This window comes from Haloferax sp. DFSO52 (genome assembly GCF_048158745.1).
GTDB lineage: Archaea > Halobacteriota > Halobacteria > Halobacteriales > Haloferacaceae > Haloferax.
In genome coordinates, this window is sequence record NZ_JBLOPB010000002.1 from 280,045 (window position 1) to 337,715 (window position 57,671).

A 57,671-nucleotide genomic window follows, 5' to 3' on the forward strand; every position below is an offset into this window, starting at 1 on the left:
GAGCAACGACTCGTCTTCGGGCTTGGGTATCCGTGCACTGGGGTCCCAGAACTGTCGGAAGTACGACCCCCGTCTGTCGGTCGGGTACCGTCGCCACAACAGTTCTGACGCCATCTCGTGGTTCATCCCGACGAGGAACGACTCGATGAACTCCGGATTCGTCTCTAGGGCACCGAACGTGTTCTTCGGGAGTTCGCTCACCCCGGGGAGCAGGTAGTCCTCCGAGACCGCCGCGAGGTCGTCGTACGTCGGCTTCGGGAACTCCGGATAGGCCATCACACGATCGAACGGGTCCGAGCGGTTGGGCCCCGTGAGGTCGAGCCCTCCGAGCATCCCGTCGAGACGGTCCACGAGACTCGAGACGGGGTCGAGATTCGCCGCCGCGGCAAGATCCGGGTCCGGACGGTCTGTCTTCGCCGGAACTGAGTCACAGAGAAGTCCGTCCAGGTAAGCCACGGGTGAGCCGACGGCGGGGGCGTCGAGGTAACGCATGATGTCGGCGAGGATTGAACGGACGACAAACAGACGGTCTCTCGCATCACTCACGGCTTCGAGTGTCTCTGTCTCCTCGGGGGTTATCCCGAGCAGTTGGCCGGCCACCGCCTCGCCGAGGCGGTCGTGAAGGGTCCGGGCCCGATTTTCGGTGAACTCGTCGTCCACTTCAGGGAGGTCGCGGGCCTCCTCCTCGCGGGAGACCTCCAGCATCGGTCGGTCAATCAGGTCGGCGAGCATTCTGACGGTGTCCCACGCGTCCTCGACGTCGTCGACGAGGCTCGGAATCGGACTCTTTTCCGTCCAGTAGTCCGCTGGGTTCCGTTCGGCGACTGCCGTCGACAGCTCCGCCAGCAGCGTCAACAGGGTGTCGAGTGTCTCCTCGAACTTCGCGATCGTCTCGAGCAACGACTCGACCGACTCGGGACGGTCACTCTTCGAGGAGTTATCACTGGTCGATTCGGGTGGTTCGGGGAGCTTTCGACACAGCTTCTCCAGGTCGGCTCCTTCGAGGACAGTGCCCATCCCGGCAGGGCCGGGCGAGGGCGTCACCACGTCGAGGTCACCGCTCGCTAATTCCGACACGATGTCACCGACGTCGACATTGCTCCCGAGTCGCTTCGACAGCCGTCCCGACCCGCTCAAGAGCCGGCGGAAGGGGACCGAAGTCACCCCGCTCGGCAATGTCGAGGCGTCTAGCTGTGCCCCGACTGTCTGTCCATTGGCCAGCAACCGGTCGTGCATTGGTCCGGTGAAGCTCGCCAGCCAGCCCGTCGGCGCGTCGGCGAGATCATCCAACGCCGTCTCCATCGCCTCACGGGACAGGCTCGCTGCGGCCAGCCGCCGGTTGGCTGCCCTGACGTCGCCGACCTGTTCCCAGGCCGATGTCATCAGTTGTTCCTGCTTGTCACGGACGATGTCGGCACCGACCGCCGCCGCGAGACGGTTTCCGGGGTTGAGGTTGAGGTCCCACAGCCACCGCTGGTCGTCGTCGATAGACGTGGGCAGCGTTTCGGCCTGTGCGTGGCGGCCGCCGTAGATTGGAGGCCCGACGGCTTCGTAGGATTCGTCGGCCCACTCTTCGATGGTCCCCGCTTCGTTCAGCAGGCTCCGCAACACCTCGTGTTTCTCGTACTCCGCCGCCGTGATGGGGGAGCTGTTGGCCTTCCGGAGTGCCCCGCCCATCCGGACGGTCCGTTCGGCCTCCCCGACGTCGTCTCCCCATACTTCCAGTGCAGCGGGTCCAGGGTCGGAGGTGTCGACGGTCCGGACGCCGATGTCGTAGCTGTCGACGTTGAGGTCACGCGGTTCGAGTTGCCGTGCCAGGTACTCGAAGTCGCCCTGTTGGCCGGTGGAGAACTCCCAGTGGTGCAGCATCGGAAGTTCCATCGGTTCGTCGTTCGGCCGGTCACCGAACGCCGTCTCTGCGAGGGGCCAAGCGAGCGACATCGTGGTCTGTCCCTCGGTCTCCTCGGGGGACCGGTCAGCCGATTCGCCGAGCCCGGCACGGACACCCGCATCGAAAGTCGGGACAACTGCAGCCACGTACGAGGTGTTCTGCTGCAGATTGCGCGGTGAGACGAGCCGCGAGCGTGTCAGTGTCGACTCGGTTCTGAACACCTCTGCCAGCGAGACGTTGCTCTTCTGTTTGGGGCTCCCGACCACCTGTGCGTGCGCCCAGGCCCACGCCTCGTCCAGTGGTGGAAGTTCGGACGGCGGGACCGTTATCGAGGGGAGCGGTCTGTCGCTCCCGGCCGGAGTGATGGTGGTCGTGTCGGTCTTCTCGACGACGACGAGACAGCACCACGGGAATCCCTTACCCGTCGGCGAGGTGACCGACGGGTCCAGCGTGTCGTCCGAAACCGGACTGAACAGCCACGGGAGGTCGGCGGCGTCGAACTCGACCGTCGCGAAGTAGTTCGGCGGGTAGTTGCTCGTCCCCGGTTCGGGTTCCATTCGGACCACCTGCCGCCCGTCGATGCCGGTGACGTGGCCCGGACCGTAGAGCTCGATGTCGACGCTACTCGACCTAGATGTCGTCGCTGACCCATCCAGCCCAATCACCTCGAAATCGACCTCGAGGCTGCCGGCGGTGTCGAGTTCCTCGGAATCACGGGCCTCCTTACCCTCGTAGTACGCCTCAGGTGGGTAGCCCCGCCGGACCACGGGGAAGAACCGGTATCTTGTGTCTCGGTCCGTCGACGCATCGTTGGGGTCGAACCCCGTGTTGGAGTTACTCACTGTGATTCACCTTCCGGGGCCCCGACGACTTCCTGCGTGCCGACCACTTGCAGGTCGGACTCGTCGGTGTTGGGAGTGGCAGCCACGTAGCTTCGGAGTCGGTCCTGGGCCTCGACCCGGGTCAGTCCCTCGGATGGATTCCCATCGACCTCGACCCGGGACAGCGTGTCTCGCCAGGCGACGACGAACCGCTGGTCCGCGACGCTCAGTGAGAGCGACTGTCCTGGGTTCGCGTACTGAGCAGGGCCGGTTGTCCGCGTCCCAGCGCTTGCTACGGCGCTCTCCTCGGCGAGTTCGTGTCCGGTCGAGAGGTCGAGACGACCGTCCCAGGACTCGTCGACGTCGTCTTCCGTGACTCTGGCACTCTCGTTTTCGGCATCGATGACCGACGACTCGTAGTCGAGCGTCGCCCAGGAGAGCAGCGACGGGTCTGCTTGCCCGGCGTAGTGGACGGCACCATTCTCGACTCGCTGTCCGGCCGGTAGCCGTTCGAACGCCTTCGATTCCAGTTTCTCTGAATCCGTCATCTTCCGGAATCGAGCCGGAGCGAACTCCTCGCGAAGGTGGGCCTGACCACCCAGTTTACGGCCGACACCGGTGACCGAGAGTTCCGAGAGTTCGAAGCGGGTGTGCGCAGGCTTGGCGTTTCCGTACTTTTCGATATCGACCGCCAGAGGGACCACCTGCTGACGGACACCCAGCGTACCGAGCGGGTGGGCGATGACCCTCTCGGAGGCTGGTTCGGCCGCGTTCGAGTCGGCGGTTTTCGCGTTCGGGTCTCGGAGGGTCACGAGCTGGTCGTCGTTCGTCGGTTTCTGCGCGCTCCAGTTGGCCGTCGTCTCGAGTGCACGGAGGAGCTCTGGCAGCACGTTCGCCGTCGGTAGTTCGGTCGACCCACCCGAGGAGCCGAACCGGGCGTCGACCGACACCGACACCGAAATGAAGAGGATGTCGATGTGTAGCTTCCCCCGCACCCGGTACGGCTGAGGACCGGAGAGCGTGCCGTCGAGCTTCAATCCCAGACCGGTCCCGCTGATTCGCACCGCAACCTTCGCGACGAAGTCGACGACGAACTCGAACGGATTGAACCGGAACAGCGCATCGAAGCTCAACTCTCCGTCGACTGTCGCCGGTCCGAACTTGCCGTGGAGTACCGCGCCAGCACCGACCTGAAACGTGTTCGGAGTAACCGCGAAGTACCCCGTGTACTCGAGCCGTGGGTTCCCACCCGGCGGCGACAGTGAGGAAGTGATACGGTCGAGTTCGGGGAAGCTCTCGGGTGGACTGTACCGGGGATGGAAACCTCCGATGGAGAGTATGAACCGCGAGTCCGCCCCCCACGAGAGTCGCATCGCCATGTCTCCGGAGATGGTCCACGTCGAGATGCGCGAGTCGTAGAGTGATGCGTCGATGGAGAGTTCTTCGCCTGGGATATCGAGGATGCCGACGACGGCGAGGTTGATATCGATGAGAGCGACCTCCTCGTCCGGGAGATCGAGCATGAGCTTGCCCAGGAGCGCTATCTTCCAGTCCGGAATCGACACGAGCACACCGAGTTCGGCCTGGATGATGACCGGCGTCCCCCACCCAAGCCTGACCATCGGTCCGAACACGTGGCGGTCTGCCTTCGGGGGGAAGATGGCTCGAAGATCCGTGATGATCTGGTCAGCGTTCTCGACGACGTTCTGCGGGAAGAGTACGGAGTCGAGGTTGCCGCTCCGGACGGCCTTACCGAGGGGCTTCTTCTCGAACCCCCTGTGGATACCCGCCAACCCTCCGATACCGGTCAGCACGAAGCCGAAGCCAAGCTGCGTCGGTGGCAAGTCTGCCGTGATGAGGACCAGCAATGAGTAGCCGTCGCTCCCCGGAACCTCCGTGTTCAGGAGTCCGACTGCCTTCAGTCCCCAACTCGAGAACTGTAGCTCCAGCCCGCCGGAGTACCGGTTGTGTTCCGGCTCGAACTGCAGGAATCCGCCGCCGGTGACGGCCCCGCTATCGACAGCAATCCCGATGCCGTCCGGTGGCCGGAACCCGAGTTCGAGGTTGAGTGGCCCCATGTTGCCGTCGCGGTCTGCGGGGAACGAGACGTCTGCCGAGAGACCGAGTCGGCGGATCGACCCCGTCAGGGGACCAAGCGTGATGGTTGGTGACGTGGCAGCGTTGATGGTGAAGTCAGCGTCCGGGTTCGACTGGTCGACTGCGAAGTAGAGTTCGTCGAGAGATCCGAACCCGAAATCGAGATGCGTCGGAATGGACGCCGACAGCGTCCCACCCCCCTCGAAGTAGAGCCCATCGACGTTCGACCAGCCGAGAGTGACGTCACCGTCGACGACGAGTCCATTCTCGGGGAGAACAGTTGTCAGGAAACTGCCTTCGGGGCGGATCTTGACCTTCCCGCTGACAGGAAGTTCGACAGCGAGAGAGAGATTCCCGTCGGAGAAGTCCAGCCGTGCACGGGCGGCCACGGAATCCAGAACAATTCCGGTTCCGTCGGACGCACCCAGTAGTGTCCGGTCCTCTTCACCGGGTGCATCGCGTTCGAGGCTTGCCTCGGCGTGGGCCTCGTCGAGGACCTCGTTACTGCCGTCGAGCGCCCGGAACTGGACGATAGGGTCGTCGCCCTCCGTCTTCTGTGGTTGGACGACGAGCCCGTAGCGGTCAAGTTCGCCGTGGAGCGCGGCATCGAACGTCCAGCCCCCGCCCACGTCCATTTCGATATCGGCGCCGAACTGGTCGAACGGGCCGTAGAGGACGAGCGCCAACCCAGGGTGAGTGGTGGTCGTGTCGGCTGTGGGAACGACACGGACGCCGAACGCCCCGAGCGACGGGACCTGGACGATTGGAACGGCGAGTTGAGCGCCGAAGTCGGTCGCGAACCGTTCGTCGTCCGGGTTCGTTGCCGCGGCAGCGTCTATGAGTGCTGCCTGTTCGTCCGTCAGTGGGGGTTCAAGCCTCGTCGCCACCCCGAGCACGTCGAAGACTGCCTTCAGGTATCCCACGACAAGGTCGTCTCGGAACGCCGGGTCCCCCCAGTTGAGGGCCGTAGCCACAGCCTCGACCGGATTCTCGAGGAGGGTAGAGAGATTTTCGGGCTCGAGCGTCCCGTCGTGCCAGTCGGGGACACTGTCGGGGAGGACAATGACGTTCCCGAGCCGGAGCAGGTGGTGAGCACCCTCGTGGTGAGTACGCAGGTATCGGACGAAGAGGTGATTGAGAATCGCTTCGCCCGCCTCGTCCAGTGCGTCGGTCTCGAATTCGAGCTCGGACAGCGTTTCGAAGCCGTCCACGATACTCTGAATCGGCTCGACGAGGGCCTCGACCGCTGTCAAGAGTTGTTCGGGGTCGGGATCTGTCGGATCGAACCCGGATAGACGGCTGAGGAGGTTGAGTACATCCGACCCGTCGAGGTCATCCTCTAGGAGGGTAGATAACGTCTCGACTGGGTCTGCGATATCGTCCTCGACGACGCTCAGCACTCGTTCGAGTTCCTCGTCGAGGAGATGCTGGCCAACACCACACTCGTCGAGGAACGCGATGATGGCGACGGGGCCGTCGTCGACAGCTTCGATGACTGGCTCGACGACCCGCAGTAGCTCGCGGGCCGCGAGCGCGAGCGTCCCAGGGTCGTCCGGGGGCTCCGCGGTCACTGTGACCCCTCTCCGTCCGTAGGCGGATGTGTTAAGGTCCCGTCGTCATTCCGCCACGGCGGAGGGTCAGTGGGGTAGTTGTCGGCATCCACGAATGCGCCCACGCGCGTCGCAAAGGGATTCAGCTCGCCCCGGCGTATCATCTTCGCCAAGCTATCGTCTGTCGCCGCGGCCCAATCCTCGGCTGATTTTCTGAGATCCTTGGGCAGGTTGTAGACGATGACGCCGAGAGTCTTCTTCAGTATCCGCCCGTCCGACACTGCGAACTGTGCCTGCAGTGCCCCCTCGTCAAGGCTGTCGTCGTGGTTCATTCGCTTACGCAGGTCTATACCCTCTCCAGAATTTGATTCGACGAAGAAGTTGAAGAGGTGGTTCAACGGTGAGTACCTGTACTCAAGGCCGTCTTCGACGTATGCTTCGCCCCATTTCTGTTTCCAGCGGTCGTTGAGGCTAATCTCGATATCGATCTTGGGCATCTTCCACTCTTCGTCCGGCTCTAACCGTTTGCGATATCGGGTCGCGAGGTACTGGTGGTACGGACTTTCCTTCTTGCCGAAGAAGGTCACGTCTTGGGGCGGTGCATCCCAGTAGAGCTTCTCTGTGGTGGGCATTTCGGGTGGCTGGTACTTGTGTTCAAAGGGGTCGAAAACGCGGATTTTGTTACGTGTCCACTCGTGTGTCCTGAGGTTCCCCGCGATGGAGACTTTGAGCGGTGACTGGTAGAGGACGGACGTGTGCGAGTGGTCTCCGACCGTCTCGGCGAAGACCACTGGACGGACGAGGAGAACAGAGTCCTCTTCGAATGCTTGGACGGTGTCGCCGAAAGGGTTCGGGTCCTCGACTGTGACCTTGAGCGTTGGGTAGCCCTCCTGATCGTTGTAGACTCGCGTCTCCGTCACGTCGAAGTCCCGGGACTGCCGGTAGAACCACGCGAGCTGCGAGGCGAAGTACGCCGACACGTCACTGTCTTCGCTGACCTTCGTGTACGTTCGAAGCTTTCGGCGAACGAATCCGTAGGGCTCCTCTTCGGTTACTGATTCGTCACCCTCTGCAGTAGTCCCCGACTGTTGGTTCTCCTCGATCTCGAGTGCCTTCCCGACAACCGAGCCAAGCCACCATCCCCACCGGGAGTACTCGTGGTCGAAATCCTTGAACGCGGGTTTGTACCAAAAACGGCCAAAGTACGTGTGCCGGAGCCAGATCACGATCTTATCGTCCGTGGTGTACGTGACTAGAGCGATGCCGCCGAGGACCATCGCGGCGCCGATCCAGAAGAGTGGGCCAGTCACGCTTGCGAACATCATAATGCCCGTCCCCGCGACCGAGATTGCACCTCCTGCCGCGGCCGAGTAGTCCCCGACCTCGACCGCCTCGTACGCTTCCATCGAAGTGATAATGATGTCGATGGCGTCGGTGACTACTCCGAGGAGCTCCAGCGCTATCCGCCCGGTGAATTTGTAGAGACTGGGGGTGTAAACCGCCGTCTTCGGGACCTTCGCGTCGAGGAGTGACGTGGTTCGTTCGGCCAGTTTCACCTCTTTCGAATCCGCACCCTGTCGAACGAACCAGTCCCTGATAGCCTCCGTCCGCTTGGCGAGCTGCTGGCGACGTTCTAGGTTAAGTTCTCCGCCAAGTGATTCTCGCCCAGGGAGGGCTATTGACAGGTGTCGGATCTTTCGGTCGAGCCTGTCCGTAGCGGCCACGAGTTGTGACGATTGGGGGTCTACCTGCGAGGGCGTATCGTACGCCCCGCTGATTTTTCCGAGCGTCTCGGAATCAGTGATCCCGGCGTCTTTAAGCAGTTGAACCTTTGCATCGTCGACCGAGAGACCGTACGAGGGATCCGTGTGTTCACCGAGAGACTGCATGGCCGCGCTCAGGCTCTCCACCGCATGGCTCGACAGGGTATGTACAACTGAGAGGTGTCGCTTGTCCGTGAGGATATCCGCGATTTCGGCACTCTTGTTCTGACCCAGTAAAGACCGGATGTTCTCAACCCTGGTTCGCGCTTGTTCGATCTTCGCTCGCGACGTAAAGAGGTAGTAATTTTTAATGAAGGACTCACTCGCCGTTCCCTCTGTGGGAGGGGAGAAGAGGTACTTACGCGTCTCGAAGGCGTTCGCCTCAACGAGGTGAGTCGTGGCCTCTAACCGATATAGTTCGTCGGCCGCTTTATCCAGGTCTGCCAGTAGATTCGACTTGACCTGCGAGTCAAGGGCGTCCAATCGATCCTTGATTTCGTCCGGTTGGAGGACGAACACCATCTCGTCGGCTGGCGCGACGTTCGGTGAACTCCCCGGCAAGAGATACTTCCAGTCGATTGGGTCACCGCCGAGAGAGCGGAGGAGGGCGGAGGTGTTCGTGAGCACGCCCGCAAACGTGTTTACGTCCTTGAATTTCTGCACTGTGCTGTCGTCACGGCTGTCGGCCGTGAAGAAGAGGGCACTACCGTAGACGGCCGACAACGCCCCGTACAGGTGGACGTACCGCTTCATCGCGACCGCAGCCTCGAGTCTGCGTCCGTCGGGGAGATCCTGACGCTGGAAGGATTTAATGATCATCTGGTCAGGGACGTCAGCCAGGGTGGTCGCCTCGGGCACGGCGGCCAAGAGAGTCTGCTCAATTCCGGCCTTCTGGGCGTAGTCCACGATCAGTTTCGCAGGGATTGCGGCCAGACTTGAAGTGAGGGTCTTATGGGTGGCCTTGATGAACGTCTCAACCTGCCTTGCTGAATGTTGGTTTTGTTTCGCCATCATAGGGAGTGAGAGGTCCGACAGCGCAGTACCTGGGTCGCTCGTGAACGCTCCGAGAACAGTGGCGGCATCACGCTCGATCCGTAACAAATCCGTATTGTCAGCCCTGACTCGGGCCGTTCGCGTCGCCAGGAGAAAGCCTGGGGCGAACTGAATCGCCAGACATTCGGCGAGTATAGTGAACTGGTTCAGACCCAGGTTCGCGGTGAATCCGTCGCCAGTATCCCAATTCACGACGCTGTTTTCCCGCCGTTCATACACGTCGACTATCCTGAACGTCTTTCGTCCTTCAACTGTTCCGTACCCGAGACCGCCCCACACGAGGTCACAAAGCAGCAGTCGACCGGACTGCGAACTGCTCAACCCCATCGTGAGGCTGAACAGGACGCCGACCTGTGTCCCGTAGTCCAACTCGGCGAAGCCCTCGAAAAACGGACTGTCCGCCGGAGTCACGGGTGGGAAGAGATGGTCGACGTGGTCCGTGAAGATATCGTCAATAAAAAACCCAAGGGCGTTGTCCTCGTCCGTCGCCCTCTCGGCGAGCGCTTGGAACTGGCGCCAGTTCACGGGGGGATATTCCTTGTTGTCTAATTCACCCGTGTAGATGTATATCCGCAGCCTTTGAGCGTGATAGTCGACCAGAACTTTACGGAGGACGAGCTCCCATCCGAAGTGGAAAAATAGGGGCACGTCGTCCATCTCAACGTGTTGGAAGTGGTAGAGTAGCCGGTCGGACGCCATCTGCGCACCGGTCCACGATTCCACCGATCCCGGCGGGTCCGATGTCTCCGCCCCGAACGAGAGCAATATTTTCTGTTCCTCGCTCAAAGATTCCACATCATCCTTGTCGGACCCGAGCGCCTCCAAGAGGTCGGCCGTGTCCAGTCCGTCGTCACTCGCGTCTGCCTGCAGGAGCACCGACCGGATGGTGGACCAGAGCGTGATCTTCAACTCCTGTCGGTCGGTCCAAGTGCGGTAGGCATCGAGGGCCGTCAGATATTGGTCATGAAGCTGTTGGGCGCGTTGAACCGCTGCAGGAACCGTCATGCCAGGGGTAGGGCTTCCAATACTGTACACGTGCCTTCAACTTGGGCACTCCCTGTGCGAAAGTCCCCGCTCGTATTTAGCCCTGCGTTCATGGGCAGGGATTAACTCCGAACATCTATTATGAATTATATTTCTCATTATTAAAATTCTATCTGATATATAAATTTATGCAATGTGCGGATTCTCGTCTCGAGCGCGAGGCAGTCATCCTGCTTGCATCCGTGTCGGAGCGCGCACCTCTTCTTCACGAAGTTCGACCTGTGGTGGATCTCACTGATACGGCTTCGCTTCTGAGCGTTCATACTAGTTAAATTCCCCACACGACCAGAGCTTGCAGTCCGGGCTGCAGCCACCGATGGCGTTCCCCTCGTACCTTCCTTAAGGCCTGATACGGCTTGTTGACAGCAGCTTTAACCAACACTGTGTGATTCAGCTTCACAGCTTTCTTGCCATCTATTTTGAGTTTTTAATTTGAGCTTGTGGAAAGCACAACACAGTGTAACCGCTAGTATTCGAATCTGAACAGCTCTCTGCTTCGTCCTTCTTGGATGTCTCTACTATCGATGCTGCTCGATCTCTTTAGTAAGGTGGTTGCTCAGGAATAATCCATCGTCACAAGGGGCTCGGTGGGGCAGACCTCGTTTCTACTAATAGCACACTGATCGGGGAAACCCATAGACTGAGAGCGACCTACCCGACTCGGGGTGTACGCGAAGCCCACTGCACGCCGGGGTCCACGAACCCGAACGAACCGCCGTCGCCCGGCGTACCGAACGCGGCGTCGGACGTCCCGAACCGGAAGTCGGGCGTATCACGAGAGAATCGGCGGGTCAGTCACGGCGTGCGAGTACCACGATTGCCCCCACAGATACGAGGCATCCGATTCCGAGTGCCAGTCCCGGGACTGGCGGCCCCGCCCGCGGCCACGCTCGCGAAGTGTCGTCGAAAACGTCGTTCTCGTACACTGTGAGTCGTTCACTCTCGAACATCACGGTGAAGTCAGCGTGTGAACCAAGGTGCTCGTACTGCCGGTAATCGGCGTCGTGTGACAGTATCACGTACTCGATGCCAACCGACGCGAGTTGGTCTCCGAACGTTGGGTCTTCTGGGTCGGTGAGCGATTCGCGGATACGGGCCCGTGTTGGGTCGGTCGCACGCGTCTCGATACCCCCGACTTCGATGTTGTGTCCCTCGACGACTGGGCGGTCGAAAAACAGCGAGGCGGGTGTCGCGATGCGCCTCTCTGACCACGAGAACGTCATATATTGGTGCCACGGAAGAAAGAGCACGCGTCCCGACCCATCCGTCCCAATCTGCTCGTTCGCCTCGTCCCACGAATCCGGGTACGTCGTTGTGTCGAGTTGGCCGTCGAACCCGCCTACCATCGGTGCAGTGTAGGCGAGCGGTGAAAGCACGACGAGTGAGAGGAACAGGAGCGTGACGAGTCGAGTGGTGTCGAGTTCCGAGCGGAGAGTGGTCTCACGCGACGTGGTGACGCTGGAAACTCCTCGCGGAACGAGTTCGTCGACCCCGCGACTCCCGACCAGTGCGTAGGTCAGCGCGAGCAAGCCCGTGAACTTCTGCGTGTCTCGCATCCCCCGGAGGAGGGGGACGACGTCGACGAGCGTACTGAAGACCGGTTCGGAGATCGCCATACTCACCCCGAGGCTCAGGACGAACGCGACGACGCCGGTGACGACGAGTCCTCGCACGATCGAGTCAGTTCGATGGTGGAGCGTACCGTAGACGGTGACGTACACCACACCGACGAAGAGCAGTCCGACCAGCCACGTCGGAAGGACGTCGAGTGTCGTCGTCGCCCCGTCCCGCCAGAACCCATACAGCATCGCGACGGACAGTGGTACGTTGCCGGCTATCGTCCCGTTGGCGCTGAACACCGTCAAGTCGGCACCCGAAATCGAGGACAGGCGTGTTCTGCTCCCGACTTCAGCGGTTGCTGCGGGAAGTAACCAGTACGCGTTCACGGCAGTCGCGACGAGACAGAACGAGCCAAAGCGACGCACGTACTGACGCAGTTCGTCTGCCGAATCGAACGCGGTATCCCCCCACGCTGCCTCGGTCACTCGGACCGCCCAGAGACACCCACCGGTGACTGCGACGAGGACCGTCGCGTGCGGATCGAACACGCTGACGACTGTCGTCCACCCCACGGCTCTCACGAGTGAGCCATCTGCCTCGGAACCGACGTACTGGTCGAACGCAACGACTGCCAGAGGGACGAATGCGTACCCCAAGAGGAAGTACCAGTGCCCAGCGAGCAATCGAACGTAGACGAACGGGTTGATAGCGTAGAGCGTCCCCGCGAACAACGCGGCGGTTCGTGTGCGCGTCGCAGACGCCGTGTACATCGCCACCCCACAGATGACCGGAAGTGACACGAGGACGAGTTTCTGGATAATCCAATCGTCGAGGAACAGAGCGAGTCCGTCGAGTCCGAGCAGGAACGGGAGTCTGCCGTAGTACAGCGGCCCTTTCGTGTGCAGGCCGAACATGATGTAGTCGGTGTTGGGGCCAAAAATCATGTCGAGCGTGAGGACGTACCCCGGCTCTAGCAGTGGGAAGAAGACGAGGAGGCTCAGCGCCGTAAAGTAGCTGCCGACGACTACGCCGGCGGTCCAGTTCGAAGAGGCTCGCAACGGACGCGACGCAACGCTCGTCGAGAGTGTTTGTCGCAGTGACCGAACGAAAGCGGAGAGTCGAGACACGGTGTTAGAGCCTGGATGTGTCGTGATTGCGGACGGCAGTGAGTTTGCTCCGAACCGTGTGTACTGGCTCCCTAGCCGTCGCCACGAAGAGTGCGAGGAGTACGAACAGCCACGCGAGCGCCCAGATTCGAACGACGAGCGGTCGATAGAACCCGCCTGTCCAGGAGACGTCGTCGGGTGCAGATCCTACGAAACCGTTCATCCATCCGTTGGCCCGGAAGTGGGTCGTTCCGCTCGAAGAGATCCACTGCTCGTCGTACGAGGTTCGGACGACGGTCACCTGCCGGTCGTCGAAGGTCCCGTCGCGCCAATAGTCGACGACGGTTCCGGCGTCCGTCTCGTAGGTCACCGCCGTCGCACTCGCCGGAACGCCCGGCGGACGCGAAGAGTCAGTCGCCACGACGGCCACCCCCTGTCGGTACTGCGACCCGAAGACGAGTTCGCCGTCGAGCACCGTCTCGGCGTCGATGATTCGAACGTCGGCATCGACGGGTGGCGCGTTCCCGTCGTCGCCGTTGACTACGACAGTCGTCGCGTTCTCGACCGAAGTGTTTCGCCCATCGATGGTCACGCCCGGGATTTCGTCGCTCGCTCGGGCGGGTGACGTCGCCGCAGGGTACGTGGTTCGGTGGACGGTGACGTCGTCGATGCGGACTCGCTCTCCGCGCCCTGCAGAGCGGAGCCGAATCGACAGCGAATCACCACGTGCCTGTACGACTTTCGGGAGGTCGTCGATTGGGATGGTCTCCTTGGCAACTCGCGTCTTTCCGCTCTCGTTCACGTCGTACCAGTGCAATATCGCCGTCCCGTTCCCCACGGCATCGACGTCGATGCGGTAGGGGTAGTTGTACTGCAGGTCGACCTGTTGTGCAATGGGGACGATTTGGTCTGCAGATTCGTTCGCGGAGTACTCGACGGTGCTTTCACCGTCCGGTGTCGTGACAGCCGAGACAGAGACACCTCTCGACGCCGGTGGCGTCCACCAGTCTTCGAGACCATCGTCGAACGAGGGGTTCTTCAACTGATTCTCGCCGAGTCGTTCGACGCTGCTCTCGACCGGGTAGACGACCGAATGAAGCCCCTGTTTTTGCTCCCAGCGACCCTTCGGTTCGATGTCTGCGACGCGATACACAGTCAGGTTGTCGACGGTGAACGCCGGGGTGAACACGGGTGACTCGTCGAGGACCGTCTCGAACGCCTCGGGGGAACCCCACAGCCACGGCGCGCCGAACTGGTCGACGCGGCGTGGTTCTCCACTCGCGTACCGGTTCGGTGGTGAGTGGTCGACGACGACGTACGTCACCCCAAGTGATTTCAATCGCGTGTGCGTCTGCCGGCCTGCGGCGACGTCTGCGAAGAGGCCTCCGACGTACTCGGTGTTCTGAATGCCGTGGAGGACGCCACCGCTTTTGATTCCGACGTGGTTCGGATAGGCCTGCCGGAGTCGGAGCTGTGTCGTGTAACCGTACGGCATCCACATCACCCGACCGTCGAGTCGGTCGCTGACCTCGTCGTACGACTCGGGGACGAAGTAGTCGTCGTCGCGAACTTCTTGAACACCGAGGGCACCCGACGCGGGAGCGGTGTACGACACGAGTGACAGCAACAGCATGGCCGTCACGACGACCGAAAACATCGGCGTCTGTTCGGTCCTGCGGAGGAGCGTCCCGCTGTTTTCGACCGGAGTCGGTGTCATCTCGAGGAGTGTCTGGACGCCTGCGCCGAACAGGAGGCCAGCACAGACGAGAAGCGGATACTGAATCTTGACCGGGTTCCGAAGCGAAAGGAGCGGCGGGAACACCTCGAACAGCGGATAGGTGAGCGTGGTCGACGTGGCGACCATGAATCCCACGATGGCACCGGCGATTCCGAAATAGACGCGCAACTCACGCCGTCGCCACGCCAGTGCAGCAACGAGAGGGATGACCAGTCCGATCAGCAGTTCCGGTTCCGAGTTGTACCCCAGTGTGTTCATCGCCCGAATACCACGGTTCCCCGAGAGACGGAGGACCGACAGGAGTCCCGCCTCCGAGTAGTTCCACTCGAGGGTGTTGAAGAGGATATCACCACCCGAGTCGAAGTTTCCCGCCCGCTGGAGGATGTGGTGGACGTTCGGGAGGGCGAGCACGATGCCGAGGACGCCGGTGGCGACGAGCAGACCCAATCGGTGCAGGTTCTCCCGCGTCCGATACGCGAGGTACGACGCGAACGGCACGACCATCCAGAAACCGAGCCACGGAGAGATGGTCGTCGCGCCAAAGAGCGCGCTGGCTTTGAGGGCGTCGACGCGCGACCCGCCTTCCTGCGTCTTGTAGAGATAGTGCAGGAGAAGGGGCAGTCCCGCGAAGCCGATGAGTGCCCCGATGCCACCGTTGACAAACTCACCGATGGTGACGGGATTGAGAGCGTAGACACCGGCAGCGAAGGCCCGTGCGACTGGGTGGTCGATGTACCGTCTGCTGAAGACGACGAACGAGACGAACCCGGCCGGAATCAGCGAGAGGTAAAGCAGGTTCTGTGCGAGGCTCCCACCGACGAACGTGACGACACCCATGTACACGGGGAGGGCGTTGTAGATGTACGAATAGCCCAGTTGTTGGTAGTGCCATGTGTGGAGGAACTTGTGGATGGCTTGCATTCCGTAGTAGGCGGGGAAGTCACCGAACGCGTAGAGGCTCCCGACGTGGATGTCGCGCAGCAGATAGATGTACAGCGAGAGGAAGACACCGACTGCGAGGACGTCCGACCGCTCGAACTTCATAAGTATCCGAGGTCTTTCAATTTCTGTTCGACTTCACTGTCGTGGTCGATGACGCGGTCTGTGTCCCGCTGGACGGACCCGGCCGACTCGTCGGCAGCGTCGCCGAGGAAGCCGAGACTCTGCCCACGCATCTCGTCTGGGACGCCCACACCGAATCCGTTGAGGACTGTCGGCACGACGTCGACGAGGTTCGCGTCGTCGAAGTCGAACTCGCCGACGTCCGGACCTCTCGCCGAGATGATTCCGTTGCGGCGATGGTGGGCAATCTTGTGTTCGGGCCACTCCTCTTCGTCGTAGTTGAACATCGTTCCCGGTTGGACGACGTCGCTGATGACGTAGTCTGTGTGGTCGACGATGAGGTCGGGGACACGAACCGGTGCGTCGGGATAGAGTTCTTTCCCGTAGTAGACGTCGTCGAGCACCTTGTTGCCGAAGTCGTCTTCGAGCGCGAGCAGTTTCTCGCGTATCTCTTCGGCGATGGCGTCGGTCTTTGTGTAGATGAGCGGGGCCAACGCGATGGCGTCGGAGTCCCAGTCGAGTTTGTCTTGAATCCCCTCTAGCTTCCGGTTCCCCGGCATTTGTCTAGCGATTCTGACGAGTAGACTACTCGGGAGCGTCGACTTGACGAGACGCATGAGGCGCAGTCGCTGGAGTAACCGTTTGGTGCTCCCGTAGTCGAGGTTCAACAGGCCGGCGACGTCGCCGAAATCGACTCCGGTGTCCTCGATGTTCATGTACCCCTCTTCCTGAAGCCACGTATTGAGGTAGAAGATACCCTCACTCTTCCCGAATCCGTGGTCGGACATGAGGACGACGTTCCACTCGTCGCCCAGTTCGTCGAGGAAGCGACCGAGTTCGCGGTCGACGTCTTCCCAGAACGCCTTCGAGGCAGGAGAATTCCACTCGCTGTGCTGGACGGTGTCGGTCAGGTAGATTGTGACGTGTGCGAAGTCGACGTCGTCTTTCAGCTCGAGTGCCGCGTCGAACTTCCCGCGAACGGAGTCGATGCCGTCGTCGAGGTCGTCGGTGTCTCGCGACAGATAGTAGTCGGGCAGGATAGTGTAGCCGTCTTCTCGCAACGTTCGTTCGAAGGACTTCGGGCGTGCGAAGTCGTCATCGTCGGAGAACGGCCCACTCACCATCCACCCGTCGATGTCGCGCGGGGGGGACGTGCTCGGAACGTTGATGGCGGCACTCCGATAGCCTGCGTCACCGAGGTAGTCCCAGACTTCGCGGTGGGTGAACGTCTCACTGCTGACGGTGTTGAGTGACTCCCGGTCGAAGTCGGGTTCGACGAACGTGAAGACGCCGAGGTCGCCCGGGTTCATCCCCGTCGTATAACACTTCCACGCCGGGACAGAAATCGGCGGGAGACAGCTCTTCAGTTCGCCTCGATTGACCGACGCGAAGGACCGAATCGTCGGGAGGTCGTCGAGCCACGGGTCGAGGAGGTCCCACGTGGCACCGTCGAGGCCGACGACACAGACCTTCATCGGTGTCCCTCCGAGTCGGGTTCTGCGTCAGCGATAGTCGTCGACGATACAGGTCCCGTGAGCGTGCGTGTGTCCGAAGTCATATTAGAGATAGCCAAGGTTCTTGAGTTTCTGCTCGACGTCAGCATCGTGTTCGACGATGCGGTCGACGTTCCGCTGGACGGGAACGGGTCGTCGTCGACCGTTCGACCCGAGCAGGCCGATGCTTTCGCCGCGCATGTCTTCGGGAATGTCGATGCCGAATCCGTCGAGGATGGTCGGTGCAAGGTCGTACAGCCGTGGCTCGTCGAACTCGACATCCTCGACGTCGGGACCACGAGCCGTCAGAATCCCGTCGCGGCGGTGGTGGGCAGTCTTGTGGTGTCGCCAGTCGCCGTCGTACTCGAACAACACACCGGGCTTGACGATGTCGCTGATGCCGTAGTCGGTGTGTTTGATGACGAGGTCCGGGACCCGCACGTCGGCGTCGGGGTAGATGTTCTCGCCGTAGTACACCTCCTGAACGACCCGGTCACCGTACTCGTCGGTGACTTCGAGCAGTTTACTCCGAATCTCGTCTGCGACTTTCTTGTTGCGCGTGTAGATGAGCGGCGCGAGTGCGACGGCGTCGGCCTCCCAGTCGATTTTGTCCTCTAACCCCTCCAGTTTCCGGTTCCCCGGCATCTGGCGTGCAACCTTCCGGAGGAAGCTCTCTGGGAGCGTGTCGAGGACGAACCCAGACAGACGGAACTTCTGCATGAGGGCGAGCGCTCGGTCGTAGTCGAGTCCGACCAGGCCGAACAGGTCTCCGAAGTCGAACCCGGCGTCTTCGATGTGGATGTAGCCCTGTTCTTCGAGCCACGTGTTGAGATAGAACCGGCCCTTCGTGTAGCCGAACCCGTGGTCGGACATGAGGACGACGTTCCACTCGTCGCCCAGTTCGTCGAGGAACCACGCGAGTCTCTCGTCGACCGACTCCCAGAACGACTTCGCGACCGGTGAGTCCCACTCCGTGTGCTGAACCGTGTCGGTGAGATACAGCGTCGTGTGGACGAAGTTGGCCGTTTCGGTGAACCCGAGTGCGGTCTGGAGTTTCATCTCGACCGACTCGACTGCCTCGTCGATGTCGTCGGGGTCACGCGAGAGATAGTACTCCGGCAGAATCGTGTAGCCGTTTCGGTCGAGGGTACGCCCGAGTTCCTTCGGCCGGGTGTAGTCGTCCTGTTTCCCCGAGAACGGGCCGCTGATTTGCCACCCGTCGATGTCACGTGGTGGGTACGTCGTCGGCATGTTGACGACGGCACTCTTGTGTCCGTGTTCACCGAGGTAATCCCAGAGTTCTCGCGTCGTGAACGACTCGTTGGAGACTGTCTTGAACCGCTCTTCCTCGAAATCGGGTTCGACGAAGGTGAACACACCGAGGTCACCCGGGTTCATCCCCGTCGAATAGACTTTCCACGCCGGCATCGACAGCGGCGGGATACAGCTATCGAGTGTCGCCCGTCGCTCGTCGGCGAAGGATTTGATGGTCGGCAAGTCGTCGAGCCACGGGTCGAGGAGGTCCCACGTGGCACCGTCGAGACCGACGACGCAGACTTTCATGCGAACACCTCCGGGAGACGAGGGGTGTCCACTGAGAGTTCGAGCGTCGAGTGTTGGTTCGTCGGAGTAGCGGTGTGCTGTTCGCCCTTCGTGAGTACGGTGTGCTGTTCGTTCGTCGTCGTCGAATGTCGATGTTTCATTGGTCGTGTGGGTGTTGAATCGTCAGACATAGCCGAGGTCCTCCAGTCGTTGCTGAGCCATCCCCGAGACACGGGCGTCCGCGTGCTCGCCGTCTGGCCACGCTGGCAGGGCTTCCGTGAGTCTCCGTTCGACGTCTCCGGGGAGCGTCGTCGGTGCTTCGTCTGGGAGAGAAAATCCGACCGACTCGTCGTCGCCCTGTGAGACGACGAGTTTCCACTCGTCGAGGTAGGCCGCCTTCTTCTCGTAGCCGTATCGCGCGCTCTCGACGAGCGCGATTCGGTCGGGTGGGACACCGGTGCGGAGTGAGTCACCGGTCGTCGCCAACGCGTCGGAGAGACCGACCACGTCGAGGAGCGTCGGCCCGATGTCGATGAGTGAGGCGAGGCCACCGTCGCCGCTTTCGAGGTCGATTCCATCGACTGCGAGGGGGACCCGGGTCAAGGATTCGTAAGGGGTACCTCCGTGGTCGACGCAGTACGCGGGCCGTGAGTCTTCGAAGTGGGCCGCGTCGAAGCCGGTGTGTTCCCAAAACGCCTCGCCGTGGTCACTAGTCACGAGCAAGGCGACGTGGCCGTCGAGCCGTCGGGTCAGGTCGGCGTGTAGTTGGTCGAGTTGGTCGTCGACGTAGGCGAGTGCGGCCCGATAGAGCTGTCTCCGATGGTCACGGTAGCGTTCTCCTTCGGGTCCGGGGTCGGCGGTGTCGGTGAAGTCCCACGTCGAAATATTTGGTATCTCGCTGTCGACGTCGTACCGGTCCCAGTAGGACGCGGGTGGGTCGACCGGTTCGTGAAGGTCACCGAGATGAAGGTACGAAAACGTCCTGTCGGGGACCGTCTCGCCGAGCCAGTGACGAAAGTCGTCGAAGACGGTCTCGGCGGGGGCTTTGTCGTAGACGGTGTTGGTTCGAAACCGTCCACCGATGGCGAAGAAGGGCATGTGAAACGAAAACCCACCGTAGGTATCATAGCCAGCGCTACCGAAGACGTCCGTCACAGTCTCTCGGTCGGAGGGGAGTTTCGGGGGGATGACGAGGTCTGTCGACCCGGTGTCGGAGTCGTCGGATTGTCGAATCGACCCATGTTCATGCGGATACGTACCCGTGACGAGCGAGGAGACTGCCGGAAACGTCCACGGTGCTGGCGTGACGACGTCGTCGTGCAAGCGGTCGGAGAGGAACGGACTGTCGGTTGCCCTCACTGCGTCGGCACGGAGTGCGTCCACGACGACACAGACGACGTGGTCCGGCGCGTCTGACACCGGCGTTCGCGAGGGGAGTGTCCGCTGTCGATTCCGGTACTCTCGGTTGGCTTTGACGGTCAGCACACGGTTGTACGGCCCGACGAGGCGGCGTTTCACACCATCCGGAACCGACTCTATGAGCCGGCGTTTTGCCGTGTCGACGCTGTCTGCGACGATAGAGGTGGAAATCCACCCGTGGTCCGCGTCCGTCACGAGTAGCCACCCGGGGGGTTCGCGTGGCCGAGGGTTCCGACTCGCTGGTTTGGAGTGTCGTTCAACACGGCCCCTCGAACCCCACGCGGTCACGTCGAGTCATGCTGTTACCTGTTCTTTGAGGAGGCTGACCATCCGGGCTGCCGTGTCGCCGATAGTGTAGGACGACGCCGCCTCGGAGTTCGAGTGCGCGAGTCGCTGGAGACGTTCCCGGTCGGCGTGGAGTTCGAGAAGTTCGTCCGCGAGCGCCGAGGGTTCGCCATCGGCGTAGAACGCGGCGTCGCCGCCCGTCTCGACCGTCGACGTTCGCATCCCCTCGACGTCGGAACTGACGACGGCGGTCCCGTAGGACTTCGCGAGTTGGAAGACACCGCTGACGCCGGTACAGGTCCGGTACGGCATCACGACGACGGAGGCGTCCTCCCAGACGTGGTCCATCTCGTCGTCTTCGACGTAGCCCAGGAACTCGACGCCGGGGCGGTCACCGTACTTCGCTTCGAGCGTCTCCTTGTATCCCGGGAAACCCGGATGTGACCCGCCGGCGACGACGAGTTCGGCGTCTGGAATCGCGGTCCGAACCTGTTCGAACGCATCGACCACCGTCTCGATGTCTTTCGTCGGACTGAGGTGGCCGAACACCATGATTCGGAAACGATCGGGGAGGTGTGGCATCCCACCGTCCGCGTAGGCGAACGTCCCGTGCGGAACGTGGTGGACGTTCGATGCGTAGTAGCGGTCCGCGACTATCTCCTTGTACTCCTCGGAGGTGACCGTCGACGCGTCGCCCATCAGGACCATCTGTGTCGCCGTCCGGGCACCGACCTGTTCGACGAGGCCGATGTCCTCGTCGACGGCGTCTTCTTCGACGACTTCCATCAGGTCGTGCATCGTCGTCAGCACCGGAACGTCGTAGACGCGACTCAGGAGTGGGGGAAGTGCGAGCCCGATGAATCGGTGGACGTTCTCGTCGCCGAAGTACGTCATGTGGATATTGAACTGGACGGCGTCGTAGTCGCCCGCGAGAAGTTCGTCGAGGAGCGCCCGCGCACCGTCGAACGAGTCGCGGTCCCAGACCCGTCGGACTTCGTATCCGCGCCTGAATTCGACGGGCGGTGCCGTCTCGCTTCGTTGTGCGAGGACAGTCACGTCGACGTCGTCTCGCCGTCCGTACGCCCTCGCGAGTTCTTCGCCGTATTCTGCGAGATGGCCTCTGGTCGGCGGATGCGACGTGACGAGGGCGACGCTGGGTACGTCGTCTGAAGCAGAGGGTGTCGCAGGCCCGCGAATCGATTTGCGGATTCGGTAGAGTGACCGGAGCATATCCGGCACGTCGCGCGTCGGTGAGACGCTGCTGTCGCCGGGGTCGTCCCAGTCGATGGAGACTTCACGGACTTCGTAGCCGTTGTGGTGGACGCGGGCGACGAGTTCGGTGTCGAAGGCGAATCCGGTCTCGACCATCTCGCTGGCGACTCGGTTCCAGACCTCCGAGCGGAACGCCTTTGCACCACACTGGAAATCTTCGAGTGGCGCGTTCGTGACGTGACGGGCCAGTGAACGGTATCCCTTTGCCAGATACTGCCGAATCGGTGTCTGTGAGTTTCTGCAGTTCCCTTCGATATCGCGGGACCCGACGGCGACCGATGCCTCGCCAGTTTCGACGACTGAGTAGAGTCGGTCGAGGTCTGAGACCGGGACTGCACCGTCGGCGTCGACGTATCCCACGACGTCACCGTCGGCGGCGTCGAGGCCAGCAGCGAGCGCACCGCCTTTGCCTCGACGTGTGTCGCTCACCTTGACCGTCACCCACGGTTCGGACTCGAACGTTTCGAGTGTCTTTCGCATCGCGGGGTCTGGACGGTCCGCGCAGACGACAACTTCGTGCCAACCAGCACTGTGTAAGTCGTCGACGAGTGGGGCGACGGTCGACGGTGGTTCGGCGTAGACCGGCACTACGACGGACCGAGACAACTGGTCGGGTGGTACTTCGAACTGTGCTGAGGGTTGCGTACGTTGTGAACTCATGATTTCACTTCCAGGATTCCGAGGGCGAACAGCGTCGTGTTGCCGAGCAACAAGATGTGTAAGAACTGCACTGGGGTTGCGTGGAAGAACCACATCAGGGCGATTTCTGCGACCGAGACGAGACTGAAGACGTAGACGAACCGCTTCCGGGAACGGGCCAGTTCGAAGTTGAGGAACACGCTCGCGAGCGCGAAGGCGAGAATGGAGACACCGTACCAGCGGAGCAGTGGGACTGCCTCCGAGTATGCGGCACCGTAGAACGTCGTGAGGACGAACTCGGGGAAACTCCAGTAGGTAACTGCGCCGAGACCCGCGATGGTGGCGGTGTACAGCATGGCGCGCCACAGCAACGCGGTGGGTGCTGTCTCGTCGCCGTTTCGGGTCGAAACTTTCGGGAACAGCGCGGTACTGATACCCATCGGGAGGAAGATGAGGATCTTCCCGAGGACGGAGGCGCTGACGTAGAGGCCCGCGAGTTGGGAAGAAAAGAAGTGTTTTGCGAGGATGACGTCAACCGTCGTGGGGACGGTCACACAAAACCCGGTGAGGATAGCCGGCAGGGTGTAGCGGTACGCTCTCTCGTAGTCGAAGGTCGGACTTGGGGACGAGGTGTTTAACCGGTGACGCAGGTGGAGTGTCGTCGCCCCGTACACCACGACTGACGCGAGAACGAGTGCAGTGAAAGCACCGAACACGCCGTAGCCGAGAACGACGAGGACGACACCGGCAACCAGTTTGACGCCGGCGAGCAGAATCTTGTAGCCACCGAGTGGTGTGAACCATTGTATCCCTTGGAGCGTGCCGAAGTTCACGGTCAGCGCCAATCCGAACGGGGCCGTCCCCGCGATTGCCAGGCTAAGCAACGTCGGTGAGACGTCTAGAAAGTCGCTCAACAACGGTGCAGCGGCGAGCAGTATGACGAAGATACCGATGCTGAACAGCGTCGACTGCCGCAAGAATTCCCGGTGGAAGGCAGACAGCGCGGGGCCGTCGTCGACGAGTTCTGCGGTGAACCGACTCGCGCTGAACCTGATTCCGCGACCGAATATGTTCACGATGTAGAACAGCGCGAACAGGGCGCCGAACACGCCGTACTGTTCTGGGCCGAGGGCACGACCCATGAACACCTGAAAGGCGTAGTTGAGTGCGCCGCTTACGACCGTCGCGACGGCTATCACGCTTCCGTGTTGAAGCAGGTCGTCACCGAGGACGTACCGACGGACGACGGCCACCGGGTCAGCGGCGAACTGTCGAACGCTGAGCGTATCGGTATCCTGGGACATTACTTACCGAACGTCTCCTCCGTCGAACCAGTTCGCTACCACTGGGGTCGCAATAGCCGACCGTCCCGGCGGGGACGTGTCGGAGTTTGCGACGTGCTTACCAGACTGCCGATTCTGGCCGGCGTGGCTGTTCTTCTCGGTACCTTCGCCGTTCTTGTGGCCTTTTTCAGCTTTTTCGGTTGGCTTCGTCACCTCGAACTCGAACTCGTCGGAAACGAACGCCGATTCGTCACCGGTATCGATACCGAGTCGACCGACGAACGTTCCGCGGTCGAGTGCCGTCGCGTTGAAGGAAATTCGGTATTCGAACTCCGTCGCGTCAGCGTCGCCGTAACCGTAGCCATATCCGTAGCCGTAGTCTCGGGTGACGTCAGCTTCCTCGTCGTACGCACTGAGAGTGCCGTATCCGTACGGCGCCTGGTTCTCGACCGGAGTAATCGTGAGCGATTCGACGAACTGTTGGATTCTGATATCGCCGTTGTTTATGGTGCCATCTTCGGGCGTCACCTCGTGGATGGTCCCGTTCGGAGCGAACGTCACCGTGAGCGCTTCCCCCGAATCGGTTGCTTCGGGTGAGATGGTGAACTGGTACGTCTCGATTGGGACCCGTTCACCTTCTTCGATGTCGACGGTTGCAGTCACCGTCATCCGGGCGTTCCGGTCGACTTCGTCTGGACCAGTCAACTCCGTCTCGAGTGCGCTGGACGGGACCGTGGCCGCGGCCAGCGAACCGAGAAGCATCACTGTCACGACGAGACTCGTCAGGGCCCGCCGGTGTTCGGAGAGTACTGCCACAACAGTGAGTCGAGTCATCCTCTCGTCACCTCCCGGTCGGGCACACTTCGAACGAGAAGGCGACGCGTTCACGACGGGTTCGGAACCGGCGTGATACCGAAGTGTGGATGCCGAGAGTCCGCCCGGCGCGTCTGTTGTTGATTCTATTTACCAATGGCATTGTTAGTGAATCACCATCAACAGATCAGTGAGTTTGTGTTACCTTATTATTATTTCATGTAACAATGAAAAATCAATGAGTTAGATGAGAATATATGAACGTACGTTCTTTTTCTGAACTGGTGTTCACGTCTCGAACGAGTGTACGTGAAGCATACAATCGTTCACATCGTGAATGGACAGTGCGTCGATGCTGCTTGGGGTGGTCACTGAAATCCGGGACCGACACACTCACGACATTTCAGCCTGAATGTAGAACGCTCAGAAATCAGGCGCGAAAAGAACTCACAGCTCGGGTCGACGCGCCTGTCGCCTGAATCGGTCGTACAGGTCGCGACCCCACGAGACTGCGTCCGGGTTGTCGTTTTGAATGACTCCTCGCAGGGTCCCTTCGTCGTCTACGACGACGCACACCGACTCTGATGGCTCTTCTTCGATGAGGAGTCCGAACGGGAGTCGGTCGTCTACCACGAGCCAATCGAGCCCTTCGTGGGTCGCCTCTTCGAACTGCGCCTTCCAGTGTTGGGAGGTGTACTCGAAGACTTCCGGGGGCGTGATGATTTCGGCATCGAGTGACCCGGACGTCTGTTGTTCGTGAAACAGTGACGCATATCGTCCGACGATAAACGGAGTGAACCCGCGGACAGTGGCCGCACTACGGACGAACGCTTCGACTTCGGAGATTGGCATCTCGGGTGCAAACGGGAGCGACTTCGTGTACGTTGCTCCGTCCAGGAGGGAATCAGAGATAAGCGACGCGTCATCCAGCCCCAACAGGAGATCACTGTTCTCCTGGATATCCGTAAACTTCGAGAGCATCGACTGATACCGGTCGAAGAGGAGTTCGCCGTACGGCGTCACGACGTACCCATCGGCCGTCTCGGTGACGATATCGTGTTCCTGTAGTTCATTGAGACTTCGGTGGACCGTCGGGCGGGAGACGTCGACAGCGTCTGTCAACGTGCGGATGTCGATTGGGCCGTCTCTGATGTGGGCGACGACCGTATCACGACGAAAGAGGAGTCGGAGAAGAGATTTGGTCTCGGTCACAGTATTTTCTCTTCGTAAAACCTGAAAACCATTCTGGCAGATTGTAAATTAATGACGATATCGTCAGACAATGATATACATGTTGTCAAAAATATGTTTGAAACATTCTCATTCCACAAATTCTGAGTGTTGTGGTGGCGCCGGTCGACCGAACGTTGGTCAATTATCTCCCGAAAAACCTGTCTGTGTTACTCTCTGGCGCTTTGAACTGCAGGAACGGCCAAATCAGCCCCTGCCGACACGTCACTTCGGTATCGCTCTAGGAAGGAGTGACATCTCACCGTACCGACCAAATAGTCGTCTCGACACGGACTCGACTCCTTTCGTCAGTCACCCATCGCAACGAAGTCGACGAGGATACGAGAGCACCCACTTGCTGTCGAATGGTGGTGGCTCAGTGAAGACCCATCATCACAAGGGACTGAGTGGGCAGACCCCGTTTCTACTAATAGAACTCCATAGCTACCGTGTGGGAGTCGCCCTCAATTACTGACGTTCCTCCCGTTTTGAAGATTTGATTCCCCCACTGTATCTGGATTTATATAGTGAGAACCCACCACAATGGCACTCTTTTCTGACTCACTCTCGAGAGGTTTGCACAAAGTTTTGGCGTCAGCGATTAGCAATCGGTGGGACCACACCAACTCTTCTCTCAGATCCTGTCAGAGAAATCGTTTGGCCACGCCGGCGTCCGGCCGCTGAACGAGACGACAAATAGGATATCGTCGATCCGTTCGTCTGCGAACAACGAATGCACATCCAACGGCGAATCGGATGGAATCGTCAGCGAGAGCATCCACTCTCCGACAGGTGACTTGTTCCGGGTCATTACGCTCCAGTCGGGCGCATTAGCAACGCCTCCGACAACCCGTCCGGTACTGACTACCCCGTCTCTAGGAGTGGCCGTTCCACCTACGGTCTGGGTCTCTCCGGCTTCTACGTACGAGAGTGTCATACGAAGATCGTCGATGGCCTCTGCTGTGAGTTCGTCTTCGTACTCCTCGTCGGTCTCTGCAGCGACCGTGTACAGTAGCAGTCCGTCCATACGGAGGTTATCTAAGTTCGGCGAGAAGTCTTCGCGATCAGTCCGGAAGGAGACGGTCACCTCCGAGGACTCAGAATCTGAATTGTGGAGATCGAACCACTGGTCAGCGAACTCGCGGCGGAGACTGAACGCTCTGTCGAATGAGACATCTGGATCAAGGTCTGCGAAGACCTGCTGCCGGTATTCTGCACTATCGAGCGCAGTGTATTCGACGGTCACGAGCACGTTCGCGATCGAATCGTAGTCGAACTGATTGGCGGCCTTGGGCATCCGTAATTCCCAGCGCGTGTCCACGCCAGTCCCCTCGAATGGGAGCAGTTTGTCTGGGTCAGGGTTCGGTTGCAACTCGAAGAGCCCCGTGGCGTCTCGTGCCGACGTGAGCGCGACTGACTCAGGCGTCCGTCTGATCACCCGCTCCTGGAACGGTGGCCCCTGAGTCACAACTCGGGAGACCCCACCATTCGAGAGCGTCGCCTTGATACCCTCGGTCGGTGGAACAAGTGCGAGTACCGACGTGCGAACCCGCTTGATGAGGCGCAGGTAGTGCCCTGGGAAGTCACGGTCGAACGCTTCCATCGGGGTGTCGAAGGTGAGCACGCCCGTCTCGCGGAACCGCTGGAACTCGTAGGGGTACTGGGTAGCCAATGAGAACGTCTTCGTGAGTTGGAGATTGCGCTCGTCGGTCTCGAAAGCGTGCTGGTCCAGCCGATAGAGATCCTGAAGCAATCGTGCCGACCCGGTGAGTCCGCGGCGGTCGGTACCCTCTCCGTCGAGCGTTTGTATCTGTCCCTCCTGTGGAGCCTCCCAGTAATCGTCTTGAATGACCGTGAGCGGCGCTTCTTGTCGCTCGAAGGCTAGCTGGCTCACCGCGAGGTGAGCGTTTGCCGTCGCCTGCTGGAGGAGATACCGATAAACGTCTCCGAGGACACCGGCCATCCAGTCGTACAGTTCGACGTTGGTGAACTTGGTGTTGAGGAACTCAACGATCTCGTCGGCGTGCTCGTACTGGAGCTTAGAAATGTCTTGTTCCTGCTCCACGACACGGACGTGTGCTTCTGCAATCCGAGTCTGCTGACCGGCGATCCGTTGGTCGATCCGGGTGAGTTTGAGCTGGTTTTCCCATTCTTGATCGCGTCGGCGGTACTGGGACAGCATCGAAAAGTACGACGAGAGTCCAGATAGAGAAGCGGCAATTTCCGAAAGTCCGCCAGCGGCTGAACCTGTATAGAAGTTTGCTGCCGAAGCAAGAAGATGAGAACCAGCGGATCCGTACAAGAACATTAACGCCAGCGTCTCTTCGTCAAGCCAGTTTTCTTGAACTAGCATTTCATAGTAGTCGAATTGCGCATCGGCGCGTTCCTCCTGAATATCAGCGAGATCGACACCTTCCTCGGCTTCCTTGACCCGGAACGTTTGTAATTTCATGTTTGCACGCGCCGTCTGCATGTCTTGGCGTGCTTTTCGCCGAGAGTAGGCCTCTTGATCATGAGCCACGAGCGCCGCTAGGAGATTGGACTCAACCTGCTGGGCCAGTCCGACGAGCTCTTTCGACCGAGCGACCAGTGCCGAATATCGGTACTGCGATGGTTGGGGTGAGGTTCTAGTGGGGACTCGTAACTGCCCGTTTGGTCCAAGGGTGGGTAAACTACTCTCGATATCAAGCGGGGCCGCATACGGCTCCATCTCACGGCGCATTCCGGCGATATTCATGCAATTACGCAGTTTGTAGAGATTAAGCGCCGCCCTGAGTCTGAACGCTGCGAGAATTGGATTCGGTGGAAGACAAAACCCTATGTATGCACGGAACTCAGACTCATCGTTACGATAGAGATCGGAAATGAGTGTTCTATCGTCTCCACCATCCAGCAGCAATCCACCATCAGACTCCAGACCGAAGCCAGTTAACTTCACCTGCTGGTCGAATCTCTGGTCGGCAACCGCTTTGGCAACCGTAAGCTGGCTAACGACTTCTGGATCCACGGTCAGGGACCGGAACTCATTGCTTGCACGGTCCGAAAGTTCGCCCACAACATCTCCGACCGTTTGCGACTCGGCGTCAGCAACCGCATGGGTTGCGGTTTCGTGACTCGTCTGCACGCGTTCGGTGAGCTGTATGTTGGTATCACCGAGCAGGCTCTCTTCGATCGTCTGTATAGCCGATTTTCGGTTTTTCAGACCATCTATTTGTTCTACTCTCTTGGCTGTAGCTGAAAGAGTGGGGGCTGCTTCGTCAAGGAATCGGTGGACCTCTCCTGCAGCCTCCTCTTCCGATAATACGTCAGTGTCCACACCGTTGATCTCGGCAATAGTGGCCCATCTCTCACCAATTTTCAGCACCGGCGTTTCGAGAACGAGTTCTCTTTTCGGTCCTAATTGGTCACCGCCTCCAGAGAACCACTCGGAGTCCCAGTTTACAGGGGTGAGACCACCGAATACCCCTGGATAAATCCTGATCGAGTATCTTCTGCAGGGATCGGGAATCTGTTTCAATTCGGGCGCCTCCAGCAGGTTAAGGGCGGTCATATAGAGGGTTCGTGCCTGTGCAGTTGATTCGGACGTGTCTTGGGTGAATCTACTGTCAGCATAGTCGAGCAGACACCCGATTACCGAAAGGAGTGTGTATCGCGTGTAGGCGTGTTGCCGCGTGGCCGCGATTCCATGGACGTCCCTCGGATCTTCTAACCAAGTTTCGTCGCGGGTGAGTAGGGCAGAGCTATCCTCCTCGTCGACAAGACCGTAATACATTTTCCGTTTGGTGGGGTCGGCACCGTAGTCGTAGACCGTTCGGAACCAACGAAGAGCCGCCTCATACTCGCCACTTCGTTGTAGGCGAAGTGCAAGAAACACCGGTACGAAATAGTACGCTTCTTTGACATAGTCGATTGATCTACCAGAGTTCGTCTGGAACGCTTCTCGGATGAGGGTTCTTCTCTCGTCAAGGTATTCATCGGAGAAGGACTCTGGTATACTCGTTGCGTCCGAACCAGCGAACCGTGGGGACACGCTGATAGGTGGTGTGAATTCGAGATTACCATCAGCGAGTCGAATATATTGCCAGAGGTTTACAGTCCACGTATACTCCTCTAGGCGGGAGCGGTCGATTCGAATCGCTTTGATTGGCAGGTAGTTTCTCGACGGTCTACTGGTATACCCCCCACTGTGGACTCCCATTCTGCCGTTTGGACGGGTCCATGTCGTATACGAGTACTGAGTTGGTGTCGCAAGGTAGTTGTATTCGTGTTCGGGAAATTGTTCACTTTCTGAATTCTCACGCCGAATTTCAGTGTATCCGTTCCTGTTGAAGGCGTAGACGCTTTGTGACCCGCTATAACCGAATGCTCCGAAGAACCCGTCTTCGTCTTCAAGAATTGAAACAGGCTTACTGTACCGTGGATAGAATATACCCTCGTATTCGTGTATCTCCTCGTCGCGGAAAGCAACATGTGTGAGGATTGAAGATTGATTGTTCGGCATGAACTCCGCCGTAATATTACCGTTCACCCCATCGAGTTCAAGTTGGTCCAACGGATTACTCAATACATCCACCGAATCGGGATCTTCGTCTGGGTCGAAATGTTCGATATACCAACCTCTTGAGGATTCCCAGTAGTTTTTGAGCGTTTGGAGCTTCTGGTCCGAGAAGCGAGTGATTAAACAGACCCCGTCATTCATCTCGACTGCTCGATAAACCTGGTCACCGAAGACGAAGGGTCCCATCTGCTTGTCGAAGGTAATATCTCCCCAACCACTGTGTGTCCATCCACCACCTTCGGTGTCGATCTCTGCTCGAATTAAGTTGGAAACGGGTAACCCGTGGTCCCCTGTCGTTGTTGTCGTTGGAACAAGGGCCAATTCCGGTATACCTCGGTCTTTTTGAATCAACGCGACGGAATATTGCGCACTGTTAGGCAACTCCAGCTCCTCGGGACTCCCCCACGTATCAGAATAAATATTATATATCAAATACACGACTGAGCCCGAATCCGGTTCACTTCGTGCGAATACATATATATTCCCATTGTACGGAGCGGCCCCAATTATCTGGTACATATTCTCTAAGGCGGGAATCACTTGCCAGTAGGTCTGATCCATTGCGGTACGATATCTCGACCAGTAGATTCTAGAGTCTAAATTGGAATCTGAGAGACTTGCGCGCGCGAAAATGTACAAATACTCGCGTTCGTCCACAATCCTCCGCTCACACGCTTCCCCCTCAACTACGGGTGCCGTCGCCCAGCACGTCGCTTCAGGATGCAGTATCCCAACGTCGTAGAGGTAGTTAGAGTATGACTGTGCGGCGTGGCAGGCGGCCTTCGCTGAAAGGCTCCTCCCGGCCCCAACCGTATTGACCAACTCCTTAAATGCAGGGGTCTGTTCGCTACGTAGTGTCGGATGGAGGAAATTCTCTGTGTAGAGATGCATAGCGACCGCTGATTTCCACGTTGGATAAGATCTGAGCCATTCCCAGGCTCGTTCGAACGAGGGTTCTTGTCTCAGACTTGATTTATCGAATCCAGAATTCCTGATATCGAGTTTGAGGCCGTTACGAGCAAACATCGACTCACCCGCACGGACGTTAAAGACCAGCGTCTGGAGGCTCTCGATCGCCTGTGCGACCCGTGTCGTTTCCCGGCAACCACTTTCAGCCGCATCAATCAAGAAGTGGTCGGTGACCCACTCCGCACGAGCGCCGAGTCCGTTATCGCCCTCAGGAACCGGATCAAGTTCGTCAGTCGGGATGGGGAGTGCCTGAACGAGGGCGTCGCGGAGAGATGGGAGCGTCTCCTCCTCCACTGCATTCACCACCTCCCGGAGCGCTTCGACTGCCGCCTCTTCCTCTTCGATGCGTGATTCGAGGATGTTCTCCCAGTTACGGCGGACCGAGCGGTCGATCCGCCACCACATTGGATCGTCTTCCTGATGGGGATATATCGTCACGTTCTCGTCGACCGTGAACCACGGTGGGCCGAGGAAGAACTCCTGACTTTGACGCTCTTCGTCGTTCCAGACGGTGAATAACCGTGTCTTCAGCACTTGCGTCCCGATATTGTATACTGCGTCCCAGTCTTCGGAGAGGTCTTCGCCACGTTCTACCGCCTTGCGATACTCGAGCAGTGCGTGGAACGCTCGGCGCGAGAGACTGAGTTGACCGAGGCGCGGTCGCACGTCGAATCCCGACTGGCGACGCTCTTCTAAGCGCCCGAGTTCGTCCAGAGGTATGCCCACTGCGAGTTGAACGAATACATCCAGTCGCTCTGCAGGAGTGGCACCTGGCGGGACCGTATCGTCGACGGTGGCTAGGAGATCTGCCTTAAGATCGGCAATACGACCACTTAGCGGATTCCGCACGTCCCAAAGCACGAGCCCCGGGTTAATCTCTGTCGGCGTGCCCGAGCCAGGAGGTGACAACGGTTCGAAAAATTCCTCCCGGCCCACCCGGTCAGGATCGACGATTGGCGGTCTGCTACGCATTTCCAATGCCCGCTGCCAGCCGGAGCGACGTGTGGCACTCGCGCGCCACTTGGGTAGCTGTGCCTTTCGGAGCCTCCAGTAGGGGATCGTATCCTCACTCGCGAGCCAGTCCGGCCATAGCCACAGCTGTTTGTGCTTCACGAGGAGCGTGTCGAACAGCGTCTCCCATTCGGCCTCCGACGGTTGCGAGCGGCCCTCTGTGGGATCTGCCCGTGCTCTGAAGGACACCAGACGTTCGAACTCCTCGACAGAACTCTGGAGTAGGTCTTCAATCCCCTCGCGTGCTTCTCGTGCCCGACGCACTGAGTCGGAATCGTCCGGTGACTCTTGGTCGATATTCTCTTTCCATCCTACTAGAAGATCTTCCCAAGAGGCTGCAGCAACCGTAGGCTCGATGTCCCTTGGTGGTGCTCCATCACCGAACGCTACTGTGAGGATGACGTCGAACGCTTCGCCAGCGGATGCTTCCCGGTACACCGCCTCGATGCCGGCGAGCGCACGTTCGAGTTGGACTTTCCGGGCACACCAGAGCCGAGCAGTCGTCCTGGCAGTCGAGAGGTCAGTCGCCATCGTGTGCAACTGCTCATTTGAAATTGGTGGACCACCATCACCTGATAGTTCGTTTTCACATTCGTCCGGGATGATCTCGTCGCTCCCTTCGAACTCGGGAATCTCTTCGAGCGCGACGTCATCCGGATCCACGATTGGAATATCAGGGTTGCGCAGGAGAGGCCAGTTGCCCTGTTCCGGTTCGCGAAGTGAGGGCCAAAACAGGCGTGGATCGAGCGTGAGAGTGTCCCGTCCTCCTTCTGGATAGACTGGAGTCGACGTATTGTCCTCTTCGTCGACCCATATAGTTTCCATCGTCCGCTTGAGAATCTCAACGAGCAGTGAACATAGTTCGTCTAACTGTGCAGTGGTGACAGCGTCGTTCCGTGGATCCCGTGTGTGTGCTGCTTCGGTTTCCAATAAGGTCACGATGTAACGGAATTCCTCTTCGGTGAGCTTCCAATCTGCATCGAGGCGCTCAAGCGCACCCTCAAGGATGGCATCGTCGCCAGCAGATAATTCGCTCGTGAGCCTGTCTACCTCTGCCGAGAGAGGAGCGGACCACGGTTGTCTCGATTCGACGGTGGACTCATCCACCAACGGATACCTTACCGGTGTTCGAAGATGTGCAAGCAGGTCGTCGACCGACACCTCCTCTGACACCATCCTACGAAGTTCCCTGAGATGTTCGTCAACCCATTCCCGTCGATGCACCCAGAGTTGGAAAACAGCAGATGACGAGGACGTGTCTCGCATATCGTCTGGTCCGACGATGTCGGGGTCGATGACGGCTCGTCGGTCACCGTCGGAAGGGTCACGATCAGGATCATATGGGGTCGTCGGCATGTCCTCCTCGTGCCATCGTGCATGCCTATACTCGCGCTGCCAGGTTTCGAACAGACTCGGCTCTAACTGTTCGAGTTCTTCGTTTCGGACTGCTCGGGTAGTGTCCACGAGGCCGAACAGTTGCTCAAGGTTCGCTTCAGTGACCATGTCTCGGTCGAGCAGTAGTCCGAGGGCTTCAGACAGATCGGATGAGTAGAAGTGATTCTCATCAATACCAAGATTCTTGGCAAGCACTTCCCGTTCGGCCTCGTCATTGCGAACTTCCCGGAGTTCGTCCTCTGTTGTTCCAAGTCGTTCGAGTAGTGCGGCGTATGCATCATGGCGATATGCTTCCTCGGCAGCAGTCAGTGCAGCAGATGGCGTAGTCCCTCGGAGTTCACGCCGTAGTACCTCGATGCACAGTCGGACTTGGCGAAGTACCTGTTCGGTCGTCTTGCAGGACGCTGGAAGCTCGCTGATACGTTGATGAAACAGCCCGTCGAGTTCATTTATCGAGAGTGCCCGTTCCGTACCTCCCTCTACCACCACGACTCGCTGGTTGATGAAATCGAGCAGTTCAGCGAGGTACGCGCGAGGGCTCACTGCTGAATCGCACTCTTTGCAGGTACACGATTTGGTGTCGACACGCGGACCCGGCATCTAGCTCACCTCCTCATATCCCACAGCGAGGTTGTTAGCGCGATCAGCCAGACGGCCAGCGAGGATATTGTCGAACACCCGTTTCTGCGCCCGTGCCGCGTAATGGAGTCGGAGCGCTTCCATCTGCTCGAAGCCGTCATCGTCGACCATTGCCTCAAGGAACACGGTTGGTGATGTCTCCGCAATATTCAGTGGACTCAGGAAGTTTCGCTCAATCAGGATTGCGTTACGTGAGAGGTCGGCTGAGAGGACACTGAGGTCTGCGTGTGCGTCTAATACCTGCACGAGTGGATGCTCTGGAGGGACAGGTGGATCATCAGCTTCGTCGAACACCGCCGCTACGCCGCCGGCTGCACGAATGCTAACGAGGTCTTCGATCTCGAATTCGTCGCGTAGATATCCCGTAATCTCTTCAAACCGATCGATTTCATCCGGGGCCAACCCCGATTGTTCGGTGGCAGCACGGAGTTCGGTTGTTTCGAGACCAACTGCCCCCGGTTTGGGAATCGAGAGTTCGACGTCGAAGGTCGGACTTTCGGCAAAATCGATAGCAACAGCCTCCTCTTCGAGTATGTCTCCTGTCGGTGTTCGGACGCTCAGTCCGACTTCTTGAACCGAGTCGGTGTTGGATAAGAGCGCATACTGGACAGTGACTTGGCCGTTCTGGTCGACCGTTGTTTCAACAGATTCGGGCGAATCATCGAACAAGTCGTGTGTCCCAAGGAGCAACTCTGTCGGTCTGTTGAGATAAGCAATCGGTGTCAGGGTGACTGTGTACCCAACGAGTACTGCCCCGGTTTCCGCGTTCCGGAGGGTTCCTCGGAGTTCCCCTCGCTCAGAGATTCGGGCCTCGGTTCGTCCACGCCTGAACTGTTGACTTAGTTCCTCATCTCCTTCGAGCACGCCCTCTGGAATGAAACCTGCATCAATGGCTGTCTCGACGCCTCTCTCGAACTCCTGGAGTTCGAGTTCTCCAAGTGCTGTGACTGCCTCGTCGACGACACCGACCAAATCGTCAGTTTCTTCGAAAGGTATGATTTCGAGCCCTCTGATGTTGAACGAGCCATCGTCGTCGACACGTATCAATCCGTAAATGAGTACCTTCGAAATGGTGGTCTCCTGCTCGACGAGCGCACTCACTCGGAGCGCGTGAATACGGTTCGGGTCGATGTCGGTCTCGTGACTGAGGAACTCGACGTCCTTTCGACTGAAATCCGCATAGTCGACACCGACCACGACGGGTCCGAGTTCTTCGACGAGTCGTTCGTACTCTGAGCGTTCGGTTTCTTCGGCACTCACCGCTTCGAGGACAGTAAGCTCAACTTCCACCTCCTCATCGGCATTGTAGATTACCCGCTCGTTATCTCCGTCCGGGTTACCTGCAAGTGTGAGCTCTCTCCCTGTCCTGTCGAGGACCCGGAACACGAGATCCGCTCGGTCCTTCTCTGCACGAGCGAACTGCGCCGGTGTGTACGAAATCTCGAACTCTCCCTCTTCGTTGGGTCGTTCTTCGCCTAACAGCTCTTCGCCCCGAAGATCAAGGTCGTATGCTCGGACTGTGACATCGGAGAGACGTTCTCCGTTTTCGTCGAGGGCGATGCCGGAGACGACGAAGCGCTCGTTCTCCTCAGACTCGATTCGAGTCAGTGTCGCTTCTGCACCACCTTGCATCAGTTCGTCTCGCCATCGTTCTCCCTCGTTATGGTTGAGCGATTCGCGAATTACACCACCTGAACTCAGGAGACTGTCTATTCGCGCTTCAGAAACGGCCATACGCCGCAGTACAGCACTTACTTGCTCAATCCCCTCTGCAACGGGATTGATACTGAGTTGGTATCGCTCTTGAGTTTCGTTCCTCTCTGTTTCAACTGCTGCCGCGAGAACAACGGTGATATTCTCAGTCGTCGGGTTCTCCAAATTGTCGCCATCCCAGAAAAAGTGTGAATCCCAGTCGAAAACTTGTACGAGGTCGATCGGGTCGTACTCGAGTTCGACGGCCTCGTTTGAACGCGAGAACTCGAAGGAAAGGTGTGGTGGTCTCGGTTGACGATAACCAATGACTCTCTGCTCGATGAGTTGCGTGAGTATATCTGAAATTGCGAATTCACCGGTGGCATCGACTGTAATTTCGGCAACGCTCCTCGATACGTTCCCGGAGTCTGCAGATACGATCAGGTGGCCAGCGATGGGCTCACCAGTATCGGCCGATTCGACCCGGCCGGAGAGTTCGATGACGGGGACGAGCGCGATTCGTGCGTCGTCGTACTCCTCGCATAGCTCCTCTGCGGCTCCTCGTGTATCCTCGTCCGCAAACCACTGATGGTCGAAGACTGCCCGCTCTTCGACGAGTTTTCGGACTCTGCTGTACCCGAGATTGGGGAGGTATTGTTCAAGAACGTCCGCAAGTCCTGTGTCTCCACCGTGGTCTCGAATCCAGAGATTGTATGCTGGCATTGTGTGTGTTTTCCTGACCGTGGAGGTCTGAGCGGATGCTATTGGGCTAACTCTAGGGAGGTCATACCGCGGACCACCCTCGAACCAGAGTGAACATACGAGGGTCCTCCAGCTATGTGTCCTGATTTCTTGGGTTCCGTACTGCCAAAATGAGCGAGACTGTCGACTTTGGTGGATGGGGCAATCAATTGCCATCGCATCGTGCGTACTTGTATGAACGCGCCTGCACCCGGTCGGTTACTGAACTGGCTTCGTTTTGGCATCAGGGTCTCAAATTCTTTGCCGACAGAGAACTACGACCTCTATCAATTTATAATGTTTTTCAATGGACATAAACTAGTACGTCCGTCAAAAGAGTTCAGGGTGGTGCCTGTTTCTTCCGATACTCCTTGTTCAATCATTCGGATGAGGGGGTCTGGGATGACTAATTCGACCAACGAATCGACCGGTATCTCCTCGACAGTCCGTATAGACGTGTTGGAATACGCTAGACAGCCAGATGGTTGGCTACTTGCTGGCCAGTGTTGGCCGCTTCCACACGGTCGGCGAGAGGACCGGGACGGGGGCGAGTCTGGCGTCGTCCTACTCGTCACGCACCTCCTCAGCGACAGTTTGAGCGTCACTGTTGACAAACCACTGTCGCCTGAAGAGTCCGTCCTTCTCAAGAACTGTCCGGATTTGATCGGAACCTTTTTACTTTACCCAATTCTCGGGTGGTTCCTAAATTATAAACCAGGGTGGCTATCGGATTGTCTATCTCCGGCCATACGACCTTACCCAATTTCTGCTATTTCTTGGAACATTGTAGTTTCTCATCATCTCCTTTATAAATGCGTTTAATTCTGATAAAGTGAAGTTTGGATTCGCCTCAACCCAGGCCTCCCAATCATCATTCCAACCAGCCCTATGAATGTCTATGTGCTCTCTATTCGAAATCCGGGCTATTCTCTGATCGATATATCTCCTCGGATTCCTTACCAATTGATTCATACGTCTCCTGAATATTTTATTTCTTCTTAAAAGGGCCCGTGGTATTAAATGGTGATTTCTCATCGCGGCAGGCCCAAAAACGCGGCGCCAGAACCCCTGGAACTTTGTCCTTCTTAACCCCCCTTTTGTGAAGCCCGTCAGAACCATTGCAACGGAAGAATAAGCGAGATAAAGTGCCTGCATTGCGGGGCTTCCACTAGCTTCCGGGCTCCCCCCACCGGGAACGCCACCTGAACTTCCATCTTCAGACCCAGGTGAGAATTCTAAAATCCCAGCCAGGGCAATGGCAGCGTCCATTTCAGTTGCATCTACACCACCCTCTGGATCGGCACCTGCGCTGCCAGCAATCCCAGTAGGTGAGCCTTCTGGATTTTCCCCTTCAGAACTGCTGGATCCACCACTAGGTGACCCCCCCGGGTTAGCATCGTTACCCCTAAGAGCAGCTACCGTACCGTTCACAAGACCACTTACTGTATTTCTCAGTCGCGAGGCAGCCTGTGCTTCATCCCACGATCTGGAACTACTTGGATCATAGATGAATACGCCCCCACCTTCAGGTATATCATTAACAAATCCGCCAACATTTCGGTATAATCGGAATGATTGTCCACTTCCAGAAGGTCCAGCAGAAAATATCTGACCTGGTTGAAGATTTACTTCGTTCCCTTCTTCATCTCTTGGTAGCTGGTTCACGGGTATAGGGTTTATTCCTTGACCATTCGGTGATGCTTGGCTTTCAGCCGATTGCGTCCCACTCTTGTCAACGAACCGTATCGGGTTATTTTGATTAAATCGGTAAAGATTATTCCCATCTACACGTTCAGCAGGATCGCAATTTATCCATCGTGAAACCCACGGCGAATAATATCGGGCAGTGTGGTAATGCAACCCACTCTCCTCATCGGACTCTTTCCCAGCATACCGATATCGTTTCCTGGCAAAACTACCGAAACTAGTCTCACCATACGACGTTTGCTCTTCGCGATTAACCCAGCTGCCATCACCGCTCAAGACTACGTTACTGCTCCCGAGATGGTCACTAAGATGGTACTGCACTTCTGGAATGTTCTCGCCAGCCTCATCTGAGCCCTGGCGCACGAGGGCAATACGCTGTTGGTCATCAGCGATGTGCAGTTGGTTATTCTCACCCGTATTCGACCCACTCTGGTTCCAACGATAATGCTCGAAGATGCCGTCGATATACACTCGCACGTCGAACTGCCCACTCCGATTTCGGACGAGTTTCAACACCCGCTCGCCCCCTGCATCGTAGAAGTAATGTGCGTGCTTCGCCGGATCAGACCCGCGTATTTGACCATAGAAGGCCTTCATCCGGTCGCTGTGGTCCCACTCGAAGTGACGCGAGGCAGCTTCCTGGGTTAGATTTCCGTTGTCGTCGTAGTTGTACTCGATACGGCGCGTGGTACCGTTGCCAATCTCGAGCGCGTTCAGTTGGTTTGTGCCGGGGTCGAGCGGGAACGAACGCGTGAAGTTACCGTTCATTGCTCGGTGCCGGAGTTCTTCCATATTGCCGAGTGGGTCGTATTCATAGCTCCGAGTGTAGCTCCGGACGAGGGTCGGATCGTTGCAGCGTGGGCTGCCGTCCCAGGGGTCCGGAGAGTGTGGCTGGTCGCATTCTCTACCCGTCGCAGAGGTCAGACGATAGAGCGGGTCGTAGGTGAATGTCCGGTCGAGCGCGTCCCTACCGAGACGTGTATCCGGGATGCCACTCGTGGGAGTGCGGTCTCGAATGGCCGTGATGTTCCCGGCGAGGTCGTAGGCGTAACTAAAGTCCTGGAGTGGTGTCCCCGTTGGATCGTAGCCCACATCCGTCGACCCTGACATGGTGAAGGATTCGGTACGGAGGCGTGTGAGTCGGAACGTCCGCGGATCGTACGCGTACCGAGTAACGATATCGTTACCGTAGGCGATGAGCGTGCGCTGTCCTTTGGCGTTGTACGCGATTCGTTCAACGTACGTTCCTTCGGTCTCTACGCCCTCTGGACTCACGAGTTCGACTTGTTCGAGCGCGCCACCTCGGTTGTACTCGAGATGGAGCCCCTTGCGCTCGGGCAGCACGATAAGGACACCATTCGAGTCCCTCTTCCCGACGTCCTCCGGATAGCGGATTTCCTTTCCACGGTTCAGTGCGTCGTAGACTGTCGAAACTCGGTATGAGGATTCGTTCAGAAGCGTACGGGCGTGGTCCTCCAGGGTCGATCCGCTTGGCGGGTGCCAGTCCACACGGAAGGGGTGGCTGGACCCGTCAAACACGGAGATGAGGACCTCGTCCGCGAACACCTGCCTAACCTTCTCCTCTACGTTCCCTTTGAAATCGTACGCATCCAGTGTGAGCCGGCCTGCTTCGTCGTAGTGTCGGTAAATGCGACCTAGAAGGTTCGCATCCCGAACCTCGGATGTCGACAGCCCGATTTCAGATCCATTTCCATACTGGATATACTCGCGAAGGGATACCGGCTCGTCAGGAATGTCCCCGTCTCGCGCCCACATGTGGGTGGGGCGGTGCAGAGCATCGTAGCCCTGCAGTAAGAGCGCACCTTTCTCGTCCCGTCGTTCTACTTCGTTGCCAGCAGAATCGAAAACGCTGCGGCGCATTCCAGCGTCGACGTTTTCGGTGCGGAGCGCACTGTTCGCGAGGTCGTAGCTGTACCAGAACTCTTCGCGACGTCTCTCCTCGAATCCTGTAGAAGGCGGCTCACGTTCTATGAATTCCTCGGTGACAGTCACCGTGAGCAGGTTTCCTCGGATGTCGTACGTCGAGGACGTGGTGTACTCTTCGAGGTTTCCTCGCCTAACGTTACGCACTGTGGCCTCGACTTGCCGTCCCAGTGAGTCGACGAGAACGCTCGCGGGGGTGTTCCAGTGTGATTCGTACTCACTGGATTCGTCTGGATGGGTGCGGCCGGCGTTGTCGTTCGAGTCGTAGGTATACGATTTCCAGGGAGTTGCGTTGAGCCGATTGGGTATCGACAATTCCGATGGCTCCCCGATGATTACTCTCTGCTCCGAACCATCCGGATTGATAGTTCGGACAGCCTGTCCACGTGGGTCGTACTCGACAGTCGTCTTCACACCGAACACCTCCGGCGGCGCCTCGGTACGGGGGAGATACTCCCACCCTTCGGCGAAGAACGGTTCGTACTTCTCGACGGTCTGGCCCTTGTTATCGTAGGTCTGCCACCCACTTACGGTGACACGGTTGTCACTGTGGACTCCGCGAAGCTCACCTCGCCCAGTTGCGAAGGCTATCTCTCCTCGTGTAGTTGCCTCGAAGGCTCTCGCGACAGGCTCGTCCAAAATCGCTGCATCGGCCACCGAACTAAGGACTTGATTGACCGCTTGAACGTAGTTCGAGGTCGTCTCGATCGAGACGTTCGACAGTTTGGTCCGAGCGAACTCTTCGCTGAGAGTCCCCTCCGGAACTACAACTCGTCGATGGGAGAGGTCCTCCAAATCGTTAATATCTGTAGTGCTGCGCGGTACTAACACCGCCTGCTCGATGAGGAGGTCGAGCGTACCGAACGTTTCGTCGCCGAAGATGACCTCTTCCGCCTGCGTTCGGGTCTGGAGCAATCGACCGAATCCATCGGAGTACTCCCGGGACTCGATCGTCGTCTGGGGGAATTCTTCATCAATTTCTCGATCAGTTAGCGGTGGCTCTCCCGCATCGATCCGGCGTTCGTTCTCCTCGCGAATCCTCCCTAACCGAGCCTGCTCGTGCTCTTCGCGTTTGATCGTATGCACGGCCACCGGTTGTGGCTCGTCCGGCGGGGTTTCCTCGAATGCGAGCAAATCGTACTCGAATCGAGTTCCCGGTTGTTCGAACGTGTCTCCGACAGGCTCGCCTTCTTTCCCCATGACTACAATTCCCATCGGCAATCCGAGGGGGTTATACGAGACGGCCGTCCGATTGCCATTCGGGTCGGTGACCTGCCGAGGCTGGAACGTCCTGAAATCGTAGGTCGCCGTCGTTGTGAGTCCAACTGGGTCCCGAACTGCGACTGGCAGAAGTGCGTAGGTTTCGTCGTGCGTGATTCGAGCAGTCAGCGACTCCCACTCCTCTATGGATAACGAGCCAGTCCCGAAAAACGCGGTTGGAGCGCACTGCTCGATGACGTGTCCGTACGCACGCTCACTCACACCGTTGGGAAGTTGGAAGTCGTATCGTCGTCGCTCGCTCGTGTAGTAGCCTCGTTCGAAGCCAGATTCCTCACCATCGGCGTACCCGTAGCCCGCGGGGACGACGTGCAGTCCCGGTCGGGTTGCGTCTTCGGTCCCCTGTCCCGGAAGTAGCTCGCGGTACTTGTCTGGGTACTCGCTCCAGTCGGGCGTCCCAGTCACCTGAAGCGACGGTGGGAATACAGTCCCATCGTCGTATACCTCGCGCACGATTTCGTCAGTAAGAACGAGTGTCTCAGTTCGAACGGGTACGCCGTACTGGTCGATTTCACCGCACGGTAGTCCTGTGAATGCATCACGGGGGCGTCCCCCAGTTGCCCCCGAATCTCCGTCGTAGAAATTGACGCTGTGCGCGACGATTCGTGAGGGGTCTAACGCCCGGCTCTGAACGTGCCGCTCGACAACATCCCGAAGCGCGAATACGCTGTCCGCCCGCCCCGAGATATCGTACGTCGTAGCGCTTGCCGCGCGGTCGACGATGTACACGTCCTCGCGCTCAGCGTTTCCGTCACGGGCGTACTCGGTGACCGTCGCGGTCCCGAGGTATAGGTCAGTATCCTCAGGCAGCGGCTCACGATAATCAGCACCACGCGGGACGGCGACAGACATCTGCCAGCGGGGGAGACCGTACCGATCGTAGCCGCCGACCTCGGCGTCGGACTCGACGAACTCAGCTGTGAAGGTGAACTGCGTCATGGGGTCGTCGCCGCGTTCCCACTGGGTGGTCCGCTGGCCGAGCGAGTACGCGAAGAATATCGGCTTGCGATCTGGGTTGTCGTTCTCGATACTCACTTCGGTCACTCCGTGGAGCTGTTCGGTCACCGTATACGGCCGATCTTCGCGCTCCGAACCGTCGAGCGCATAGAGTTCCGTCCGCAGTGTCCGGCCCCGGAGTGCTCGGAGTGCGTCTCGCCGATCAGCCGACCCGTCGATTGCCTCGAGCATCGAGTCGGGTCGAGAGAGCGCTTGCTCGTCGCCGGCCCAGTACTCGTGCTTGTAATCGGACTCGGTCCACCCGCCAGCAGGGTCGCTGACCGCCCCCTGGTGGAACCAGTGTTTCGTCACCGTCGGCTCCGAAAACTGCACCCCCGAGATAGCGGCTTCGCCACCATCGGCGATGACACCGACGCGAGTAAATTCGACCACCTCACCGTGGAGACCAGGCTGGTTGTACGCTTCGAACCGCTCGGTGTCGAACTGCTCGACCATCCCGAACCCGCGGAACTCGCGTTCGACGCCGTCCCAGTAGCCGTGGTGGTATCGATACTCGGTGGTGAGCTTCCCTTCGGAGAAGACGTCGATCGCTTCGACACGCGAGACTACATGGACGGGGAATGGGAGTGGCGTCTGCCAGCGAGTCTCCGGGCGTTTCTGGTCTTCGAGATAGAACCGTATCGAGGGCTCGTATCCCACACGAGTGGTCGCCCCCATGTTGTTGTCAATCTCGTCGAGGAGGTACGGTTTCACACCCCCGGTAAAATCGAGGAAGAACGCACGGTTTCGCGTACCTAGTCGGTCGGCACTGTAGAGGATTCCCGGAACACCCGTTCCCAAGAGGTCGACCAGTCGAATAGCGTCCATATCACCTACGCCCGGCGTGCCGTCGATTGCGATTCGGTCGCTCCAGCGCTCGCCCGACTGGTTGAGCCACAGCAGCACGCGCTCGTCGTCGACGTACACGCAGTCAGCGAGCCCGTCACCGTCGACGTCACCGAGAAGGATACGCCGCGGGTCGTACCCGTACGGGAACCGTGGCGCGTTCCGCATGCGAACCTTCGGCCCCCAGTTGCCGTGACCGAGACTAGGCCAGTATTCGAGGTCACCGTCGTAGACGACTGCGATATCTTGTAGACCATCACCGGAGAGGTCGGCCAGTCGGACCCGCTCGTCCGCAAAGTCGACCGATGGTCCGGTTCCTCGCTTCGCATCGTTCCATTCCTCCTCGGGGTCGTTAAAGTAACAGATGGGGCCGTTGTCACCCGATTGTACGGCGTCAGTCACACCGTCACCGGTCAGGTCGACTAGCCTGACGCTCGGATCCTGTAGGTTGACGCTCGGCGCGACGTCGTAGCGCTGGAACGAAAGGCGATCCCACTCGCCGTCGAATCCGAGCGGGAAGTAGCCTGCCAACCCGTTCACCGTACTCAGGAGGTCAATCCGACCGTCTCCGTTTGCGTCGAGTAACTGGATGCCTGGGTCGGCAAGCCGAAGTCCAGCCGGTGACCGCCGCATCGACTTCGGCTGAGCGAATCGTCCGTTGCCCAGATTCCGCCAATAGCGGACGGTGCCATCGATCTCGACGATGTCAGGCAAACCGTTCCCGAACAGGTCTGCGAGTTCGAGCTCAGGACTGCCGAGTGAGCGACCAGGGATGTCTCCTTCGACCGGAATCAGATCCCGGCCTGTGGGGTCGAAAGCGGTGTAACCGAACTCGAGTGCTGGCAGTCGTTCTGTTTCCTCGCCGTCGTGGCCACGGACGATGACCCGTGTGAGCATCGATACGCCGTTGGACGGGGACGAGCTCACGTCTGTTCGCTCGTCAGCGTATGTGAACTCGATCGTTCGAATGACGTGGCCACCGGGGTTGTACTCGCCATCCTCGTCAGCGTGGGTTCGAACCACGATTTGCTCACAGCGCCGTCGCGTCCGCTGTTCGAACCCAGCGCGATGCGTCGAAAAGCGATCGGGGCGGTCACCGTATTCGAATTCAACGGAGACCAGATATGAGGGATCAGTAGTACCCGGCTGGTCAAAATCGATGTACCGGATCGTTCGAAGGTAGGTCTGTGTCCAATGTCTACTGTCAGTAGACTGGTCTTCAGGACCGTCCGGTTCGTACTCGTAGTTCACGTGGTTTCCGAACGGATCTTGCGTCCGTGTGAGCAACCACGAGACTGGTCGTCCGCTCGTCCCGCGGTCCGGGTTCGTGACTGTCGCTGGATCAGTCCCTCGGGATTCGGGTGTTCCATAGATACTCTTGAGGCCGTCCTTGCTTCGGACTGTCCAGTAGTCGTTGTCGCTATTTCGATGGTGAACGATCTTCGCAAAGAGGCCCTCCGTCCGTGGACGATATTGTTGTCCCGATGGGTGCGGCCCCCACGCTGGTGCATCTCCGACCGGGACGAGGTCCTCCGCACCGGAGAGAACGAAGGTGTCGATGTTGTCGTGGTATATCGGAACCCCGTCGCTGGTTTTCCGCGAGACGCCTGGGACGCTCAGCACCCACCCGAGTCCGAACGGTCCGTTTCCATTTCCCGTACTGTAGGTGAGTTGAAGTCCTGGTCCAAGCCCATTTCGTCCGTCGGGAACCTCGATTGGAACCGTGAAATTTCCAGTTCCAGTGAACAGGTCTGGTGAGAATTTCTCGCCGATTCCCGAGAGTGCTCCGCCCCCCTCCGGGAGCGAAATCACCTGTTCAGCAACACCCGACTTGTTGGTCATCGCCGCCTCGCCGACTGGACCAGAGCCATAGTCTAAAATGTAACCCAAGCAATATAATTTCGTACTATTGGATAGCAGACATTTTAGACACGTTCTGAGTCAGCCACAAGAACGTCCTAAGATGAGTGAAGAAGAGAAGAAAGGTGGGTTGACTCTCTATTAGTAGAAAACGCCTCTAGTGGGTCAGAAACCGTTTCTACTAACAGACCGACGGTGTCGCTTCTTATTTAGTAAGATGGTGGCTCAGGTGTAACTCATCATCACAAAGGGCTGAGTGGGGCAGACCCCGTTTCTACTAATAGAATTCTGAGAAAACAGAGCGCAAGGTACAGAGCCGAGTAGGTCTCTTCAGTAGGTCGGTACTTCCTCAGAGTCGGTAGACAACTGCCTCGTACGGCCGGAACTCTCGTTCCAGTGGACTATCTGGAGAGCTCTCGTAGTTGCTGAGTAGTACCTCTGTATCGTTCGTTTCGATACCGGTTCTGAACATCGCAGGTTCGTCCGACCAGTTGAGGACGACCAACAATTGCTCTTCGTCGAGTGTTCGAGTGTACGCGTAGAGTTGCTCGTGATCAGGAAGGAGGAGCTCGTACGCACCGTAGACAAGCGTGTCCATCTCGTGTCTAAGGTCGATGAGCGACCGATAGTGATGCCAGATGGAATCCTCGTCGGCAAGTGCCGCTTCAGCGTTGATGTCGTGATAGTTGTCGTTGACTTCGAGCCACGGTTCGCGGTCGGTGAAGCCGGCGTTCGGAGCATCTGACCACTGCATCGGCGTCCGTGCATGGTCCCGACTCCAGTAGTTGACGAGACCACGAGCCTCCTCGAACGAGTCGATACTTCCCGTCTCGAATAGCTCTTCGACCTTCCCGATGGTCATCACGTCGTCTATCTGGTTCAGACTATCGAACTCGACGTTCGTCATCCCGAACTCCTCTCCCTGGTAGATGTACGGTGTGCCACGAAGCGTCAGCAGAAAGGTCGCAATGAGCTTCGCACTCTCTTCGTGGTACGCGCCGTCGTCGCCGAACCGAGAGACGATCCGAGGTAGGTCGTGATTTCCGAGGAACAACGCGTCCCAGAACGTGGCTGCGAGTTCGCCCTGAGCATCTGTGACGATTTCTTTGAACTCCGTCAGGTCCCACTCACCCCACTCGTCGAGGGTCCACTGGCCATCCGAGCCCTCGTCGACAGACATATGATTGAATTGAAACACCATATCTAGCCCGCTCTGACCCTCGACGAGATACTCGGCGGCTTGCGAAATGCTCGTTCCACCCATCTCGGCGACGGTCATCGCGTCGTAGTTCGCGAGTGTGTCGTCGTAGATTTCCTGCAGGTAGTCGTGGATGTGAGGGCCGTGGGCGTAGTGCTGGTGACCAACGAGTTGCTCGTCGAGGTCACCGTCCGGAAGCCCGTCGGTCTTCGAGATGAAGTTGATGGCGTCCATCCGGAACCCGTCGATACCTTTGTCGAGCCACCACGTAATCATCTCCTTGATGTCTTCGCGGACATCCGGGTTGCGCCAGTTGAGGTCGGGCTGGTTCTCGTCGAAGAGGTGGAGGTACCACTGTTTGCGGTCGTCGTCGTAGGTCCATGCAGGCCCACCGAAGACAGATTCCCAGTTGTTCGGTGGTTCGTCGGGTGACCCATCGCGCCAGATGTAGTAGTCCTCATATTTACCGTCACGCTGCCGTGAACGCTGGAACCAATCGTGTTCGTTCGAGGTATGGTTGACGACGAGGTCCATAATCAACCGAATGTCTCGCGCATGCAATGCGTCGAGTAACGCCTCCCAGTCGGCCATCGTCCCGAACTCGTCCAGTATCGAACGATAATCACGGATGTCGTAGCCGTTGTCGTGGTTCGGGGAGTCGTATACGGGACAGAGCCAGACGACGTCGACGCCCAGTGAGTCGAGGTAGTCGACTTTCTCGGTGATTCCAGGGATGTCACCGACTCCGTCACCGTCGCTATCGTTGAAACTGCGCGGGTAGATTTGGTAGACGACCGCTTCCTTCCACCACGACTCGTCGGGTTGCTTGAGAACCTCGGCTCGACTCATCACCAACCACCAAGTCTGGTCCAAGTGCGTGGCTCGATACCCTCGAAATTAGTGTGTGGTGCCGTCGCTGTCGGATTCCATGTGAACTCAAATTTGGGACTCATCTGCAGTTTACGACTGGTTCGTATTCCATTCATGATTCTGAACTTGCCGGGGAGCAGTGCTTTTCCCGCCTATTAGAGCAGAAGAGACTATCGCTCTTAAAACTATTCAGAATCTTAATCAACTGCTTGATTCAGAATTTTTATTACAGAGTATGTCACAATTGTAGATGAGCATGAGAGACAATCGCAATGGAAATCGAAGGCGGTCAGCAGTCACTCGCCGCCGATTCATCAAAGCAGTCGGCGCGACGAGTGGTGTGGCAGGTATCGCTGGATGCGTCGGGAGTGGAGACGGGGACAAGCCCGAGAACGCAGAGTCTGGTCAAACGGTCGTTCGACAGTATTCGGGTGTCGGTGCCAACGAATCATCAGAGGTCAAAGACCAAATTCGAGAACAACTCTGGAACGCGGGTCTGTCCGAAGACATCTACGTCGAGATTGTGGACGGGCCGTCGACGACGGACCAGTTACTCAATCAGTACCGGACGTGGCTGTCCGCAGGACGAGAAGAGCCCGACATCTTCAGCATGGATTCCGGCTGGACGATTCCGTTCGTCCAACGGGGCCAAGTACAGAACCTCGAAGAACTCTTAGACGACAGCACACTCAGTACCGTCAAGAACGACTACTTCTCGGCGAGCGTGGCGTCGGCAAGTTCACCCGATGGCACACTTTACGGAATCCCAGAGTTCCCGGATTTCCCGACGATACAGTACCGCAAAGACCTCGTCGAGGCTGCTGGCTACGACACTGAAGGGTGGCAAACTGAGCCGATGTCCTGGGAACGGTTCGCTGAAATCACCGCCGACGTGATGGCGCAAAATGATGTCGAGTACGGGTATACCTTCCAAGCGGACAGCTACGGAGGACTGTCGTGCTGTGATTTCAACGAGTGGATGACGACGTGGGGCGGTGCGTACTTCGGAGGTACAGAAAACCTCTTCGGACCGGTCAACGACCGCCCGGTCACAGTCAACGAAGGAGGTGCTGTCGAGGCTATCAAGATGGTTCGGTCGTTCATCCACGGGAACGACGACAAACACGGGATGGATATCACCGGCAACATCTCCCCTGCGGCAACACTCGGCTGGACCGAAGAAACCTCACGGAAGCCATTCACCAACGGCAATGCGGTCATGCACCGCAACTGGCCGTACTCGATTGCGATAAACGGAGCCGAAGAGGAACTCGGCGAAAAACTCGGCGTGATGCCGCTCCCGTACGGTGTTTCGGCTGATGACGCTCAATTCAGTGGCACCGGTGGCTCTGCATCCGCACTAGGCGGGTGGAACTCTGTGGTGAACCCGAACTCACAGAAGAAAGACGCGGTTGTCGAAGTCCTGAAAGCGAAGATGTCCGAGGACTTCATGTTGTGGCAGTTCGAGAATCTCGGACTCTTGCCGCCAAAACCATCGGTTTTCAACTCCGATTCGGCACGAGACGTCCCGGTTATGGGTCGATATATGGATGCTCTGCAAACCGCAGGGAGCAACGCAATCCCACGCCCGGTGACGACTGCGTGGCCCGACCAGTCCGGTGCCATCGCCAGTGCGGTGAACAAGGCACTTCAGAAAGGGAGCAGTCAATCGCCGCAAGAAGCGATGGACGCGCTCGCGTCGACACTGAAAGAAATCGAGGAGCAGTCGGTCTGATCGAGTCCAATGGCAACCGAAAACAAACAATCGAGGACTATCCCACGTCCGGATTACGCTATCGCAAACAAGATCGAGACGCTGCCCGAAGAGCTGTACGCGTACCTTCTGATCGTCCCAGCGTTTTTGATGGTCGGTGTGGTCGCGCTGTGGCCACTGATGGATACGTTCACCATGTCACTCCACGCAGATGCACTCTCGGGTGTCAGCGTCGGCGACTTCATCGGCATCGAAAACTACGTCGCTGTCCTCACCGGGCAGCGTAATGCGGTGTTACCGGGGTCGTTCTGGTACGCCGTCGGCCTCACTATCGCCTTCACACTCGGGAGCGTCACGCTCGAAACGGTCATCGGTCTCGCACAAGCACTCGTTCTCGACCAGGAGTTCCGCGGCCGCTCGTGGGTTCGGATGGCGATTATCCTCCCGTGGGCAGTGCCTGTCGTCGTACAGGGGATGATGTTCTATCTCCTGTTCGAACCGAGTATCGGGTTCCTCGTCGCACCGCTGCAAGAACTCGGCGTCTTTTCGTCGACGCCGCTGGCGAACACCCAGGACTCGCTGATACTCGTCACGCTCACCGACGCGTGGAAGACCTCTGCGTTCATGGCACTCATTATCCTCGCAGGGATGCAGAGTATCGACCGTAGTCTCTACGACGTCAGTAAGGTCGCCGGTGCAACTGCGTGGCAACGGTTCAAATTGATCACCTTCCCACTGGTGCTGCCCGCGGTCTTGGTCGGGATGCTGTTCCGGACGCTGGGTGCCCTGAAAGTCTACGGCGTCATCGAGGTGCTTTCCAGCTGTCGGACCGTCCCGTCGATGACTTGTCTCGTCATCTCGGCGTTCCGGTCGAACAGATACGGAACGTCCGCGACGCTCGCGTTCCTCACCGCGCTGGTAATCAGCGTGTTCATTCTGGTGTACCTGGTGAAGTTCGTGGACAGTCTGCGGGGAATCGGAGGGAGCGTCTGAGATGGCGACCGCACACGATACCGACGACCAGAACGACGGTGGCCTGCTCACCAACTGGGTCAGAAGCGCGATCGAGAATCCGGGGAAGGTTCACAGAGCGATGTTTTACGTCGCACTTCTCTTCTTCATGTTCACAACGCTGTTCCCTATCTACTGGCTCGTGGTGTTGGCACTTACACCAAACGACCTCATCGTGAACATGGGCATCTTCCCCCGCGGATTCAACATCTCTGTGTTCATGGACATGTGGGAGACGGTTCCACTCCACCTGTACATGTTCAATAGTTTCGTAATCGCCGTAACGACGACGGCGTACGTACTGATCGTCTCGAGTCTGGCGGGATACGCGTTCGGTCGGCTCGAATTCCGTGGGAAAGGTGGGTTGCTCTTGCTCCTGCTGATCATATCTTTCTTCCCGCCAGCGGCCTTCGTGCTCCCGCTGTTCAAACTGTTCACCGGGAACCTGCTCATCTTCGGGATTCCAAGTCCGAACCTGTTCAACACTGTGGGTGCGATTATCGTCCCCTTTAGCGGACTCTTCCTTCCACTGTCAGTGTTCATCCTGACGACGTTCTATAGCCAGATTCCAGATGGGCTGGAAGAAGCAGCACGCGTGGAGGGAACGACTCGGCTTGGTGCACTGTTTCGGGTTATTATGCCGCTCTCAGCACCCGGTCTGTCAACCGCCGGGATTCTGACGTTCATCGCCGTCTACAACGAGTTCTTCTTCTCGTTCCTGATGACGACCGGCCAGCCCGAGAACGGTGCCCCACTCGTGTGGGGTATTCTGGCGTTCCAGAGCCAGTACACCAGTCTGTACAACTACATGGCTGCGGCGAGCCTGATCGGGATTCTCCCCGTCGCTCTCATCGTGGTCATCGCACAGGAGAAAATTGTCAGTGGTCTCACCGCTGGCGCGGTCAAGGAGTGATAACTATGGGAAATGTTAAACTCGAACACGTAACGAAGCAGTACGACGACGTAACGGCAGTCAACGACATGAACCTGGACATCCGAGACGGCGAGTTCGTCTGTCTGGTCGGGCCATCGGGCTGCGGCAAGTCGACGACGATGGAGACGATCGCCGGTCTCACGTTGCCCACCGAGGGTGAGGTGACCATCGGCGGAAAGGAGGTGACGAATCTCCCCCCGAAGGAACGGGGCATTGCGATGGTCTTCCAGAACATCGCGTTGTTCCCCCACATGGACGTCTACGACAACGTGAGTTTCGGACTGCGGCTCCGCAACTTCGAGAAAGAAGAGATTGACCGCCGAGTCGAACGGGCGGCAGATATCCTCCAAATCGGTGATCTGTTGGACCGGAAGCCTTCAGAGCTGTCCGGTGGTCAGCGCCAGCGTGTCGCCATTGGTCGGGCAATCGTCCGTGATCCAGAAGCGTTCCTGATGGACGAGCCACTCGCGAACCTCGATGCAAAGCTTCGCGTCCATATGCGGACAGAACTCCAGCGGCTCCACAGAGAGCTGGAGACAACCATCATCTACGTCACACACGATCAGGCGGAAGCAATGACGATGTCCGACCGTATCGCGGTCCTCAACGACGGTCAGCTCCAACAAATTGCTCCACCACTGACCTGTTACAACGAACCGGCGAACCTCTTTGTCGCGGGATTCATCGGCTCGCCGTCGATGAACCTTCTCGAGGGAGAAGTCACCGCAAACGGGTTCACCTCAGAGTTCGTCTCTGTCGACTTCGATCCAGCCGACTTCGACGTGTCTGTGGGAGACGCTGTCTCTCTTGGGGTTCGCCCCGAAGACGTATATCTCGCCGACGAAGCCAGTGACGTTACTCACCCGACGAAGTACGTCGACACGACCACCGACGTCTTGGAGCCGATGGGTGACGAAATCTTCGTCTATCTGACTCACGGAGACCGCAACACCGCCACAATGGAGGAAGTACAACGGAAGTCCGACCAGTTGCTGATGAGTGTCGACCCCGACAAAGATATCTCCGAAGAGGAGAACGTCGAGGTCTTCTTCGACCGAGCGAACCTCCACCTGTTCGACCAGCAGTCTGGTGAAGCAATCTGTCACAGTCTCGTGACCACTGCTACCGAAAACGCTGTCGACCAGCGCACCCCGTCGGAGAACTAACTATGTTCGAGACGCTCACCGCAGTATACGTCAGTGCGGTCACGGTACTATTTTTCTTCTGGACCTACGGAATCTATGCGTTTTTCCGTGACTGCCGAAGCACGTACGTACCGAAATCCCGTCAGGCCCTTCGCGGGTGGAGACTACTCTGGACTGAGGAGGACGAAGAAACACTCGATGAGCACGAGCAACAACTCCTCTGATACACCGAACTTCTCTCTCCGTCAATGACAGTGTCGACCACTCTGAATGAACAACCAAATTATCGATGAAGCCTAATACCAACTCAATGTCTCAGCACGGCGAGCAAGACGACGCGATGCTCAGGGAGGAACTGGGCGACTTCGGATTTTCGGACAAGGATATCGATGTCTATCTCGCTCTGTTGTCTCTGGGTGAGGCGACGACGAGTGCGATTTCGGAGGAGGCTGACGTCTCACAACAGGCAGTCTACACCATCACTGACCGACTCGAAGACCGAGGCTTGGTTCGTGTCAACGACCACGCTTCGCCGAAAACGGTCCGTGCAGTCCCCCCGGAGGAATCGATGGCGGCCCTGTCGAGTCGGATTGACTCGATTACACCGGCTCTCAAAGACCGGTTCACCGACACGAAGCCCAAGACACCCGAACTCAAGATGGTGAAGTCTCACGAGACTGCCATCAGACGGCTCCGTGATGCAATCTCGAAAGCCCAAAAAGAGATTATCGTTGCCATTCCCGAAGACGTCTATCCAGAAATCGAAACTGAACTCCGGACCGCTGCTGACCGAGACGTTCTCATTTTCCTTCTGGTTCAAGACGTAGACGACGTTGAAGGAGCGAGGAAGCGGTTCAGAGGCGTCGCAGATGCCGTTCGTTGCTGGAGCGAGAATATTTTGTTCATGTTCGCAACAGATACCCAGTCGACGAATCCATCGGTACACCAGTCAGCATTGGTCGGTGACGCTCTCTTAGTATCCGGAACACACGACCTCGGGGACGGTGTCGCAGTCTCTGAGAAACATCTCGCAGGTTCGATCCATGGAATGTTCTTCAGCGCCTACTGGCCGGCCGGGACTGATGTATTCGTAACCGACCCGGACCCACTCCCAAAGACATACGACTGGTTCCGACAAGCCGTCTTCCAAGCGGTGCTCCATTCTAAGGCGGGAACAGACCTTTGGGCTGATGTGGAGACAACTGATGGAGAGACGATCTCAGGAAAGGTGAGTCGAATTCATCAAGCGCTCGTCAAACCATCGACAAACGAGTACACACTGCAGACGAGTCTGTATCTCGAAACCAGCGATGGCGAGGTGAGCATCGGTGGAGATAACGCGATTCTGGAGGATTACGAAGCGACATCGGTTACTCTCCGAACCAACTGAGAACCTCGACAGGGTAAGAACTCACAAATAGCCTATTCGGTGCCGATTTCTTGTTTCAGTAAGATGGTGGCTCAGGTGTAACTCATCATCACAAAGGGCTGAGTGGGGGTAACTTTCTTCATCGCCACCGGATGACACTCGGAATTCGAGGCTGAAGAATCCATCTCATTGGAACGAGGGTTACTCGTCGCCAGAGAGCGCCGCAACGACCATTTCGTTGAGTTCTGCGATGCGCTCCCGAATCGCGCTGGGTAACGAGTCTGGTGGGTCCGCGAGTGCTGGTTGCGTCTCTGGGTCTGGGGTTCCGACGATGACGCTTCCAATCATGCCCACGAACTCGTGCGGGATGCAGAAGTAGTGGTAGACGCCTTCTTTCTCGAAGGTGTGTTCGAACGTCGTCCCGTCTTCGGCGATGAACCCGCTATCCCACGACTCGACACCGTCGGGCGTGAGTTGGGGTCTGTCGTTTTCCGGTGAGTACGACGTCGCCGTGTGGATCCCACTCTGTTTCGTCCAGGTGACGCTTCCACCGGCATTCACCCACGCGATGTGCGGCTGGAAGTGTTCTCCCGTACTCGACGAGAGCATGCTAACGTCGGCGTGGTCGACCGGTCCCACGAGCGATTCGTCGTGCATGTGGTCCTCCTCGTCGGGGGGCGCTTCGTCGTCGTGAGGCATCTCGTCGTCGTGAGGCATCTCCCCTTCGTAGTGTTCGCCCTCGTCGTGAGGCATCCCATCGTCGTCGCTCTCGTTGTTCTCGAGAACTGGTGCCTCAGTCGGCGTCTGTGTCGTCTCGTCTCCACGTCCTCCGTCTGCCGTTGGTGGTGCGGTCGTACAGCCCGCAAGCACTGTGACCGTCGTCGCTCCAGCGAAAATTATGAAGCGGCGGCGGAACAGTTCGGTATCAAGCATTCGCTTACCTCTACAAAGATAGGTGTCGGATGGGAATAACAGATGCGCAAATCGGGCGGGCTGGGAACTGAAACGGGTGTCTATGTCGTTAGCAACCCTGACCGGCACCGTACATGCCGCCGGAACCGGCCATCCCACCACCGTACATGCCGCCGGAACCAGTCATGCCACCACGAGCGGTCATCCCCGGTCCTCGGTGATTGCCGCCGGCCATGAACTGGCCCATCTCTTCAATGGTGACGCCCATGTGGGATTCCATCCACTCGATTGTGCCGGGTCCCATGTGTTGGGTCATCTGCGCTTCCATCCACGCGGTCCATTCGGTTGCAGTTCCACCGGCCGGTGGCGCGTCGCCGACAGTCGAGTCGGTACCGTGTGCGCTGGCGACGGGTGCAGCAATCGCCAGTCCGACGACTGCGAGTGCCACGACGAACCATCGTGCGATGTTGAAGGTAGTCATTGTATTTCTCCTCACTCTCTCGTAGGAGCGTTCGGTGGTTATCTCCGTGGGTGTGAACAGACACAGGAGAACGTTCGAGAACGTTTATAGAAGAATCTGAGCGTTTTTCAGAGAGGAAATCGTTCATCGCTCACGAATTCTGCTGTTTCGGCTTCGGCCATCTCGTGACTGCCCGGAGTCGCCGTTTCGGGATCACCGTTTCGGGGCCGCCGTCCCGATGCTGTGGCACGCAGAGAAACAGCGTATCGGTCACTGCGCGTGATTCTGCGTCAGGTCGTCGCTCGGATAGACGCGGTAGGTGCGGCCCTGCTTCTCGCGGTACAACAGCCCACGTTTTTCGAGTTCGCTCACGGTCTGACTCACTTTACTCTTCGAGAAGTTCGACCTGTCTCGGAGTTCTATCTGCGTGATACCGGGTGACGTCACCACCGGTTCGAGGATGCGGCGTTCGTCTTCGGGGAGAACGTCGAGTATCTGGGGCCGAGACGGTCTGTTCGAGGCGGCCGACGATTCGGTCCCGGCCGCCGACCCCGCTGTCTCCGTCATCTCCGTCGTCTCGTCACCGTCTGTCGCTTCCGGCGGCGTGGCAGTCTCGGTGGCACCACCACCGGCGACTTGCACGGCCTCGTCTGCCGACGTGAGTTCATCTCGGAACGCGAGATAGAATCCACCGATCGCACCCGCGACGAGGATCGTTCCGCCCACGTACCAAAACGGGTTGGTGCCGTGGACACCGGCCATCGACGAATCCATCATCGAGCCCATCATCTGGTCGAACGCACGATTCTGCTGGAAGGCCTGCCAACTGAGCGCCCCACCGAAGACGAGGACGGCAGCGACGACGATACCGATTACCGCGTCGGCACGCCGGCGGTTCATCGCCACCATCCCCGAATGTCACGGCCAACGTTCATATAGGAGAGTAGATGGGGTTCGTGGTACGTGTTTTGTTCGTTCTCACGAGCATCGAGCGATGATGTAAGCGAACTCATCGATTTGGTTCGACTCATTGATCGGGTTCATCTCTACGTCTGTTCTCGCCAACCTCGTCGTCCCACGCCGCGAGCGCAGCGTGTTCGTTGGCGACCGACGCCACGTCACTGGATTCGAGGGTTCCGTTTTCGGTGACGACACCCGTCACGAGGTCGGCGGGGACGACTTCGAAGACCGGATTTTCGGTCGTCACCGATTTCGCACCCTCGGAGAGCGACTCGCCTGTCTCGCTGACGAACTCGTCGTCACCGCGTATCTTATCCTGCGCACAGATCGCGAAAACAGGGATTTCGGCGCGGGTTGCGGCGAGTGCGACGGGGAAACTCCCGACTTTGTTGACGACTGCACCCGACGAGAGAACCGCGTCGGCACCGATGAGCACGACGTCACAGTCGCCGGCAGCAACGAGGCCCGGAAGCGCCGCGTCGGTGGTCAATGTGGTGTCGATACCGTGAGCCGCGAGTTCTGTCGCGACCGAGATGCCCTCTGCGCCGGGACGTGACTCCGGGAGAAGGACGGCTGGAGTGGCTTTTTCGAGGGCAGCGAGAACCGTTCCGGACCGCGAGAGTGTGGCGACGCGGTCGAATTCATCTTCGGAGAGCAGCCGTGCTGCCTCCGTCGCTGCCACCTCATCTGCGACGACGGCGTCGTCGAGTACGTTCTCGGCCTGGTGGTGCAGTTTCGTCACGTCGCCGTCTGCGGCGGTCATCACACGGTTCACACGAGTCGCGATAGCGGCCATGCTCGGGCGGACATCGCGGAGTTGGCGGGCGACCGAGACGACGACTTCCCACGACGCCGCCTCAGCAGCGGCATCTCGGAGCACTTCGAGTGCGCGAATCGATAGCCACGCCGACCCGTGTGTTTCGTCTTCGTGAACTGTTTCGACAGTCGGAGCGACGAGGCGGTAGGTCGCCCACAGTTCGGGCACCGTCTCGCGTTCGAGCATCGCTGTGGGGTGGACCCACTCCGTCTCGGCGAGTTCGTCGTTCGTGACGACTGCTCGGTCGGCAACGTCGAACAAAAACGGGTGGACAGTCCACTCACGGTCACCGTCAGTAACCGACATCGGGGTGCCTGCACAGACGAGTGTCGCGTCTGTCACGCCCACTTCTTCTTCGAGCTCACGGCGGGCGTCCTCGATTGCAGCTGTCGGTTTTCCCTCGATGTAGCCCGACACGCCGGCCCACTTCCCGGGGTAGGTTCCGGCGGCGTCACTCCGCCGGGTGAGCAAGATTCGCCCGCCGTGACGGAGAAATGCTGTGACGACGTGTACCATGTCGTGACCTACAGCATCGACTGACAAAACGACTATCCTGACCGGGTGAGATAGGGGCTAGTATGCGACTCGCTATTTTGAGCGATACGCACGTCCCCGGCCGTGCTGATGCAGTCCCCCAGTGGGTCGAAGACAACATTCGGGACGCTGACATCGTGATTCACGCAGGCGACTACGACGCCCCAGAGACGCTCGAACACCTCCGCGACATCTCCGAGGAGTTCGTCGGCGTCTGTGGAAATACGGACCCTCCAGAGATTGCGCTCCCATTCGTCGAAATCGTCGAAGCAGACGGCGTAACGTTCGTCGTCACACATGGAACAGGAACGAGAACAGGATACTGTGGCCGCGTGGCGGACCTCGTCAGAGACGCTGCAGGCGAAGACGCTATCGGCATCGCCGGTCACATCCACGAAGTCATCGACGAAGTTTCAGACGGAGTCCGCGTCCTGAACCCCGGTACGGCGA

28 protein-coding genes and 1 pseudogene (2 of these 29 only partly in view) are annotated in these 57,671 nt (G+C 58.5%); 7 read left to right on the forward strand and 22 right to left on the reverse strand.

What is annotated here, in order from left to right:
* From ACK3SC_RS11085 to ACK3SC_RS11170, 18 genes and pseudogenes are all read right to left on the reverse strand, one after another.
* Positions 1-2,733, reverse strand: partial view of a hypothetical protein gene (locus tag ACK3SC_RS11085; RefSeq protein ID WP_416840237.1) — the 5' portion only. 921 nt of this gene lie to the left of the window's left edge; only the first 2,733 of its 3,654 coding nucleotides appear in the window; the start codon lies at positions 2,731-2,733; the stop codon falls past the left edge of the window.
* Positions 2,730-6,380, reverse strand: coding sequence for a DUF6603 domain-containing protein (locus tag ACK3SC_RS11090; protein ID WP_416840238.1), 3,651 nt, complete (start codon positions 6,378-6,380; stop codon positions 2,730-2,732). Before ACK3SC_RS11090 ends, ACK3SC_RS11085 begins: the two co-directional genes overlap by 4 nt.
* Positions 6,377-10,180, reverse strand: a complete 3,804-nt coding sequence (locus ACK3SC_RS11095; RefSeq protein ID WP_416840239.1) for a hypothetical protein — start codon at positions 10,178-10,180, stop codon at positions 6,377-6,379. Before ACK3SC_RS11095 ends, ACK3SC_RS11090 begins: the two co-directional genes overlap by 4 nt.
* A gap of 830 nt (positions 10,181-11,010) precedes the next feature.
* Positions 11,011-12,837: a hypothetical protein gene (locus ACK3SC_RS11100; protein ID WP_416840240.1), complete on the reverse strand. Its 1,827-nt coding sequence runs from the start codon at positions 12,835-12,837 to the stop codon at positions 11,011-11,013.
* 73 nt (positions 12,838-12,910) lie between these two features.
* Positions 12,911-15,667, reverse strand: a complete 2,757-nt coding sequence (locus tag ACK3SC_RS11105; RefSeq protein ID WP_416840241.1) for a hypothetical protein — start codon at positions 15,665-15,667, stop codon at positions 12,911-12,913.
* Positions 15,664-17,160, reverse strand: a complete 1,497-nt coding sequence (locus ACK3SC_RS11110; RefSeq protein ID WP_416840242.1) for an alkaline phosphatase family protein — start codon at positions 17,158-17,160, stop codon at positions 15,664-15,666. Before ACK3SC_RS11110 ends, ACK3SC_RS11105 begins: the two co-directional genes overlap by 4 nt.
* Before the next feature lie 84 nt (positions 17,161-17,244).
* Positions 17,245-18,741, reverse strand: coding sequence for an alkaline phosphatase family protein (locus ACK3SC_RS11115; protein ID WP_416840243.1), 1,497 nt, complete (start codon positions 18,739-18,741; stop codon positions 17,245-17,247).
* Positions 18,738-18,911: a hypothetical protein gene (locus ACK3SC_RS11120; RefSeq protein ID WP_416840244.1), complete on the reverse strand. Its 174-nt coding sequence runs from the start codon at positions 18,909-18,911 to the stop codon at positions 18,738-18,740. Before ACK3SC_RS11120 ends, ACK3SC_RS11115 begins: the two co-directional genes overlap by 4 nt.
* A complete protein-coding gene (locus ACK3SC_RS11125) occupies positions 18,904-20,334 on the reverse strand; it encodes a sulfatase-like hydrolase/transferase (protein ID WP_416840245.1) in 1,431 nt (476 codons plus the stop codon). Before ACK3SC_RS11125 ends, ACK3SC_RS11120 begins: the two co-directional genes overlap by 8 nt.
* A 99-nt stretch (positions 20,335-20,433) precedes the next feature.
* Positions 20,434-22,356 carry a glycosyltransferase gene (locus tag ACK3SC_RS11130; protein ID WP_416840246.1) on the reverse strand — a complete coding sequence of 641 codons (1,923 nt, stop codon included), beginning with the start codon at positions 22,354-22,356 and terminating at the stop codon, positions 20,434-20,436.
* A complete protein-coding gene (locus tag ACK3SC_RS11135) occupies positions 22,353-23,639 on the reverse strand; it encodes an oligosaccharide flippase family protein (RefSeq protein ID WP_416840247.1) in 1,287 nt (428 codons plus the stop codon). The genes ACK3SC_RS11130 and ACK3SC_RS11135 overlap by 4 nt, the downstream gene beginning before the upstream one ends.
* A 3-nt stretch (positions 23,640-23,642) precedes the next feature.
* Entirely contained in the window at positions 23,643-24,452 is an 810-nt protein-coding gene (locus ACK3SC_RS11140) for a hypothetical protein (RefSeq protein ID WP_416840248.1), read from the reverse strand.
* Positions 24,453-24,878: 426 nt separating this feature from the next.
* Positions 24,879-25,643 carry a helix-turn-helix transcriptional regulator gene (locus ACK3SC_RS11145; protein WP_416840249.1) on the reverse strand — a complete coding sequence of 255 codons (765 nt, stop codon included), beginning with the start codon at positions 25,641-25,643 and terminating at the stop codon, positions 24,879-24,881.
* 652 nt (positions 25,644-26,295) lie between these two features.
* Complete coding sequence (locus ACK3SC_RS11150; RefSeq protein ID WP_416840250.1) at positions 26,296-34,194, reverse strand: neuraminidase-like domain-containing protein; 7,899 nt, start codon at positions 34,192-34,194, stop codon at positions 26,296-26,298.
* Positions 34,195-36,648: a hypothetical protein gene (locus tag ACK3SC_RS11155; protein WP_416840251.1), complete on the reverse strand. Its 2,454-nt coding sequence runs from the start codon at positions 36,646-36,648 to the stop codon at positions 34,195-34,197.
* A 753-nt stretch (positions 36,649-37,401) separates the two neighbouring features.
* Positions 37,402-43,839 (reverse strand): toxin TcdB middle/N-terminal domain-containing protein, encoded by a 6,438-nt coding sequence (locus tag ACK3SC_RS11160; RefSeq protein WP_416841215.1) that lies wholly within the window; start codon positions 43,837-43,839, stop codon positions 37,402-37,404.
* Positions 43,840-44,466: 627 nt separating this feature from the next.
* Positions 44,467-45,279 (reverse strand): annotated as a pseudogene (locus tag ACK3SC_RS11165) (SpvB/TcaC N-terminal domain-containing protein); the annotation flags it as partial.
* 367 nt (positions 45,280-45,646) lie between these two features.
* The gene (locus ACK3SC_RS11170; protein ID WP_416840252.1) at positions 45,647-47,344 is read right to left on the reverse strand and encodes a glycoside hydrolase family 13 protein; all 1,698 of its coding nucleotides are present in this window, start codon (positions 47,342-47,344) and stop codon (positions 45,647-45,649) included.
* A 334-nt stretch (positions 47,345-47,678) separates the two neighbouring features.
* Here ACK3SC_RS11170 and ACK3SC_RS11175 point away from each other — a divergent pair, with 334 nt between their 5' ends.
* The 6 genes from ACK3SC_RS11175 to ACK3SC_RS11200 all read left to right on the forward strand — a co-directional run bounded on the left by ACK3SC_RS11175 (position 47,679) and on the right by ACK3SC_RS11200 (position 53,559).
* On the forward strand, positions 47,679-49,100 hold the full coding sequence (locus tag ACK3SC_RS11175) for an extracellular solute-binding protein (protein ID WP_416841216.1): 1,422 nt from the start codon (positions 47,679-47,681) through the stop codon (positions 49,098-49,100).
* A 9-nt stretch (positions 49,101-49,109) separates the two neighbouring features.
* Positions 49,110-50,072, forward strand: a complete 963-nt coding sequence (locus ACK3SC_RS11180) for a carbohydrate ABC transporter permease (protein ID WP_416840253.1) — start codon at positions 49,110-49,112, stop codon at positions 50,070-50,072.
* A gap of 1 nt (position 50,073) precedes the next feature.
* Complete coding sequence (locus ACK3SC_RS11185; RefSeq protein WP_411967364.1) at positions 50,074-51,003, forward strand: carbohydrate ABC transporter permease; 930 nt, start codon at positions 50,074-50,076, stop codon at positions 51,001-51,003.
* 5 nt (positions 51,004-51,008) lie between these two features.
* Complete coding sequence (locus tag ACK3SC_RS11190; RefSeq protein ID WP_416840254.1) at positions 51,009-52,190, forward strand: ABC transporter ATP-binding protein; 1,182 nt, start codon at positions 51,009-51,011, stop codon at positions 52,188-52,190.
* Positions 52,191-52,192: 2 nt separating this feature from the next.
* Positions 52,193-52,393, forward strand: a complete 201-nt coding sequence (locus ACK3SC_RS11195; protein ID WP_416840255.1) for a hypothetical protein — start codon at positions 52,193-52,195, stop codon at positions 52,391-52,393.
* Positions 52,394-52,479: 86 nt separating this feature from the next.
* Positions 52,480-53,559 carry a TrmB family transcriptional regulator gene (locus tag ACK3SC_RS11200; protein ID WP_416840256.1) on the forward strand — a complete coding sequence of 360 codons (1,080 nt, stop codon included), beginning with the start codon at positions 52,480-52,482 and terminating at the stop codon, positions 53,557-53,559.
* A 180-nt stretch (positions 53,560-53,739) separates the two neighbouring features.
* Here the strand turns inward: ACK3SC_RS11200 and ACK3SC_RS11205 are convergent, their stop codons facing one another.
* The 4 genes from ACK3SC_RS11205 to ACK3SC_RS11220 form a co-directional block, all read right to left on the reverse strand.
* Positions 53,740-54,471 carry a cupredoxin domain-containing protein gene (locus ACK3SC_RS11205; protein WP_416840257.1) on the reverse strand — a complete coding sequence of 244 codons (732 nt, stop codon included), beginning with the start codon at positions 54,469-54,471 and terminating at the stop codon, positions 53,740-53,742.
* Between the two features lie 88 nt (positions 54,472-54,559).
* Positions 54,560-54,931, reverse strand: coding sequence for a hypothetical protein (locus tag ACK3SC_RS11210; RefSeq protein ID WP_416840258.1), 372 nt, complete (start codon positions 54,929-54,931; stop codon positions 54,560-54,562).
* Positions 54,932-55,180: 249 nt separating this feature from the next.
* Positions 55,181-55,810 carry a helix-turn-helix transcriptional regulator gene (locus ACK3SC_RS11215; protein WP_416840259.1) on the reverse strand — a complete coding sequence of 210 codons (630 nt, stop codon included), beginning with the start codon at positions 55,808-55,810 and terminating at the stop codon, positions 55,181-55,183.
* 127 nt (positions 55,811-55,937) lie between these two features.
* The gene (locus tag ACK3SC_RS11220) at positions 55,938-57,203 is read right to left on the reverse strand and encodes an NUDIX domain-containing protein (protein ID WP_416840260.1); all 1,266 of its coding nucleotides are present in this window, start codon (positions 57,201-57,203) and stop codon (positions 55,938-55,940) included.
* 62 nt (positions 57,204-57,265) lie between these two features.
* On the opposite strand from ACK3SC_RS11220, the gene ACK3SC_RS11225 reads away from it, so the two are divergent.
* A protein-coding gene (locus ACK3SC_RS11225; protein WP_416840261.1) for a metallophosphoesterase family protein crosses the window boundary here: on the forward strand, positions 57,266-57,671 show its 5' portion. Its footprint extends 89 nt past the window's final position; only the first 406 of its 495 coding nucleotides appear in the window; it begins with the start codon at positions 57,266-57,268; the stop codon falls past the right edge of the window.

Bases quoted from the DNA above. Each gene is read 5' to 3' on its own strand.
- ACK3SC_RS11095 (WP_416840239.1), bottom strand. From the start codon at position 10,180: ATGACGGTTCCTGCAGCGGTTCAACGCGCCCAACAGCTTCATGACCAA.
- ACK3SC_RS11105 (WP_416840241.1), bottom strand. From the start codon at position 15,667: ATGAAGTTCGAGCGGTCGGACGTCCTCGCAGTCGGTGTCTTCCTCTCG.
- ACK3SC_RS11110 (WP_416840242.1), bottom strand. From the start codon at position 17,160: ATGAAGGTCTGTGTCGTCGGCCTCGACGGTGCCACGTGGGACCTCCTC.
- ACK3SC_RS11115 (WP_416840243.1), bottom strand. From the start codon at position 18,741: ATGAAAGTCTGCGTCGTCGGTCTCGACGGTGCCACGTGGGACCTCCTC.
- ACK3SC_RS11120 (WP_416840244.1), bottom strand. From the start codon at position 18,911: ATGTCTGACGATTCAACACCCACACGACCAATGAAACATCGACATTCG.
- ACK3SC_RS11130 (WP_416840246.1), bottom strand. From the start codon at position 22,356: ATGAGTTCACAACGTACGCAACCCTCAGCACAGTTCGAAGTACCACCC.
- ACK3SC_RS11135 (WP_416840247.1), bottom strand. From the start codon at position 23,639: ATGTCCCAGGATACCGATACGCTCAGCGTTCGACAGTTCGCCGCTGAC.
- ACK3SC_RS11140 (WP_416840248.1), bottom strand. From the start codon at position 24,452: ATGACTCGACTCACTGTTGTGGCAGTACTCTCCGAACACCGGCGGGCC.
- ACK3SC_RS11150 (WP_416840250.1), bottom strand. From the start codon at position 34,194: ATGCCGGGTCCGCGTGTCGACACCAAATCGTGTACCTGCAAAGAGTGC.
- ACK3SC_RS11155 (WP_416840251.1), bottom strand. From the start codon at position 36,648: ATGCCAGCATACAATCTCTGGATTCGAGACCACGGTGGAGACACAGGA.
- ACK3SC_RS11170 (WP_416840252.1), bottom strand. From the start codon at position 47,344: ATGAGTCGAGCCGAGGTTCTCAAGCAACCCGACGAGTCGTGGTGGAAG.
- ACK3SC_RS11180 (WP_416840253.1), top strand. From the start codon at position 49,110: ATGGCAACCGAAAACAAACAATCGAGGACTATCCCACGTCCGGATTAC.
- ACK3SC_RS11185 (WP_411967364.1), top strand. From the start codon at position 50,074: ATGGCGACCGCACACGATACCGACGACCAGAACGACGGTGGCCTGCTC.
- ACK3SC_RS11190 (WP_416840254.1), top strand. From the start codon at position 51,009: ATGGGAAATGTTAAACTCGAACACGTAACGAAGCAGTACGACGACGTA.
- ACK3SC_RS11195 (WP_416840255.1), top strand. From the start codon at position 52,193: ATGTTCGAGACGCTCACCGCAGTATACGTCAGTGCGGTCACGGTACTA.
- ACK3SC_RS11200 (WP_416840256.1), top strand. From the start codon at position 52,480: ATGTCTCAGCACGGCGAGCAAGACGACGCGATGCTCAGGGAGGAACTG.
- ACK3SC_RS11205 (WP_416840257.1), bottom strand. From the start codon at position 54,471: ATGCTTGATACCGAACTGTTCCGCCGCCGCTTCATAATTTTCGCTGGA.
- ACK3SC_RS11210 (WP_416840258.1), bottom strand. From the start codon at position 54,931: ATGACTACCTTCAACATCGCACGATGGTTCGTCGTGGCACTCGCAGTC.
- ACK3SC_RS11215 (WP_416840259.1), bottom strand. From the start codon at position 55,810: ATGAACCGCCGGCGTGCCGACGCGGTAATCGGTATCGTCGTCGCTGCC.
- ACK3SC_RS11220 (WP_416840260.1), bottom strand. From the start codon at position 57,203: ATGGTACACGTCGTCACAGCATTTCTCCGTCACGGCGGGCGAATCTTG.